50 protein-coding genes and 1 other annotated feature (1 of these 51 running past the window's edge) are annotated in these 57,671 nt (G+C 42.9%); of the genes, 43 read left to right on the top strand and 7 right to left on the bottom strand.

Translation table 11 applies throughout. The features are described 5' to 3' along the window. The 32 genes from rpsO to CA600_RS11220 all read left to right on the top strand — a co-directional run. Positions 1-137, top strand: the 3' portion of a protein-coding gene (rpsO, locus tag CA600_RS11370) for a 30S ribosomal protein S15 (RefSeq protein WP_036656390.1). Its footprint begins 133 nt before the window's first position; 137 of the gene's 270 nt are visible here — the last part of the coding sequence; its start codon lies off the left edge, out of view; the stop codon is at positions 135-137. A gap of 293 nt (positions 138-430) precedes the next feature. After that, positions 431-2,533 (top strand): polyribonucleotide nucleotidyltransferase, encoded by a 2,103-nt coding sequence (gene pnp / locus CA600_RS11365; RefSeq protein ID WP_094870287.1) that lies wholly within the window; start codon positions 431-433, stop codon positions 2,531-2,533. Between the two features lie 247 nt (positions 2,534-2,780). Beyond that, a complete protein-coding gene (locus CA600_RS11360; protein ID WP_094870286.1) occupies positions 2,781-3,764 on the top strand; it encodes a polysaccharide deacetylase family protein in 984 nt (327 codons plus the stop codon). A 76-nt stretch (positions 3,765-3,840) separates the two neighbouring features. After that, positions 3,841-5,109, top strand: a complete 1,269-nt coding sequence (locus tag CA600_RS11355) for a M16 family metallopeptidase (RefSeq protein WP_094870285.1) — start codon at positions 3,841-3,843, stop codon at positions 5,107-5,109. Next, entirely contained in the window at positions 5,084-5,530 is a 447-nt protein-coding gene (dut, locus tag CA600_RS11350; RefSeq protein ID WP_179281595.1) for a dUTP diphosphatase, read from the top strand. The genes CA600_RS11355 and dut overlap by 26 nt, the downstream gene beginning before the upstream one ends. A 198-nt stretch (positions 5,531-5,728) precedes the next feature. Continuing rightward, positions 5,729-6,625 carry a dipicolinate synthase subunit DpsA gene (gene dpsA, locus CA600_RS11345; protein ID WP_094870283.1) on the top strand — a complete coding sequence of 299 codons (897 nt, stop codon included), beginning with the start codon at positions 5,729-5,731 and terminating at the stop codon, positions 6,623-6,625. A 1-nt stretch (position 6,626) separates the two neighbouring features. Continuing rightward, complete coding sequence (locus CA600_RS11340; protein ID WP_042189406.1) at positions 6,627-7,223, top strand: dipicolinate synthase subunit B; 597 nt, start codon at positions 6,627-6,629, stop codon at positions 7,221-7,223. Positions 7,224-7,577: 354 nt separating this feature from the next. Further along, positions 7,578-8,801 carry an aspartate kinase gene (dapG, locus tag CA600_RS11335; protein ID WP_094870282.1) on the top strand — a complete coding sequence of 408 codons (1,224 nt, stop codon included), beginning with the start codon at positions 7,578-7,580 and terminating at the stop codon, positions 8,799-8,801. Between the two features lie 13 nt (positions 8,802-8,814). Next, on the top strand, positions 8,815-9,690 hold the full coding sequence (gene dapA, locus CA600_RS11330; RefSeq protein WP_094870281.1) for a 4-hydroxy-tetrahydrodipicolinate synthase: 876 nt from the start codon (positions 8,815-8,817) through the stop codon (positions 9,688-9,690). Between the two features lie 509 nt (positions 9,691-10,199). Further along, positions 10,200-11,879: a ribonuclease J gene (locus CA600_RS11325; RefSeq protein WP_042189403.1), complete on the top strand. Its 1,680-nt coding sequence runs from the start codon at positions 10,200-10,202 to the stop codon at positions 11,877-11,879. Between the two features lie 215 nt (positions 11,880-12,094). Further along, entirely contained in the window at positions 12,095-12,874 is a 780-nt protein-coding gene (locus CA600_RS11320; protein ID WP_179281594.1) for a ClpP family protease, read from the top strand. Continuing rightward, positions 12,871-13,083, top strand: coding sequence for a YlzJ-like family protein (locus tag CA600_RS11315; protein WP_094870280.1), 213 nt, complete (start codon positions 12,871-12,873; stop codon positions 13,081-13,083). The genes CA600_RS11320 and CA600_RS11315 overlap by 4 nt, the downstream gene beginning before the upstream one ends. Positions 13,084-13,161: 78 nt before the next feature. Continuing rightward, on the top strand, positions 13,162-15,822 hold the full coding sequence (locus CA600_RS11310; RefSeq protein ID WP_094870279.1) for an FtsK/SpoIIIE family DNA translocase: 2,661 nt from the start codon (positions 13,162-13,164) through the stop codon (positions 15,820-15,822). Positions 15,823-16,444: 622 nt separating this feature from the next. Continuing rightward, the gene (sleB, locus tag CA600_RS11305) at positions 16,445-17,311 is read left to right on the top strand and encodes a spore cortex-lytic enzyme (RefSeq protein ID WP_094870303.1); all 867 of its coding nucleotides are present in this window, start codon (positions 16,445-16,447) and stop codon (positions 17,309-17,311) included. Positions 17,312-17,448: 137 nt separating this feature from the next. Then, a complete protein-coding gene (gene yfmF, locus CA600_RS11300; RefSeq protein ID WP_094870278.1) occupies positions 17,449-18,726 on the top strand; it encodes an EF-P 5-aminopentanol modification-associated protein YfmF in 1,278 nt (425 codons plus the stop codon). Between the two features lie 2 nt (positions 18,727-18,728). Continuing rightward, complete coding sequence (gene yfmH / locus CA600_RS11295) at positions 18,729-20,009, top strand: EF-P 5-aminopentanol modification-associated protein YfmH (RefSeq protein ID WP_094870277.1); 1,281 nt, start codon at positions 18,729-18,731, stop codon at positions 20,007-20,009. A 39-nt stretch (positions 20,010-20,048) separates the two neighbouring features. Next, positions 20,049-20,777, top strand: a complete 729-nt coding sequence (gene ymfI, locus CA600_RS11290; protein WP_042194125.1) for an elongation factor P 5-aminopentanone reductase — start codon at positions 20,049-20,051, stop codon at positions 20,775-20,777. A gap of 136 nt (positions 20,778-20,913) precedes the next feature. Then, positions 20,914-21,177: a DUF3243 domain-containing protein gene (locus tag CA600_RS11285; RefSeq protein WP_042189396.1), complete on the top strand. Its 264-nt coding sequence runs from the start codon at positions 20,914-20,916 to the stop codon at positions 21,175-21,177. A gap of 176 nt (positions 21,178-21,353) precedes the next feature. Then, positions 21,354-22,121, top strand: a complete 768-nt coding sequence (locus tag CA600_RS11280) for a DUF3388 domain-containing protein (RefSeq protein ID WP_042128818.1) — start codon at positions 21,354-21,356, stop codon at positions 22,119-22,121. 41 nt (positions 22,122-22,162) lie between these two features. Beyond that, entirely contained in the window at positions 22,163-23,125 is a 963-nt protein-coding gene (locus CA600_RS11275; RefSeq protein WP_094870276.1) for a helix-turn-helix domain-containing protein, read from the top strand. 80 nt (positions 23,126-23,205) lie between these two features. Then, a complete protein-coding gene (locus tag CA600_RS31195) occupies positions 23,206-23,367 on the top strand; it encodes a hypothetical protein (protein ID WP_179281593.1) in 162 nt (53 codons plus the stop codon). 202 nt (positions 23,368-23,569) lie between these two features. Continuing rightward, the gene (locus CA600_RS11270) at positions 23,570-24,061 is read left to right on the top strand and encodes a YajQ family cyclic di-GMP-binding protein (RefSeq protein ID WP_094870275.1); all 492 of its coding nucleotides are present in this window, start codon (positions 23,570-23,572) and stop codon (positions 24,059-24,061) included. Positions 24,062-24,213: 152 nt separating this feature from the next. Then, the gene (pgsA, locus tag CA600_RS11265) at positions 24,214-24,801 is read left to right on the top strand and encodes a CDP-diacylglycerol--glycerol-3-phosphate 3-phosphatidyltransferase (RefSeq protein WP_094870274.1); all 588 of its coding nucleotides are present in this window, start codon (positions 24,214-24,216) and stop codon (positions 24,799-24,801) included. A 109-nt stretch (positions 24,802-24,910) separates the two neighbouring features. Further along, a complete protein-coding gene (locus CA600_RS11260; RefSeq protein WP_094870273.1) occupies positions 24,911-26,197 on the top strand; it encodes a competence/damage-inducible protein A in 1,287 nt (428 codons plus the stop codon). 299 nt (positions 26,198-26,496) lie between these two features. Beyond that, entirely contained in the window at positions 26,497-27,564 is a 1,068-nt protein-coding gene (recA, locus tag CA600_RS11255) for a recombinase RecA (RefSeq protein WP_094870272.1), read from the top strand. Positions 27,565-27,727: 163 nt separating this feature from the next. Next, a complete protein-coding gene (locus tag CA600_RS11250) occupies positions 27,728-28,459 on the top strand; it encodes a regulatory protein RecX (RefSeq protein ID WP_094870271.1) in 732 nt (243 codons plus the stop codon). A gap of 316 nt (positions 28,460-28,775) precedes the next feature. Next, a complete protein-coding gene (rny, locus tag CA600_RS11245) occupies positions 28,776-30,317 on the top strand; it encodes a ribonuclease Y (protein WP_042128807.1) in 1,542 nt (513 codons plus the stop codon). 141 nt (positions 30,318-30,458) lie between these two features. Beyond that, positions 30,459-31,253 (top strand): TIGR00282 family metallophosphoesterase, encoded by a 795-nt coding sequence (locus CA600_RS11240; RefSeq protein WP_094870270.1) that lies wholly within the window; start codon positions 30,459-30,461, stop codon positions 31,251-31,253. A gap of 201 nt (positions 31,254-31,454) precedes the next feature. After that, the gene (locus CA600_RS11235) at positions 31,455-31,715 is read left to right on the top strand and encodes a stage V sporulation protein S (protein WP_019910496.1); all 261 of its coding nucleotides are present in this window, start codon (positions 31,455-31,457) and stop codon (positions 31,713-31,715) included. Between the two features lie 150 nt (positions 31,716-31,865). Further along, positions 31,866-32,831, top strand: a complete 966-nt coding sequence (locus CA600_RS11230) for a dipeptidase (protein WP_094870269.1) — start codon at positions 31,866-31,868, stop codon at positions 32,829-32,831. 138 nt (positions 32,832-32,969) lie between these two features. Next, positions 32,970-33,542: a phosphate propanoyltransferase gene (gene pduL, locus CA600_RS11225; protein ID WP_094870268.1), complete on the top strand. Its 573-nt coding sequence runs from the start codon at positions 32,970-32,972 to the stop codon at positions 33,540-33,542. A gap of 398 nt (positions 33,543-33,940) precedes the next feature. Further along, positions 33,941-35,302 carry a DEAD/DEAH box helicase gene (locus CA600_RS11220; RefSeq protein ID WP_094870267.1) on the top strand — a complete coding sequence of 454 codons (1,362 nt, stop codon included), beginning with the start codon at positions 33,941-33,943 and terminating at the stop codon, positions 35,300-35,302. A gap of 301 nt (positions 35,303-35,603) precedes the next feature. Here CA600_RS11220 and dapA (CA600_RS11215) read toward each other — a convergent pair whose 3' ends face one another. Further along, positions 35,604-36,500, bottom strand: a complete 897-nt coding sequence (dapA, locus tag CA600_RS11215) for a 4-hydroxy-tetrahydrodipicolinate synthase (RefSeq protein WP_094870266.1) — start codon at positions 36,498-36,500, stop codon at positions 35,604-35,606. Positions 36,501-36,621: 121 nt separating this feature from the next. Here dapA (CA600_RS11215) and CA600_RS11210 point away from each other — a divergent pair, with 121 nt between their 5' ends. The 3 genes from CA600_RS11210 to metG all read left to right on the top strand — a co-directional run bounded on the left by CA600_RS11210 (position 36,622) and on the right by metG (position 41,627). Further along, on the top strand, positions 36,622-37,521 hold the full coding sequence (locus CA600_RS11210) for a LysR family transcriptional regulator (protein ID WP_094870265.1): 900 nt from the start codon (positions 36,622-36,624) through the stop codon (positions 37,519-37,521). A gap of 135 nt (positions 37,522-37,656) precedes the next feature. Then, positions 37,657-39,537, top strand: coding sequence for a molecular chaperone HtpG (gene htpG, locus CA600_RS11205; RefSeq protein WP_094870264.1), 1,881 nt, complete (start codon positions 37,657-37,659; stop codon positions 39,535-39,537). 137 nt (positions 39,538-39,674) lie between these two features. Continuing rightward, positions 39,675-39,936 (top strand) — a binding site (T-box leader). Between the two features lie 44 nt (positions 39,937-39,980). Beyond that, entirely contained in the window at positions 39,981-41,627 is a 1,647-nt protein-coding gene (metG, locus tag CA600_RS11200; RefSeq protein ID WP_094870263.1) for a methionine--tRNA ligase, read from the top strand. Between the two features lie 9 nt (positions 41,628-41,636). Here metG and CA600_RS11195 read toward each other — a convergent pair whose 3' ends face one another. Then, a complete protein-coding gene (locus CA600_RS11195; RefSeq protein WP_094870262.1) occupies positions 41,637-42,506 on the bottom strand; it encodes a LysR family transcriptional regulator in 870 nt (289 codons plus the stop codon). Between the two features lie 150 nt (positions 42,507-42,656). Here CA600_RS11195 and CA600_RS11190 point away from each other — a divergent pair, with 150 nt between their 5' ends. The 5 genes from CA600_RS11190 to CA600_RS11170 all read left to right on the top strand — a co-directional run bounded on the left by CA600_RS11190 (position 42,657) and on the right by CA600_RS11170 (position 49,582). Beyond that, a complete protein-coding gene (locus CA600_RS11190; protein ID WP_094870302.1) occupies positions 42,657-44,399 on the top strand; it encodes an ABC transporter ATP-binding protein in 1,743 nt (580 codons plus the stop codon). Then, on the top strand, positions 44,396-46,135 hold the full coding sequence (locus CA600_RS11185) for an ABC transporter ATP-binding protein (RefSeq protein ID WP_094870261.1): 1,740 nt from the start codon (positions 44,396-44,398) through the stop codon (positions 46,133-46,135). The genes CA600_RS11190 and CA600_RS11185 overlap by 4 nt, the downstream gene beginning before the upstream one ends. Positions 46,136-46,288: 153 nt before the next feature. Further along, positions 46,289-47,068, top strand: a complete 780-nt coding sequence (locus tag CA600_RS11180) for a sporulation protein (protein ID WP_179281592.1) — start codon at positions 46,289-46,291, stop codon at positions 47,066-47,068. Positions 47,069-47,274: 206 nt separating this feature from the next. Further along, on the top strand, positions 47,275-47,988 hold the full coding sequence (locus CA600_RS11175) for an ABC transporter ATP-binding protein (RefSeq protein WP_094870259.1): 714 nt from the start codon (positions 47,275-47,277) through the stop codon (positions 47,986-47,988). After that, complete coding sequence (locus CA600_RS11170; protein ID WP_094870258.1) at positions 47,981-49,582, top strand: hypothetical protein; 1,602 nt, start codon at positions 47,981-47,983, stop codon at positions 49,580-49,582. The genes CA600_RS11175 and CA600_RS11170 overlap by 8 nt, the downstream gene beginning before the upstream one ends. A gap of 60 nt (positions 49,583-49,642) precedes the next feature. Here the strand turns inward: CA600_RS11170 and CA600_RS11165 are convergent, their stop codons facing one another. After that, positions 49,643-50,314, bottom strand: a complete 672-nt coding sequence (locus CA600_RS11165) for a TetR/AcrR family transcriptional regulator (RefSeq protein ID WP_094870257.1) — start codon at positions 50,312-50,314, stop codon at positions 49,643-49,645. Between the two features lie 260 nt (positions 50,315-50,574). Here CA600_RS11165 and CA600_RS11160 point away from each other — a divergent pair, with 260 nt between their 5' ends. Then, entirely contained in the window at positions 50,575-52,011 is a 1,437-nt protein-coding gene (locus CA600_RS11160; RefSeq protein ID WP_094870256.1) for an MDR family MFS transporter, read from the top strand. Between the two features lie 93 nt (positions 52,012-52,104). Next, complete coding sequence (locus tag CA600_RS11155) at positions 52,105-53,712, top strand: S-layer homology domain-containing protein (protein ID WP_094870255.1); 1,608 nt, start codon at positions 52,105-52,107, stop codon at positions 53,710-53,712. 115 nt (positions 53,713-53,827) lie between these two features. On the opposite strand, the gene CA600_RS11150 is transcribed toward CA600_RS11155, so the two are convergent. Together CA600_RS11150 and CA600_RS11145 are read right to left on the bottom strand one after the other, a co-directional pair. Then, a complete protein-coding gene (locus CA600_RS11150) occupies positions 53,828-54,346 on the bottom strand; it encodes a GNAT family N-acetyltransferase (RefSeq protein WP_094870254.1) in 519 nt (172 codons plus the stop codon). A 32-nt stretch (positions 54,347-54,378) separates the two neighbouring features. Next, complete coding sequence (locus CA600_RS11145; protein WP_094870253.1) at positions 54,379-54,831, bottom strand: MarR family winged helix-turn-helix transcriptional regulator; 453 nt, start codon at positions 54,829-54,831, stop codon at positions 54,379-54,381. A 652-nt stretch (positions 54,832-55,483) separates the two neighbouring features. Between CA600_RS11145 and CA600_RS11140 the strand changes: the two genes are divergently transcribed. After that, positions 55,484-55,672 (top strand): hypothetical protein, encoded by a 189-nt coding sequence (locus CA600_RS11140; protein ID WP_094870252.1) that lies wholly within the window; start codon positions 55,484-55,486, stop codon positions 55,670-55,672. Positions 55,673-55,871: 199 nt separating this feature from the next. Here CA600_RS11140 and CA600_RS11135 read toward each other — a convergent pair whose 3' ends face one another. Both CA600_RS11135 and CA600_RS11130 read right to left on the bottom strand, forming a co-directional pair. Further along, positions 55,872-56,702: a carbohydrate ABC transporter permease gene (locus tag CA600_RS11135; protein ID WP_094870251.1), complete on the bottom strand. Its 831-nt coding sequence runs from the start codon at positions 56,700-56,702 to the stop codon at positions 55,872-55,874. 2 nt (positions 56,703-56,704) lie between these two features. Then, positions 56,705-57,592 carry a carbohydrate ABC transporter permease gene (locus CA600_RS11130; RefSeq protein ID WP_094870250.1) on the bottom strand — a complete coding sequence of 296 codons (888 nt, stop codon included), beginning with the start codon at positions 57,590-57,592 and terminating at the stop codon, positions 56,705-56,707. Positions 57,593-57,671: the final 79 nt, after the last annotated feature.

The raw sequence follows: 57,671 nt of genomic DNA, 5'->3' as shown, positions 1-57,671 counted from the left end.
CGCACAAGAAAGATCATCACTCCCGTCGCGGATTGTTGAAAATGGTTGGACAACGTCGTAAACTTCTGGCGTATTTGAAAAACAAAGACATCAGACGTTACAGCGCCCTGATCGAAAGACTGGGATTGCGTCGTTAATTTTCCATAAGATAACCCTTAAAGCAGCCTGGTTGTATACCGTATGTCCTTCTCGGAGCGACAGCGGGACAGCTGGGTTGCTTTTTGAAAATTTAGGGAAAACTTTATAGCAAGACTGATGAGATTATTCGTAAAAACGGCCACTTTACATCATCTGTGAGACTTAGCCGTTTCTTCTTATATGTATACAGAACAGGCTACATACCTTAGGGACAAGCCTTTCCGATTCATTAGATCTATTTGTGAACCTGCTATATTTGATTGCGGGTCTACTACTATTCAAGGAGGTATTTATGGAAAAACGTGTAGAAATGCAGCTAGGCGGAAGACGCCTTGTGCTGGAAACGGGCCGTCTAGCTAAACAAGCAAACGCAGCCGTTATGGTGCGTTATGGGGATACTTCGGTATTATGTACCGTTACGGCTTCGAAAGAGCCAAAGGATCTGGATTTTTTCCCCCTTACAGTTAACTATGAGGAAAGATTATATGCAGTAGGTAAAATTCCTGGCGGATTTATTAAACGGGAAGGCAGACCAAGTGAGAAAGCGATTCTGTCAAGCCGTTTGACAGACCGTCCAATCAGACCCCTGTTCCCTGAAGGATTCCGTAACGATGTTCAGGTATTGAACATGGTAATGAGTGTGGATCAGGACTGCGCACCAGATATTGCTGCTATGATCGGCACTTCAGCTGCACTTAGTATTTCTGATGTGCCTTTTGATGGACCAATCGGCGGCGTTGCTGTAGGTCGGGTTAATGGAGATTTTGTGATCAATCCGGATATGGCTCAGCAAGCAATCAGTGATATTTATGTAGTGGTTGCTGGAACGAAGGAAGCAATCATGATGGTTGAAGCGGAAGCGAACGAAGTGACGGAAGATGTGATGCTCGAAGCGATTATGTTCGGTCATGATGAAATCCGTAAGATCGTTGCAACCATCGAAGAACTGGTCAAAGTGGCTGGTAAAGAAAAAATGGCTGTGAAGCTGCATACAGTGAATGCTGACGTGAATACTGAGGTCCGCGCATTTGCTGAGGCTCGTCTGGTGGAAGCCGTTAAAATTGCTGAAAAACATGCTCGTCAGGAAGCGATTGATGTCGTTAATGATGAAGCGGTTGCGTATTTCGTAGAGAAGTACATAGAAGCACCGGAGCTTCTGAAAGATGTTAAAGAAGTCCTCCATGATATCGTGAAGGATGAAGTAAGACGTCTAATCACGCATGATAAGGTTCGTCCAGATGGACGTAAACTTGATGAAATCCGTCCGATTGAATGTGACACAAGCCTGTTGCCGCGTACACACGGTTCCGGTCTGTTCACACGTGGACAAACACAAATCCTTAGCGTTTGTACCCTTGGAGCACTAGGTGATGTGCAAATTCTCGACGGAATCGATCCTACTGAAACGAAACGTTTCATGCACCATTACAATTTCCCGCCGTTCAGCGTAGGGGAAGCTCGTCCGCTTAGAGCACCAGGACGACGTGAAATCGGTCACGGAGCACTTGGAGAACGTGCATTATCCAAGGTGATTCCTAGTGAAACTGAATTCCCGTACACGATTCGTCTAGTATCAGAAGCGATTGAATCTAACGGTTCTACATCCCAGGCAAGCATCTGTGCCAGTATTCTGGCTATGATGGATGCTGGTGTGCCAATCAAAGCTCCAGTAGCCGGAGTAGCAATGGGGCTGATTAAAGACGGAGAGCATGTCTCCATCCTGACGGATATTCAAGGTATGGAAGATCATCTCGGAGATATGGACTTCAAGGTAGCTGGTACAGCTGAAGGTGTTACAGCTATTCAAATGGACATTAAGATTGCCGGTATCGACCGCAACATTCTTCAGGAAGCACTTCAACAGGCTAAAGAAGGCCGTCTGTTCATCTTGGACAAAATGAATGAAGCGATCTCTGCGCCAAGACCTAATCTGTCCAAATATGCTCCTAAAATCATTATTATCAACATCAATCCGGACAAAATCCGTGATGTTATCGGTGCTGGTGGTAAGATTATCAATAAAATTATTGAAGAAACCGGCGTGAAAATCGACATCGAACAAGATGGCCGTGTCTTTATCGGTTCTTCAGATGAAGAAATGATCCAAAAGGCTCGTTCGATTATCGAAGGTCTTGTGCGTGAAGTACAAGTCGGAGAAATCTATGTGGGTACAGTTAGACGTATTGAGAAATTTGGTGCATTTGTTGAACTGATTCCGGGCAAAGACGGATTGGTACACATTTCCCAATTGTCCACTGAGCGTGTAGCTAAGGTAGAAGATGTTGTTGCTATTGGTGACACCATTACCGTTAAAGTTACCGAGATCGATCCACAAGGCCGGGTTAACCTGTCTCGTAAAGCGGTGTTGACTTCGGAAACTGGAGCTAAAGCGTAAGTTTGATCTTAGTAATAACCTTTACAAAAGGGATCTAATTTCATTATTAAAAGAGACAGAAGCGATTTGCGTTCTGGCTCTTTTTTTATATGAAAGAAGGTGGAAAACTGTAGCAAACATTCCTATCTATTAGTCTTGTATCTGTTCATGACATAAATTCCTCCCTTGTCTCATAAATTGGGACAAAGTGTCTTTGTAATCGTGTGGAACGAACCTGAAATTCGTTTCTACCGGGGAGGAAGTCGTCATGAAGACGGAAAAAGTGGCATTAGTGGTTGCTTGTGTAGCAATCGTGATAGGAATTGGTAGCACACAGGGACCAGTCAAGGACATGTTTGCGCAATTGAAGCCGCAGGATGATCTTGCGGTGTGGATGGATATCCCTAAGGCGGCCAATAACGATCTTCTTCTGAGGATTGAGACCGCCGCGGCCAAACTAAATGCACCTCCAGTGGATGCAGTGGTTGACCGGGTGTGGAAAGCCATTCCGGGTTATAACGGACTTGAGATTGATGTAGAGAGTACCTATCGGAATGCTCTTTTGGCACCAAAAGAGCCCATAAAGTTAGTGTATCGGCAGATCGAACCAAAAGTATCGTTAAATGAACTGGGAGCAGAACCTATATATCGAGGAAATCCGGCGAAACCGATGGTATCACTGATGATTAATGTGGCTTGGGGGAATCAGTATATCGTGCCCATGCTGGATATTTTGGATGAAGAGAACGTGAAAGTTACGTTTTTTCTGGATGGAAGCTGGCTGAGCAAGAATCCAGAGCTTGCTGCAGAAATGTTAAAGCGTGGTCATGAGATGGAGAATCATGCCTATACCCATCCCAATATGAGTACTTTAAGTCGAGCGCGTGCTACAGTTGAGATTGAAAAGACGCAAAAGCTGCTAAAAGAATCACTTGGAGTCACTAATAAATGGTTCGCACCTCCATCTGGTGATTTCGATCAAGAGACAGTAGAAATCGCTAGCAGCTTGGGCTTAAAGACTGTACTCTGGACTGTGGATACGGTGGATTGGCGCAATCCTTCTCCTGAATCTATAGTTGCCAAAATCACAAGTAAAGCTGAATCCGGGACACTGGTTCTAATGCATCCTACTGCCTCATCCTCCAAGGCGCTGAAGGCCATGATACGCGGGATAAAGGAAAAAGGGTTACAGCTAGGAACAGTTAGCCAAACGCTGTCAGCGGAGCGTCTAATCCCCTCTGATGTTGAGTGAGTGATCTATTTCTGGTAGGATTATAGGCACGTGTATTAAATTAGATAGAACATGGCTATTGCCAGGAGGACATGAAGTGGAAAAAATAGTATTATCCAATGGATTACGAGTAGTGATGGAAAAAATTCCGACCGGCCGGTCCGTATCATTTGGAATTTGGGTGAAGACAGGTTCGCGGAATGAACACCCTGGAAACAACGGGATATCCCATTTTGTAGAGCATATGCTTTTTAAAGGTACGGACCGATATAGTGCTAAGGATATTGCCGAGCAGTTCGATGCTATTGGCGGCAATGTAAATGCGTTTACCTCTAAGGAATATACTTGCTATTATGCAAAGGTATTGGATGAGCATCTGCCTATCGCAGTAGATGTGTTAGCAGATATGTTCTTCCGTTCACGTATGGATGCTGAAGAGCTGGAGAAGGAAAAAAACGTCATCCTTGAGGAAATTTCTATGTGCGAGGATACACCAGACGACCTTGTGCATGATTTGATGTGTGCTGCTGCTTACAAGGATCATCCGCTTGCGTATTCTATCCTAGGCTTAAAGGAACGGCTGATGGAAATGAAGCCAGATGATCTTCGTGCTTACATGAAGGAGCAGTATACGATTGAGAATACGGTAATTAGTGTAGCGGGGAACATTAGTGATGGACTGATTGAGCTGCTGGAGCAGCATTTTGGTTCTTTTGCTAATCATGGCACATCTGCGCCGCTGACTCCACCGGATTATTATGGGGATTTGTTGTTTCACCGCAAAAAAACAGAACAGAATCATATCTGTCTTTCCTTACCAGGGGTCCGCTCTGGCGACCCAATGCAATATGCTATGGTGCTTATTAATAATGCCATTGGTGGGGGGATGAGCTCACGGATGTTCCAAGAGATTCGTGAAAAACGTGGCCTAGCTTATTCTGTATATTCATACCACAGTTCTCAGGCGGATTCTGGTTTATTCACGGTCTATGCTGGAACAGCACCGAAGCAAACTAAGGATGTAACAGAGCTAATTAAGGAAATGATGTACGAACTTGCTACTAAGGGTCTTAGTGAAGATGAACTGCGAAAAGGCAAGGAGCAGCTTAAAGGTAGCCTTATTCTTAGCCTGGAAAGCACTAGTAGCCGGATGAATCGGATTGGGAAAAATGAACTCATGCTCGGAAAACATAACACATTAGACGATATGATCGCCAAGATTCAGTTAGTAACGATGGACAATATCAACAGTGTGCTTGATAATATGTTTGCTGAGCCGCTTTCTTTAGCGATGGTAGGTTCAACAGATAAAGCTATTGCAAATGTTAGGAGAGATGATCTTGTCTTATTACGTACAAATCAATAAACTAGCTGGAAACGAGGATGTTAATCTTCCTTGTAAAATGTCAGAACAGGCTTCCGGGTATGATCTTTATGCCGCGGTTGAAAGCGAAGTCGTGCTTGCTCCTGGAGAACGTGCATTAATTTCAACAGGCATATCATTAGCTATGCCAGACGGATTAGAAGCTCAGATTCGCCCACGAAGTGGACTGGCCTTGAAGCATGGGATTACGTGTTTGAACACACCTGGAACGATTGATGCTGATTATCGTGGAGAGATCAAAGTGTTGTTGATCAATCTAGGGCAAGAGCCATTTGCTATTGCTCGCAATGAGCGTATTGCCCAAATGGTATTTCAAGCGGTTCCAGTGGTCACTTTGGTTGAAGTAGATACTTTATCCGAAACAGAACGTGGAGCCGGAGGCTTCGGTCACACTGGCAAATAATATGACTTATTAAAAAGCTTGCGAATTTATGCCTAATCGGCGTGATTCGTGAGCTTTTTTTTCGTTTAAATATGACGATTTATAAGTTTCACACATTTAAGCCTGCATGGTAATTCTTCTCCGCTTTTCACCCATTAAGAATGCCCAGCATAAGATGCTCTATAGTCGATAGTGTATGTTGAAAGGAGCGTCATCCCTATGCTTACTGGCGTCAGGATCGTGTTCCTGGGCGGGGACGCGAGACAGCTTGAAGTGATTCGGAAATGTGTGGAATTGGATGCGACGGTAAGCGCTGCCGGGTTCGATAAATGGGAAACCCCTTGCCCAGGGGTGAGCCTGGAACAGATGACGGTAGAGCTGCTTAGTAATGCAGATGTATTAGTGTTGCCTACGATTGGTTGTGATGATGAAGGAAATATCAGTGCTTTATTTTCTTCTGAACGCTTGATGCTCTTGGAAGAACATTTTGCTGCTCTGCCACCCCATTGTTTGGTGTATAGCGGTATGGCTAAAAGCTACTTACGCGGCATGTGCGCCAAGCATTCGTTAAAGTTAATTGAATTGCTTAATCGTGATGATGTAGCCATCTACAACTCCATCCCAACAGCGGAAGGGGCATTGGTTATGGCCATACAGAACACGGATTTTACCATTCACAGTTCCAAATCGATGGTACTGGGCTTGGGCAGAACGGGTTTTACAATGGCAAGAAGCCTGCAAGGGTTGGGTGCTAGTGTCAAAGCCGGAGTTAGAAAACAGGAACATTATGCACGTGCTGAGGAAATGGGCTGGAAGCCGTTTATGACCAGTGAACTGTTGCTTCATGTGCCGGATGTTGATCTAATATTTAATACGATTCCAAGTATGATCATCACCGCACAAGTGCTTTCACGTATCTCACCGAATTGCTTAATTATTGACCTGGCTTCCGCTCCGGGTGGATGTGACTTTCGTTATGCGGAGAAAAGAGGAATTAAAGCGATGCTGGCACCTGGACTCCCTGGCATTGTAGCTCCTAAAAGCGCTGGGATTATTATGGCAAATGCGCTGGTTCAGTCGATATCGGACGAGGCTTTAATCAAGGGGGACGAATAAAATGGATTGGCACGGAAAAACAGTAGGGTATGCGATTACCGGATCTCACTGCACATTTGCGGAGGTAATGCCGCAAATTCAACGCTTCGTAGATGGAGGAGCAAACGTAGTGCCCATAGTTTCAGCATCCGTACTAGGCACCGACACCCGCTTTGGAACATCGCAAAATTGGCTAAAACAGTTGAAAGATATAACAGGTAATGATATCATTTCTACAATTGTTGAAGCGGAACCGCTGGGTCCTTCCAAGCTGCTGGATGTGCTTACCATAGCACCTTGCACTGGAAATACAACGAGTAAATTGGCAAATGCTATGACCGATAGTCCAGTGCTCATGGCTGCGAAATCGCAGATGCGCAATGGACGTCCACTAGTTCTCGCGATATCTACCAATGATGGCTTAGGTCTTAATGCCGCAAATATTGCAAAGCTTCTCGTGGCTAAACATATTTATTTTGTGCCATTCGGACAGGATAACCCTGAGGGCAAACCTAATTCGTTAGTAGCGCGTATGGATCTTATCCCAGAAGCTTGCTATGCCGCTTTGCAAGGTAAACAACTACAGCCGATGATTATTGAAAAGTTTCATTCCGTCTAGAATAAGGCGGAATCGGTGGAGCTAGTTGCGGATAATAAAAGGGGAGATGCACTAAATGAGCAATGAGAAGTTAAATGCCGCCTTGGTCGGAGTTGCTTCTTAATCAATAGACGCGGTCGTTAACGCTCAAAGCCAAGATCTGCTAAACCCATTGCTGAGATCATTGCTACCAAAAAATATAAGCTTACTGCTACCGTCCTCATTTCGAGGGCGGTACAACCATTTTTCAAATTAAAAGAAAATTACTTAAGAAATAAGCTTACGTACTGTAAAGGAATTTCTCATTAGAAACGAAATGAATTCTATTTACGAACGATTAGTGTGTTTGCTTTGACAATAATGGAGGAATTATACATGGGTATTCTGGTACAGAAATTCGGAGGAACATCACTCTCAACACCGCAAGCTAGAGAGCACGTCATTCGTAATGTCAAACGGGAGCTCGCTAGTGGCTATAGTCTGGTCATCGTTGTTTCGGCTATGGGCAGACGCGGAGAACCTTATGCAACGGATACGCTGCTGGATTGGGCCGTACAGAATGGAGATTCACTTCCAGAGCGTGAGAAGGATCTCTTGATGTGCTGTGGTGAGATTATCTCTGCGACTACACTTTGTGGATTGCTGGAGAATGAAGGGATTGCTTCTACGGTATTAACGGGAGCTCAGGCTGGTTTCTTGACCGATAGCAACTATGGCAATGCAAGAATTCTAGATGTACGTCCTGAACGAGTTCTCCGCGAATTGCGTGAAGGTAAAGTGGTTATAGTGACAGGGTTCCAAGGACAGACTGAAGCGGGTGATTTGACGACTTTAGGACGTGGAGGAAGTGATACCTCTGCGACTGCACTGGGTGCTGCTCTTCATGCAGATATGGTTGATATCTATACAGACGTTAATGGGATTCTTACAGCAGATCCGCGGATCGTTGAAGATGCTAAACCGTTAACTTATGTTAGTTATACAGAAATTTGTAATATGGCTCATCAAGGAGCAAAGGTCATCCATCCGCGTGCGGTTGAGATTGCTATGCAGGCACAAATTCCAGTACGTGTTCGTTCAACATTTTCTGAGAATGAAGGAACGCTGGTTACGAATCCAGAAGGATTCAACGACATTCAGTCTGGCGGCATTGTAGATCGCTTCGTAACAGGGATTGCATATGTCAGCAACGTCACACAGATTTCTGTGGAGTGTCCAGATGGAAATGGTACGGGCGTTCAACTGCAAATTTTTAAAAGTATGGCTGACAACGGAATAAGCGTTGATTTTATTAATGTAACACCTACGGAAGCTCTTTATACTGTGTTCGATGACAAATCAGAAAAGGCCATCTCAGTTCTTCAGCAATTGGGCCTGCGTCCTAAGAGTTTATCAGGTTGTGCAAAAGTTTCCGTTATCGGAGGCGGAATTAATGGTGTGCCTGGTATTATGGCTCGTATCGTTGAGGCACTTAGCTCACAAAATATTCAGATTCTCCAATCCGCAGATTCGAATACAACGATTTGGGTGCTGGTGAAGAAAGAGGATATGGTGCAGTCCCTGCGTTCGCTGCACGCTATGTTTGAATTGCACCGCTAAGGAGGAATTCAAAGTGGATTTCGGAAGATTAATAACAGCCATGGTAACTCCCTTTGACGGGGATGGAGAAATCAACTGGGATGTAACTTCACAGCTTGTCAATTATTTAATTGAGGAACAGAAATCAGAGGCTTTGGTTGTCTGTGGCACAACTGGGGAATCCCCTACGTTAAGTGATGAGGAGAAACTGCAGCTGTTTTCTTTCGTACTAGAGAAGGCGAATGGTCGCTGTAAAATTATTGCTGGAACAGGCAGTAATAACACGAAGCACTCTATTCACCTCACGAAGGAAGCGGAGAAAATAGGTGTGGATGGCGTACTTTTGGTCGTTCCTTATTACAATAAGCCTAATCAGGAAGGGCTCTATCAGCATTTTTCTACGATTGCTTCGGAGACTTCATTGCCAGTTATGCTGTATAATGTTCCCGGTCGCACGGGTGTGAGTATGAGCGTAGACACAACCCTTCGACTTGCAGAAATTTCGAATATTGTTGCGACAAAAGAATGTGCATCTGTTGATCAAGTGACACTTATCGCTTCTGCGTCTGCCGATGACTTCCGTGTATATACTGGTGATGATTCAGCGGGCTTAGCTAGTCTAGCTGTAGGTGGATACGGAATTATCAGCGTAGCTAGTCATGTGGTTGGTGCACAGATGTCAGAAATGATCTATGCATACAGCTCCGGAAATGTGCAGCGAGCGGGAGAGATTCATCGGAAACTGTTCCCAATTTTTAAGGGATTATTCGAATGCCCGCAACCGCTACCGAATCCTTCCGCGGTCAAATATGCTTTAACTCTGAAGGGTCTGCCTGTTGGAGGCGTCAGATTGCCGCTTATTTCACCTACGGAAGCGGAAGCGGCCTTTATTGAAGCGCTATTTCACTAAGTGCTGAACAATGATATTCTTGTGTTTAAACCGGCTTCTCCTGTGGAGAGCCGGTTTTTATATTTATTATATTTTGCTAAAATAATGGGTCACATTTAAGGAAAGAATTTGGATACGAGATAGGGTGACTTGTCTTTTGCCAAAAAAATCATGTATAATGATCTTAAGTGACTGGGTGCGGTTAAAATTAAATATGCGGTAATCTTCCGTCAATGGTTTACATTGTGAGACAGGATAGGTCCCAAGATGAGTCTGTGTAAATGATTGAAATGTCTTCGCGCGAGGGGCGCGACGGTGAATTTTGACGGCATTTGTCCGTTTCAATATGAACTTTACTGCCCGGAATCGGGAGCTTTCGCATTGCGCATTTTACAGATATCAGGAATATCCTTGTTAATTAGGAAGCTATCAGCTGTTTGAAGAATGTGTTCAGCGCCGCTGAAATAATCGAAGTTCAATATTTACCAATAAAAGTATGACGTCCAACATCATAGGAGGGTTAGATTCATTTGTCCAAAAAAAACAACAACGATAAATTGATGATTTTCGCATTGGGCGGAGTCGGAGAAATCGGGAAAAACATGTATGTCATTCAATATGGAGCTGACATTGTAGTCGTGGATTCGGGACTTAAGTTCCCGGAAGAAGATATGCTCGGTATTGATATTGTAATTCCTGATATCTCTTATTTGACAGAGAACCGTGACAAGGTAAGAGGAATTGTACTTACCCACGGACACGAGGATCACATCGGTGGTCTCCCATATGTCCTGAAGAATTTGAATGTTCCGGTTTACGGAACAAGACTTACATTAGGCCTTGTAGAAAACAAATTGAAGGAAGCAAACTTACTGGGTGACACCAAACGGATTCTGATCAATGAAGATTCAGAAATTCAACTGGGAAGTTCACTCAAAGTTACTTTCTTCAGAACCAATCACAGTATTCCTGATTCCGTCGGTGTGTGCATCGAAACACCGGAGGGTAACGTAGTTCATACGGGAGATTTCAAATTTGACCACACTCCAGTCAACGGTCAATTTGCAAATCTGCATCGGATGGCTGAAATTGGTCAGAAGGGCGTGCTTGCTCTTTTGTCGGATAGTACAAATGCTGAGAAACCAGGCTTTACCCCATCTGAAAAGAATGTCGGTATTGTTCTGGAAGATATTTTCCGCAAAGCTGAACAACGTGTCGTTGTAGCAACTTTTGCTTCCAATGTGCACCGTATTCAGCAAGTGGTTAATGCGGCAGAATCCACAGGTCGTAAAATTACAGTAATTGGCCGTAGTATGGTAAACGTTGTATCTATTGCTTCTGAGCTTGGATATCTGAACGTACCTGACGGTATGCTGATCGAGCCTGAAGAAATGAACAGAATGGCAGCGAACCGTGTCGTTGTTCTTTGCACAGGATCCCAAGGCGAGCCAATGTCTGCATTGACCCGTATGGCACGTTCCAGTCATCGTAAAGTAGATATCTTGCCAGGTGATACTGTTATTATTGCAGCAACACCGGTACCAGGTAACGAGAAATATGTAGGTCGTACCATTGATGAATTGTTCCGTCTTGGCGCTAACGTAATCTATAGCGGTTCCAATTCTGGCGTTCACGTATCCGGTCACGGTAGCCAGGAAGAGCTTAAGCTTATGCTCAATCTGATGAAACCAAAATATTTCATTCCAATTCATGGTGAATACCGTATGCAACGCAAACATGCGCTTTTGGCAGAATCCGTTGGTGTAGAGTCTCAGAACATTTTCATCACTGAAATTGGTGAGATTGTGGAAATTCAAGGCGGTGCCGCTCGTAAAGCTGGTAAAGTAACGGCTGGTAACGTATTGATTGACGGTCTGGGTGTAGGTGATGTAGGTAATATTGTATTGCGTGACCGTAAGTTACTGTCTCAAGATGGTATTTTGGTTGTCGTGGTTACATTAAGCAAACAGAATGGTGCAATTGTCTCCGGACCTGACATCATTTCTCGTGGTTTCGTTTATGTCCGTGAGTCCGAAGGACTGCTTGACGAAGCGAACCGAATTGTTTCCAGTACACTGCAGCGCCTGATGAGTGAGAAAGTAAATGAGTGGGCATCGCTTAAAACAAGCGTAAAAGATTCACTCGGTCGTTTCTTATATGAGCAAACGCGTCGTAGACCGATGATTTTGCCAATTATCATGGAAGTGTGAGGAGAATTCTCCTTAAATAAATATATAGCTTGGGCATTGGCCCCTTTTCCCCGGAAATATTGGACGGTTTCTACGGGAAAAGGGGTTTTTGTATTGTTTATATTCACATCATGAGGAGAGCTTTGCATAATGCGGGGCCCTGAAATGTCATACTAATGAAAGTTAGTAAGGCTATTGCAGACCAGAGCTGCATAAGAAAAGGGAGAGCTGCGAAGATGAACTACATGAATGGATCAAATGGAGCAAAGAATGAGGAAGTTATACCACAAGAGGGAAATCCAAGTACAAATGAAAATATGCCGCCCACTACAATGGGTGCACTGAAAGAGCTTGGACAAACAGCGGTACCTACTGGTGAACCGGATATCTTTTGCATAACGATCATCGGTCAGATTGAAGGCCATATTGTAATGCCTCCTCAGAACAAAACGACAAAATACGAACATATCATTCCCCAGCTGGTGGCAGCTGAACAGAATAAGAATATTAAAGGTCTGCTTATTATTTTAAATACGGTTGGTGGAGATGTAGAAGCTGGTCTAGCGATTGCCGAAATGATTTCTTCGCTCTCTAAACCAACGGTAACAGTAGTCATTGGAGGGGGCCATAGTATTGGCGTTCCGATCGCTGTATCCTCTACGTATTCAATTATTGCGGAAAGTGCAACGATGACGATACATCCGATTCGTATGAATGGTTTAGTAATTGGAGTGCCACAGACGTTCGAATACATGGAAAAAATGCAGGAGCGTGTAGTGAAATTCGTTACTTCTCATTCTCGGATTTCTGAAGAACAGTTCCGTGATCTCATGTTTAAGACAGGTGAGCTCAATCGTGATATTGGAACAGCCGTTGGGGGGTTGGACGCCGTTAAATATGGTCTCATGGATGAGGTGGGCGGGATCGGAGCTGCCTTAGCGCATCTTAACCGGATGATTGGTGGAGATTTCTCTGCAGCGCCTACAGCAGCGATTTCGGGAGGGCTTACGCAATGACACTCTACACGATAATGTCGATGGAACAGGTGTGGGAGGGTGCCTTTAATAATTACGCTACAACGCGAGAAGTAAGTGTTCAAGGGATGCTCATGCAGGTTGAGCCGATGGAGGAAGGACGCGCGCGCATAGTAAGATTGCTGGATTGTCCTTTGGAGCGATATTTGGATCCGTCGTACTCTCCAGGAGCGATAATTACGTTAACATAAAGATTCATTTTTTGACAAAAGAGAACATAGGTACGCCACGCCATTATATGGTATAATGTTGTTCCGGGGGTGGCTGGCGTGGCTAAACGAAAAAAGAAAAAGAAAAAAGCGCTGCTCGGCAGCGTTTTAAAATATGAAATTTATGGAATTTTACTAATAACGATATCCGTTATTGCTCTGTCCGGTGAAGCGGCGGTAGGGCGGTCACTTTCAAGTATGGCGGGTTATTTATTAGGGAGATTTTATTTTGTGTTGCCGCTTATTGGTATTTTTTATGGGCTTATGGTTATGATCCATCGAAGATGGCCTTCTTCTTGGAACAGTCGGCATACAGGCGTGCTTTTGCTTCTGCTTTCCATGTGCCTTATGAGTACGATTTCTGCAATGGAGCAGAAGCTTGGCCCGTTGTCCTTGCTCCATCCTGGCAACGTGATGACACAAATACATAATGATCTTTCGGGATCTCTTTCGCCTGGTGCTAACAATAGTAATGTCTATATGCTGGGTAAGGATATAAGTGGTGGATATATCGGCGGGTTGGAGTATGCTGCGCTGCTGTGGCTCTTTGGTAGTCTGGGCGCTAAGCTGCTCATGATAGTTATGCTTGCCATCAGCTTTATGTTAATTACAAATCTCTCTTATGTAGAGATTATTACTCTTTTACGAGTTCGTACGGTTAAGTTTGTGGAGGGGATTCGTCTCCATGCGGCAAACCGTCCGAAGGCAGTCCCGGTAGCGGCTAGACCTTCTAAATCAGCTGCCCAGGCTAAGACTCGGCAGGTGAAGCAGCCTGTCTATGAAGAAGATGACGAAGAGGAAGAAGACGATCGATATTTACCTAACCGCAAGCAACCTGTTCTTTTGAAAAAAATATCCGGTTGGTTCTCAGGCTCCACCCGTTCAGAGGCGGAAGCCGATTCTGGGAATGATGATCAAGGTCCAATTGTAACAAGTGCTTCGCACGGTCCGATCATTTCCGGGCTTTCAGTAGATAGTCGTGTGACTTCACTTGAGGATATTCATCAGGATTTTGATGATGCAGATATGGATATGGAACCTGTGACGCCAATTATCCGCGACTTCTTTGAGCATATCCGCTCAGAAGGGTTGAATGAGGAAGATAGGGAGGATTGGAGTGAATTCTCTCCAGCGGCTCGTGGTGTTACTAGCAAAGCTCCTGTTACTGGGGCTAATCCAATTCATCAACAGATTTCAGATGAGCCTGAGGAGAATGTGAACATAGACTTGAATGGATTGCTAAGTGCTACTCCGGATGGCGAGATCGTTCCTGCACCACCAGCACCACCTCCACCAAAGCCTTATAAGCTGCCATCTTTCCGTCTTCTTGCTAAACCTAACAACAGCGGCAAAGCGGGAGATCAGAATGATTATATGCAGACAGCCCGTAAGTTAGAAGCTACACTTGAGAGCTTTGGTGTAAGGGCAAAGGTTCTTGAAGTAGTTAGAGGTCCAGCGGTTACACGGTATGAAATTCAGCCGGATATTGGTGTTAAGGTTAGCCGTATTGTTAATCTGACGGATGACATTGCACTTGCTCTTGCTGCCAAAGATATACGTATGGAAGCACCCATTCCGGGTAAATCAGCAATTGGAATAGAGGTGCCAAATTCCGAAGTGTCTGTTGTTACTATGCGTGAAGTTATGGAAACACAGATCTTTCAGGAAGCAGAGTCCAGATTATCGATTGCCTTTGGACGTGATATTTCGGGTCAGACAATTATCGGTAATTTAGCGAAGATGCCCCATTTATTGGTGGCTGGTGCAACGGGTTCTGGTAAATCGGTTTGTATTAACGGGATTATTACGAGTATTTTATACAAAGCTAAACCTGATGAAGTCAAATTCCTGATGGTGGACCCGAAGATGGTAGAGCTGAATGTCTATAATGGGATTCCGCATCTTCTGGCTCCAGTGGTTACTGATCCGAAGCGGGCGAGCTTAGCTTTAAAGAAGATCGTTGTGGAAATGGAGAAAAGGTATGAACTCTTCTCCAAATCGGGAACACGGAACATGGAAGGCTATAATAAGCTGATGGCTGAGAATCCAGCGGCTATTCTTCCTTATATTGTTGTTATTGTGGACGAGCTTGCGGATTTGATGATGGTTGCCGCTAACGATGTAGAGGATGCTATCTGTCGACTCGCACAGATGGCGCGTGCAGCTGGTATTCATCTAATTATCGCTACCCAGCGTCCTTCCGTAGATGTCATTACAGGTTTGATTAAGGCTAATATTCCTTCTCGTATAGCTTTTGGTGTATCGTCCAATGTAGACTCTCGAACCATTCTGGATATGCCGGGCGCGGAGAAGCTTTTGGGTCGAGGAGACATGCTGTTCTTACCGATGGGGGCTTCTAAACCGATTCGAGTACAGGGTGCTTTTATGAGCGATCAGGAGGTTGAGACGATCGTTCAATATGTCAGCAGTCAAGGGGAAGCAGAATATGATGAGTCTATTGTTCCAGAGGTAGATGACACAATCGCAGAAGATCAGGAACCTCAGGATGAGTTATATGAGCAGGCCGTAACGATCGTGCTTGAAGCGAAGCAGGCTTCGGTCTCGCTGCTACAGCGCCGGATGAGGGTTGGTTACACCCGTGCAGCCCGTTTGATTGACTCCATGGAGGCTCGTGGGGTCATTGGGCCATACGAGGGCAGCAAGCCGCGTGAGGTGCTTGTGTCACTGGAGCAATATCAGCATAACAAGATCAGTTCTTAAGCTGGACAAGTCAGTTCTAGCATTTAATAGACAGTGAGAAGGGGCGGTGCTCAAGTAGTTTGTACTACTTGGGTACCGCCCCTTACTCTGCTGAAGAAGTGTAAACGCCCCTTCAAATAATGGTCTTTGTGAAGCTGCATTAAAGAATTAGGGAATTTCTCCCTGAAATACTGATATTATGGCCCTCAGAATTATAATTAGGGAAAAGCTCCCTATAATTTATTAATTTTGGTAATAAATAAAGGAATTGGCCTGATTTTTAGGGAGGAATTCCCTAATTCCATTCATTATCAGAGAATATCCACTATTTTCAGGGAGTTTTTCCCTAAAGTGCGAACCTGTTACTTGGACTATTGTGAATTCATATCACTAAAAGGTTGAGAAGTATGACGTATATCTATAATTTCAATTAATGCGTGGTTCCACAGTAAAATGTGGTCCTTTAAATTCATGATTCATATCAACTCCATGGTTTTCTTATTTCGATTATAGTTGATAATCATTCTCAATTACAACGGAAAGCTATTTCTTCTTTTTAGTAATGCATAGGATGCGCTGACAGTCGTCATAATAACTTTAGCCATCCATGCAGAACTTACAAAAGAAAGGTAGAGCGAACCCTATGAAGAAACAAAAGATGTGGATATTTGCTGCTTTAACTCTTGCACTTGCTGCCGCGCCGTTTGCAGGAACGTTTTTCAAGGGGAATGGCATTGTTCAGACCAAGCAAAGTGCTGCTGCGTCATTTGTCCACGAGTTAAATAATCCTGACGAAGAAGCCTTGCCGGCTTTCAGTACAACACCCATTAAGCTTGGGTCCACGGGTCAGGATGTCTATGAATTGCAGGGACGATTAAAGCATTTAGGTTATTATGCCGGAAAAATAGACAGTCAGTTTGGGCCGAAAACGAAGAATGCAGTCACTTGGTTTCAATGGAAGTTCGGAATGAAGTCTGATGGCATTGTAGGTGCCAAAACGAAGCTGAAGCTGTATAACGCCACGAAGAACTGGAAGCCGACTGAGCCTTCTACGGGCACGGGAAATAAGACAGCAGAGGGAAACACTGGCAATAAAACAAATACGACAGATAAATCGAATTCTCCAGGGTTGTCTTCAGGCAATTCGATGGGTTTATCGGAGAATGATCTGAAGATCATGGCCAATGCCGTGTATGGAGAAGCCAGAGGTGAGCCTTTTGAAGGTCAGGTTGCTGTGGCTGCGGTCATTTTAAATCGTGTGAAATCACCTAGTTTCCCGAATACGCCGTCTGGTGTTATTTTTCAACCGAGAGCATTTACAGCTGTAGCCGATGGCCAAATCTATCTGGAGCCAAATGAGCAAGCACGTAAGGCAGTACAGCAAGCACTCAGTGGTTGGGATCCATCCGGAGGATGCCTGTATTACTTCAACCCTAAAACGGCTACCTCAAAATGGATTTGGAGCCGGCCTCAGGTTAAGACGATAGGTCAGCATATTTTCTGTATGTAGAACAGTAGGATAGAGAATTCAAAGAGCAACCGGGAAGAGGCTTCCGGTTGCTTCCTTACTTTGGAATGGTTTAGAATGGTTAATAATTCATAAACATGATGTAGAGCAACTATCCACGCCGTAAAGGAGTTTTGGACTTGACTAATAATGTATTTCAGCATGGCACCGTAGGAGGCTTGCGCATTCACGTTATGCCAACCAAGGCGTTCAAGACCTATGCGATCTCACTTTATGCAGGGATCCCTCTTGATGAGAATACAGTAACCTCTACTGCACTGGCTCCATTCGTGCTTCGCAGAGGTACCGCGACTTATCCTGAGACTACGCAATTCCGCGAGCGTTTAGAGGAGCTGTATGGCGCTGGGTTCGGGTTTGATATTTATAAAAGAGGCGATTATCAAATCGTTCAGTTCCGCATGGATACGATTAATGACTCTTTTGTGCAAAGCCAGGAGAGCTTACTTGAACAATCCTTCGCTTTCTTAGGTGAAGTACTGACTCGTCCATTAGTTGAAGACGGCAGCTTCCGGCCTTCGTATGTTGCAACAGAGCGTGAAACCGTTCGCAAGAAGCTGGAGTCTATCGTAAATGACAAGATACGTTACGCCGCTGAACGCTGTATTGAGGAAATGTGCCGCAAGGAGCCATACCGTCTTCACCCTCTGGGTCAAAGAGCGGACCTGGATCAAATCACTCCGAAAAGTTTGTATGAATCGTATAATTCCTGGCTGGATGAAGCCATCCTTGATCTTTATGTAGTGGGTGACACAACCACTGAGGAAGTAGAACAGCTTGTACAGCGTCATTTCGGCCGGGTTCAGTCCGAGGTGGGCTTATATAGCTCTAAGTTCATACCAGTATCGGTTAATGAGGTACGGACTGTAGAAGAGAAGCTGGATGTCAGTCAGGGCAAGTTGAACCTGGGCCTGCGTACCTCTATTACTTATAAGGATGATAATTACGCTTCCGCGATTATGTACAACGGTATATTAGGAGGGTATCCACACTCTAAACTCTTCGTGAATGTACGTGAGAAGGCAAGCCTTGCCTACTATGCTTCGTCTCGTTATGACGGCCACAAGGGCATTGGAACGATTCAATCCGGCATCGAAACGCAAAATTACGGCAAAGCCGTGGACATTATAGAGAAGCAATTGGAAGAGATGAAAGCTGGCAATATCAGTGATCTGGAACTGAGTCAGACCAAAGCTATGATCCGCAATCAGCTTTCCGAGATTCCGGATTCTGCTTTTGAAATGATCTCTTACGACTTCAACCGCCAGTTGTCAGGAAAAGAACGGACAGCGGATCAGCTATTGGGGCAGGTGGAACAAATCGGTGCTGAAGATGTAAAAGCCGCTGCCGAAACCTTTCAGCTGGATACGATTTATTTCTTGACAGGAAAGGAGGAATAACGATGGAACAAATTCATTACGACAGACTTCAAGAGACCATTTATCACGAGGTCATGGATAACGGACTTCAGGTATATGTGTTGCCGAAACCAACCTTCAAAAAGACTTATGCTACATTTGCAACTAAATACGGTTCCGTTGACAACCATTTTCATGTCGCAGGTGGAGAAGAGACCACTGTTCCTGATGGTATAGCTCACTTTTTAGAGCACAAGATGTTTGAAGAGCCAGAAGGCGATATTTTTGCTACCTTTGCTTCAAATGGAGCCTCGGCCAATGCTTTTACAAGCTTTGATCAGACCGTTTATCTTTTCTCAGCAACAGAGAATATAGAGACCAATCTTAGTACGCTCGTTGATTTTGTTCAGCGACCTTATTTTACAGATGAAAATGTAGAAAAGGAAAAGGGAATTATTGGACAAGAAATCAATATGTATGCTGATAATCCGGACTGGCGCGTGTATTTTGGCCTTATTGAAGCGATGTATTCGAAACACCCGGTTCGGATTGACATTGCAGGTACGGTAGAATCGATTAGTACGATCACGAAAGAAACGCTGTACACATGTTATAACGCTTTTTATCACCCTAGCAATATGTTGTTGTTCGTGGTTGGGGGTGTGGACCCGGAGAAAGTATTCTCCTTGATTCGCGCTAACCAAAAAGGTAAAACCTACGGCAAGCAGGGTGAAATCAAGCGTATTTTTGAAGATGAACCCGAACAAGTCGCTACAAAACGGCTAGAAAGCAAGCTTGCTGTTTCGATGCCGAAAATCATGTTTGGTTTTAAGGAAAAAGTAGAAGATCTAACAGGTGAGGCTTCTCTAAAACGCGATCTGATAACGAAGCTAATGCTCGATTTGTTGGTAGGCAGTAGCACAGCATTGTATCAAAAGCTATATGATGAGGAATTGATCTCTGACAGCTTTGGACATGAATTTAATAGTTCTCCGCAGTATGCTTTTTCTGCAATGGGTGGGGATACGAAGGATCCTGATCTGCTGTTAAACCGAATTAAAGAAGAAGTAGATCTAATCTTAAAGTCTGGCTTTGCGGAGAAGGATTTCGAGCGGGCACGGAAAAAGAAAATAGGCGGATATTTGCGTATGCTTAATTCCCCTGAAAGTATTGCACATGAGTTTACACGCTACCAGTTCCGCGGTGGTGACCTGTTTGAAGTTCTGCCTATGTATGAGTCGATTACTTTGGCGGAAGTTAACGAGCGTCTGCAAGCCCATGTAAAATGGGAACAGCTTGCCGTTTCATTGGTGGTGAGTCCTTAGGTGAGCGTTTTGGGAGAGAGCAGCAAACCACTAGGGGAAATGACAGTGCTCATTACAGGGGGAAGCGGAGGGATCGGCGGCGCCATTGCGGAACGATTTGCTTCTGTGGGGATGAATATAGTTATTCATTACAAACACTCACATGAAGCTGCGAATGATGTCGCGAGGCGTTGCATGGCCCTTGGGGCAAAGGTAATGACAGTAAACGCCGATATGAAGGATCGTAGTCAGATTGTACGTATGGCTGAAAAGCTTGAGAGTAATGGGATGCAGCCGGATATTCTCGTCAATAATGCCGGTAAATCGCATTACGGAATGCTCGCTGACGTGACCGAAGAGGAATGGGATGACATTATGTCCATTAACTTGAAGGGAACCTTTATGTGCAGTCAAATCTTCATGCCGTACATGGTATCGCAACGTTATGGTCGTATCATCAACGTTTCTTCCGTTTGGGGAATCACTGGAGCTTCTTGCGAAGTAGCTTATTCGGCTAGCAAAGGCGGAGTGAATGCCTTTACAAAAGCTTTAGCAAAAGAGCTGGCTCCATCTGGTGTAACGGTTAACGCGGTAGCTCCAGGAGCGGTTAATACGAACATGTTGTCCAATTTACAGGAGGATGAAGTCCGTATGCTGGAGGATGAGATTCCAGTAGGGCGTTTGGCTACGCCTAATGAAATATCTTCACTAATTTATTTTTTGGCTTTGCCTGAGTCCGGGTATATTACTGGCCAAATTATTAGTCCAAATGGTGGATGGATTACCTGATCTTCAGTTGGAGAAAAGCTCCAGCATAATAACTTAGCTTCTAAGACATATTATAAGTGTTGTTTTTAAATCTCACGTAAGGCGGCTTACAGCCTGTATGCAGGTGTTTGACCGTAAACATGAAGGAGGATTTAAGATGACACAAGAAGATAGCGTAATCAAAAACTTTGACACCTGGAAGAAATTCCTGGGAAAACGAGTTGTACAGGCGGAGAAACTTGGGATGAGCGAAGACACAATCTCAAAGCTGGCTTTTGAAATTGGGGAATTCCTCGATGAAAAAGTGGATCCAGCAAACACTCAAAACCGTGCAATCAAAGAGCTATGGGACGTCGGCAACGATGAAGAAAAGCAGACGATTGCTAAACTCATGGTCAAGTTGGCGAAAAATCACGCCTAAGCTTGCGGAAAAGCTCCCCTTGTGGGAGCTTTTCTGCAATTATTACAGGACTGACCTTGCCTTTCATTTTTATTTTATATATCATTAACATGACCCGTGTTTCAGACCGCTTTGTCTGAACGGCATTTTTTTGATGTATATCAAAGTGCGGGAAAAGGAATCTATGAGGTGTACAAGTGGAATATAAACAATGGTATATGGAATACAAGATTCACAAGAACAGACCCGGTCTGCTTGGTGATATCGCTTCAATGTTAGGGATGCTAGAAGTCAACATTCTGACGATTAATGGCGTTGAAGGAAAGACTCGCGGAATGTTGCTGGAGACCAATGACGATGACAAAATAATGCTAATGGGCGAAATGCTCAAGAAAGTTGATAATATTACAGTTTCAGCTCTGCGGTCTCCAAGACTCGTAGACAAGCTGGCTGTGCGCCATGGGCGATATATTGAACGGGATTCAGATGATCGGAAGACGTTTCGTTTCACCCGGGATGAGCTTGGACTATTGGTCGATTTTCTCGGGGAACTGTTTAAAAAAGATGGAAATCAGGTAATAGGACTTCGAGGTATGCCCCGTGTAGGAAAGACGGAATCAATCATTGCTGGCAGTGTCTGCGCGATGAAGCGTTGGACATTTGTCTCTTCGACACTTTTACGTCAGACGGTGCGAAGTCAATTAGCAGAAGATGAGATGAACCCGCATAATGTATTTATTATTGATGGTATTGTTAGTACGATCCGCTCTAATGAGAAGCATTATAATTTATTACAAAATGTTATGAGTATGCCAAGCACGAAAGTGATCGAGCATCCAGATATTTTTGTGCGGGAATCTGAGTATACCTTTGATGATTTTGATATTATTATCGAGCTTCGCAATAATCCAAATGAAGAAATATTGTACGAGTCGTTCACGACTAGCTACAGTGATGATTTATAGAACACCAATGATATTCATTGAAATTTACAGGAGGTGATGGTATGTCGGAACTGGGCCGGCAATTGAAAGAGGCGCGTCTGCAAAAAGGGATGAGTCTTGACGATGTCCAGGAAGTAACGAAAATTCGCAAAAAGTATTTGGAAGCCATCGAGTCTGGAGATTATAAGGTGCTTCCAGGAAGTTTTTATGTTAGGGCGTTTATCAAAACGTACGCGGAGGCAGTAGGGATGAGCCCTGACGAACTGCTTGAGGAGCATGGGAATGTACCAGCCCCTCCCGAAGACACAGCCATGGAAACGGTGATTCAAAAACGGAGCCGTAGACCAGAAACAGAACGGAATGCAAAATGGCTGCCAACAGTGTTAATGTGGACATTTCCAATATTGATTATTGTTGTGATTTACATTTATGCTTCTAGCTTGAACAAACCGGACCCTGCTCAGATTGATCAGACAAATCTGACGAACGAACAGCAGGATCCTACGACAGCCCAAACATCTCCACCGGCTTCAGGAGGAGGCGTTGTGGCGCCAACTTCTTCGGCAGGAACAGAAGCAACAACGGAACCTACTGCAGAGCCTACGCCAGTACCAACACCTACACCTTCCCCGCAATCCATTACAGTTACACCGGATGGGAAAGCAGGGAAAACAACAAAATTCAAGGTTTCAGCTCCGGCTGGAAGTGAAGTGAAGGTTGAAATTTCTGCTACTGGAGTAAGCTGGCTTGAGGTGTATAAAGGTGAGAACTCTAAAGGTGAAAAACTTTCATTTGGAAACACAGCGGCTGGAAATCGTATGAGCTTTGTGCTTGGAAGTGAAGGAATGTATATTAAATCTGGTTATTCACCAGCTACTGAGATTACTGTCAATGGACAAGTAATTACAGATGAAAAGACATCATCTCGTCTGCTACTTAATCTGGATGATGGTACTGGAAGTGAAACGACCCAGAATGAAGGTACCACCGATACTACCGACCAGACTAATGAAACAGGCCAATAAGAAAAATGATGCATAGACTTTGGCTTTGCGGGGAACATAAGAGTGTTTCCAGTTTCTTAGCCAAAGTGGGGTGTGCGTTCATGATTGTTAGCTGGATTGTAGCTGGACTTGGGGTTATTGTCAGTCTTATCGGATACTATATGACACCAAGTGCTTGGGGTTATGGAATTCTCGGGTTCGGTCTTGCACATATTGTGCTTGGAATTCTGGATATGTTTCGGAGCCCGCTTCGAAGCAGATAGAGAATTTAGAATGTGCGTCTCCAAGGGATATCTTCCATTGGAGACCTATTTCTACCTGAAACACAACTCATTTCGAAGGAAAAGCTCCACTATGTGGGGCTGTTTTCTGTGTCGGGTGAGGTACATATTATCCAATATTAGACTTAAGGGTATCATTCTTTTATAATAGTAGCAGACTAAAAAGTACAAAGGACGTGTAGTTATGAGTTCAGAAAGTTCATTTGATATCGTATCTAAAATGGATATGCAGGAATTAACCAATGCGATCCACCAAACAGAGAAAGAAATTGACAACCGCTTTGACTTTAAGAATAGCAAGAGTAGTCTGAAGCTGGAGAAAGACGCACTTATTATCGCCTCTGAGGACGAATATAAGTTAAACGCTGTTATTGATATTTTACAATCGAAGATGGTGAAGAGAGGCATCACGCTGAAGAACTTGGATTTCGGCAAAGTAGAGCCTGCTTCCCTGGGAAGTGTTCGTCAGCGCTTAGGTCTTAAGCAAGGGATTGATCAGGAGAACGCGAAAAAGATTAATATCCTGATTCGTGACTCGAAATTGAAGGTGAAGAGCCAGATCCAAGGAGATCAGATCCGTGTAACCGGTAAGAACCGTGATGATTTGCAGCAAATTATCCAGATCTTGCGTAAAGCCGATTTGCCACTAGATTTGCAATTCATGAACATGAAATAGAAATTGGTACCCCGCAGTGCACTTCAGCACCATATGCGGGGTGCTTTGTATTTTTTTTGACACCTATTTATAGCTATAATATACTTGCTTAAGTAGAAAAAGATGAGCCTGATCCAGGCAATTTGTATGAACGATTTAGGGGAGGAACTTCAGTGAATTTACCCAACCGCATCACGCTATCACGTATTTGCCTAATCCCGATTATGATGTTTTTTTTGCTGGTGGATTTCAGCTTTTATCCAGAACCGATACATTGGGGCTCTTTTCAGCTATCTGTTAATCATTTGGTAGCAGCTGTAATCTTTTTGCTTGCTGCGAGTACAGATGGAATAGACGGCTACATAGCTAGGAAATATAATATGGTCACCAATCTCGGTAAGCTCCTTGATCCGTTAGCGGACAAGCTGTTAGTTTCCGCAGTTCTGATTTCACTTGTGGAATTGGGCAGATGTGATTCATGGATCGCAATTGTTATCATTAGTCGTGAGTTCGCAGTAACCGGGCTTCGCCAGATAGCATTGTTAGAAGGAAAAGTGGTTGCCGCCAGCAAATGGGGGAAGATAAAGACGGTTGTACAAATTGTAGCGATCTCACTGCTGTTGTTGAATAATTTCCCATTTCAATTCGTCAGCATTCCTGTAGACGATATTGCCATCTGGGCTGCAGCCTTGATCACTATCTACTCTGGAATTGATTATTTTGTGAAGAATAAGGAGCTATTACAGCTGCATAATGCTTAAGCATTATAGGTAGCTACATATAGGAGAGGTAATAGGTACAGCACCTATTACCTTTTTTAAACCCTAAAAGCAGTGTATCTACATTATAACGAGGAGGCGAAAGCCAAGTATGAAAGCGGAGATTATTGCAGTAGGCACAGAGCTTTTGCTCGGTCAAATCGTAAATAGTAATGCCCAGTTTTTGTCTATTGAGCTAGCTGCTATTGGGATTGATGTATATTTTCAAACCGTAGTTGGGGATAACAGCAGCCGTCTGCAACAAGCCATTGAGATCGCTCAAAGCAGAGCGGATGTTATCATATTTACCGGTGGTATCGGTCCTACAGAAGATGATCTAACGAAGGACGCGCTGGCTGCTTCCTTAGGCCGCACACTTCATATAGATCGCTTGGCAATGGATCATGTACAACGTTTCTTTGATGATCGCAAGATCGTAATGACGGAGAATAATCGTAAACAGGCACTTATAATTGAAGGAACCACACCTTTGCCAAATGAGATTGGTCTTGCTGTTGGCATTGCTTTTGAGCATGAAAAGAAATATTATATTGTGCTTCCGGGTCCGCCTCGTGAGATGAAGCCGATGTTCGTAGATAAAGCTGTACCGTGGCTCCAGCAGCACGCTCTGACGACAGAAATGCCACTTTATTCTAAAATGCTTAAATTTGCCGGTATCGGAGAATCACTGCTTGAGGATAAGCTAATTGATCTTATTCAGAGCCAGACAGACCCAACCATAGCTCCTTACGCTAAAGAGGGAGAGGTAACCGTTCGTATTTCGACAAAGGCGCCTTCCGAGCATGAAGCTTACAAGAAGCTGGAGATTCTGGAGAAACAGATCAAAGAGATTTTGCCAGAACATTTATATGCAAATATTGATGTGCCGCTGGAGCAATTGATTGTGGATTGGATGGCGGATGCAGGTCTGACTTTAAGTGCGGCAGAGAGTTGCACTGGAGGCTTGCTGATGGAGAGTATAACTAACATTCCCGGCAGTGCTTCGATGTTTGCGGGAGGAATCGTCTGTTATTCCAACGACCTGAAGAAAAAACTTCTAAATGTGCCAAGTGCATATTTGGAGGGGCCAGATGCTCCAGGGGCAGTTAGTCGTGAAGTTGCCGAGGTGTTAGCTGATCAGGTGAGAATGATCGCGGATAGTGATTTCGGTTTATCTGTAACGGGTGTAGCAGGACCAGGCTATTCTGAACGTAAGCCAGTTGGACTTGTATTTATTGGTTTAGCTGAACGCGGGCGTAAGACAGAAGTGTATGAGCTTAATCTTAAAGGTACACGTGAAAATATACGACTGCGTACTGTTAAAGCTCTGTTGTATCGTCTATGGCGCAGACTTGAGGAACGGAAGGTGGAGACACCGCTAGAAGGCTCAGACTTGTAATGGGAGATTAGCCCAGTTATAATTGAGACATACGGAAGAACCGTGGCACTGAGATTTCTTTGCTGCGGTTTTTTGTATATCTGCGGAGATTTTGATCGCTGTTTTGGTTTTGATCATAAGTCGTTGATGTCCGGTGAAGTAGAGAAATCAGTTAACTTCTATGTCCGGAGGGAGGCTTACAATAAAAGGGATAATTAACGCTTGAGACAAAAAAAACGAATGTATGTTCGAAAAAAAGCTTGGCAAGACCTCAAAAACACGTTATTATATTATTATAAACAGTGAAGGAAGTGGTCTGATTGTCAGATCGTCGTGCAGCGCTTGATATGGCGCTTCGTCAAATAGAAAAACAATTTGGTAAAGGTTCGATCATGAAACTGGGAGAATCCACTCATATGCAAGTGGAAGTTGTACCTAGCGGATCTTTGGCACTTGATATTGCGTTAGGTATAGGCGGACTTCCAAAGGGACGTATCATTGAAATATACGGACCTGAATCCTCCGGTAAAACAACTGTTGCTCTTCATGCTATTGCAGAAGTGCAAAAACAAGGAGGACAAGCTGCATTTATCGATGCTGAGCATGCGCTCGATCCGAAGTATGCACGTAACTTGGGCGTAAACATTGATGAATTGTTGTTATCTCAGCCAGATACGGGTGAACAGGCACTTGAGATTGCTGAAGCACTTGTACGAAGTGGTGCAGTAGACATTATTGTCGTTGACTCCGTAGCTGCATTGGTTCCTAAAGCGGAAATCGAAGGTGATATGGGTGACTCTCACGTCGGTCTACAGGCTCGTTTGATGTCTCAAGCGCTTCGGAAGCTATCTGGTGCCATTAGTAAATCGAATACAATTGCTATCTTTATTAACCAGCTTCGTGAGAAAATTGGTGTTATGTTCGGTAATCCTGAGACAACCCCGGGTGGTCGGGCGTTGAAATTCTACTCTTCCGTACGGTTGGATGTTCGTCGCGTCGAAAGTATTAAGATGGGTAACGACGTTGTAGGTAACCGCACCAAGATCAAGATTGTGAAGAATAAGGTAGCACCTCCATTTAAACAAGCTGATGTTGATATCATGTATGGTGAAGGGATTTCCAGAGAAGGAAGTCTTGTAGACATCGGTACTGAAATGGACATCGTGAATAAGAGTGGTGCATGGTATTCCTATGAGGGTGAGCGTCTCGGCCAAGGACGTGAGAATGCCAAACAGTTCTTGAAAGAACATCAAGATATTGCACTCATCATTGAGAATAAGATCCGTGAAGCAAGTAATCTGTCCACTATTGTTGCTGCACCAAATGAAGCGGAAATCATTGCAGAGCAAGAGGAAGAAGAGAAGCTACTTCTCGAAATCGAACAATAGAATTTATTAAGGAATAGGACGCCCTGTGATTCATTGTTGCAGGGTGTCTTTTCTTAACAGTATAAAAAATATATATTTGGGGTCCCCCAAAGTACCTGAGTACGCATCGAATTTAAGCGACACTTTGTGGGGATATTTTATTGCTATGAGGTGACAAGTAACTATGGTAATACAGCTGGATATGGATTTTGAATCGGATGAGCAGGACGTACAGGTCCTATCTGATTTTCCTGATGGAGAACTTTTAGAAATTACTAAGGTAGAACGTCAGAAGAAATCGGACCACCGCTATATCATACATTTCGGAGCCTATAACATGACTGTACACGAAGACGTCATGATTAAATATCGGATGATTACTGGAAATTCTTTTATGAAAGCCGATTTGGAGGAAATTGTTGTTGCTGATGAGCGACAGCGAGCTTATGTAGAAGGACTTCGTTATCTAGAACGGAAGCCACGAACCGCTATGGAAATGACTCGCCGTTTACGGCAGAAGGAAATAGGGGAGACTATTATTGCGGAAGTGGTGCAACGGCTGCAGCAAGAAAGATTTCTTGATGACCCCTTGTATGCAAAGCAATGGGCGGAGCAACGCATTACGAACCAGCGAAAGGGGAAAATGTGGATTCGCCAAGAGCTACGTGAGAAAGGAATCGACAAAACCTTGATTTCGGAAGCACTAGAGAATGTCAGTCCTGAACAAGAACTAGAGAGTGCACTTCAGATTGGTCGTAAGAAATGGAATCTTATTCGTGGTGAAGCCACAGATAAGCGCAGAAAGACTGGAGCCTTCTTAATGCGGCGTGGATTCTCGGGTGATATGGTGCGACAAGTGATTAATACTTTACTTGAAGAAGACAATTATGAGGGTGAAGATGAGGAATTTTACTAGACTCACTGATTCTCTTGACATTAATGCGCATATCGACTCTCTTGACAATGTCTTTTTATAAATAATAAAATATAACATGAATCGGCATAAAGTAAGAATCCTTTTTCCTTCCCAAAAAGGGGACTTTTTAAAACGGTTCGCGTACAACTCATATGAAATGTAATCGCCGGATAAGGCGGGCAGTGTGCATGTGCAGCATGTGCAGTATGGCAATCGGTTATTTACCGGTTTTTTGTATGGTGATGAACGGATAGTTTAACAACTGCACAATTCCCAGGGATATACCTTGGAGAGGAACCAACGAGGAGGTGAACAGATGCAAGCATGGATCTGGGTCATTATCGTTCTCGTTGTAGCTGCATTATTCTTTGGGTTCGGTTATTTTATTCGTAAATCCCTTGCAGAAGCTAAAATTCAAAGCGCAGAAAGAGAAGCCGTAGTCATCGTGGAGAACGCGAAGAAAGACGCAGAGGCGCTGAAGAAAGAAACAGTATTGGAAGCTAAGGATGAAGTCCATAGAATCCGTACTGAAGCTGAGAAAGAAACTCGTGAACGTCGGAATGAAATCCAACGGCAAGAGAGACGTTTGCTGCAAAAGGAAGAATCTCTGGATAAAAAAATGGAATCGCTTGAAAGAAAAGAAGAACAAGTAGCTAACAAAGAGAAACGAATTGATGAAACCCAACAGCAAATTGATGTTATTTACAAAAACCAAGTCACTGAATTGGAGAGAATTTCCAATTTAAGCATCGAAGATGCAAGAAGTATTATTCTTAGCAATGTTGAGCAAGAAGTTCGCCATGAAACGGCTCAAATGATCAAAGAGATTGAACAGCAGGCGAAAGAGGAAGCGGATAAGAAATCCCGCGAAATCATTACACTCGCTATCCAACGCTGTGCAGCTGATCACGTAGCGGAGACAACAGTTTCAGTTGTTACCCTGCCGAACGAAGAGATGAAAGGTCGGATTATCGGTCGTGAAGGCCGTAATATTCGTGCACTTGAAACTCTCACAGGTATCGACCTCATTATTGATGATACGCCGGAAGCAGTTATTTTGTCGGGATTTGATCCAATCCGCCGTGAAGTGGCCCGTACGGCACTTGAGAAGCTTGTGGCAGATGGACGTATCCATCCCGCTCGAATTGAAGAGATGGTGGAGAAATCCCGCAAAGAAGTGGACGAACGAATTCGCGAGTATGGTGAACAAGCTACTTTCGAAGTGGGTGTTCACGGATTACATCCAGATTTGATCAAGATTCTGGGTCGTCTGAAATTCCGTACAAGCTATGGTCAAAATGTATTGAAGCACTCCATGGAGGTTGCTTATTTAACTGGACTGATGGCCGGTGAGCTTGGGGAAGACATCGTGCTTGCAAAACGTGCAGGATTACTCCATGATATCGGCAAAGCGCTGGATCATGAAGTAGAAGGATCGCATGTTGAGATCGGCGTTGAACTAGCGAAGAAATATAAGGAACATCCGGTTGTTATCAACAGTATCGCGTCTCATCATGGAGATTGCGAAGCTACTTCGGTTATTGCTATGTTGGTTGGTGCAGCTGATGCATTGTCAGCAGCAAGACCTGGCGCTCGCCGTGAAACACTGGAAACGTATATTAAACGTCTAGAAAAACTGGAAGAAATCTCAGAGTCATTCGAAGGTGTTGAGAAATCATTTGCTATTCAGGCGGGCCGTGAGGTACGCGTGATGGTACAGCCAGAGAAGATTGACGATGCAGAGGCATTCCGTCTTGCTCGCGATATTACGAAGATGATTGAAAGTGAACTGGATTATCCAGGACATATCAAAGTTACCGTTATTCGTGAGACACGGGCTGTTGAATACGCTAAATAGGTGGAATATAAGGTTAAGGGATAAGATGTAACTTATACTTTCTTATATTTGTTGAGAATTGGCCCCTAAGCGGGGCCTTTTTCTTTTGAATATGAGGCCTTATCCATAAGCTATAGCGGTTAAGATTAGGAGGAGAGAATCATTAAAGTACTATTTATTGGAGATATCGTTGGAAATGTTGGCAGAAAGGCTCTTCGTGAGATGTTGCCCTCACTAAAAAGTAAATATCAGCCACATATCATTATTGTTAATGGTGAAAATTCAGCTGCTGGAAGAGGGATCACTAAGGCGATTGCGAATGAATTTTTTAACTGGGGCGTTCACGGAATAACGATGGGGAACCACACCTGGGACAATAAAGATATTTTTGAGTTCATCGATGATGAAGCCCGGATTATTCGCCCTGCGAATTTTCCACCAGGAACACCGGGAAGAGGTTATACGGTCGTTAAAGGTAACGGTAAAGAACTGGCCATTGTAAATTTGCAAGGCCGGACATTCTTACCTGCTATCGATTGTCCTTTCCGCGTTGGAGAAGAAATTGTGGAGGAGCTTCGTAGAGATCATAAATGTATTTTAGTCGATTTCCATGCGGAGGTAACCTCTGAGAAAATCGCCATGGGATATTTTATGGATGGTCGCGCATCGATTGTTGTGGGGACACATACTCATGTTCAGACAAATGATGATGTGATTTTGCCAGGAGGAACTGCGTATTTGACCGATGCGGGTATGGTTGGTTCAAGCGAAGGGATTCTGGGTATGGAAAGAGAGGCAGTACTTTATAAGTTCACAACTCAGCTTCCAGCGCGATTTGTTGTCGATGAAGGCAAGTGGCAGCTTCACGGTTTATTTGCAGAATTAGATGAATCAACTGGTGCGGCAACTCGTCTGGAGAAGATACGGCTTCGTGAAGATGAATGGGTTATGAGCTAAGCGTATTACAGAGTATTTTGTTAATTCGGGTAATTTCGCCGAGTTAGGGTAAAGTGTGATATTTTTTATATCGTAACAGAGTATCTTGTACACCGTTTTTGGAAGACGTGGTCCGTAAAAAGAAGGAATTATTTCTTCTCTCGCGAATAACATCTAAAGTAGTGGAAGAACACCATTATTTTCCCAGGGGAGGTACTTACTATGGATGTATTAAAAGTATCAGCTAAATCCAATCCAAATTCCGTCGCCGGCGCATTAGCAGGTGTTCTTCGTGAACGTGGATCGGCCGAATTGCAAGCTATTGGAGCTGGAGCACTGAATCAAGCAGTCAAAGCAGTTGCCATTGCCCGGGGATTTGTTGCACCAAGCGGAGTTGATTTGATCTGCATTCCTGCTTTCACTGATATAGTGATTGATGGAGAAGATCGAACCGCGATTAAACTGATTGTTGAACCCAGATAATAGACCTATAGAATGAATGAGCCTGTTTACTTTTGTAAACAGGTTTTTTTGCTTTTTATTTATAGTCTGAAGTTTTTTGGCATAGGATTTGAAATAGGGTCTTGGAAGATGAATTATACGGCTAGAACTGCGAGAAAGTGAGGTTATAGAATGAGTGTTAATAAGCTTAAGGTAGCGGATTTTCATTGTGATGTGCTAAGCAAAATGCAAGCCTCTCCGGATATTGATTTTGACAATGATCCCCGATTAGATGTTACTGCAGAGCGGTTAAGATCGGGCGGAGTGGAATTGCAGATTTTTGCAATATATCTTTCGACAAGTAGGGGCAGAGCAAGCTTTGAACATGTTCTAGGGCAAATGGATCTCTTTAGGCAAAAGATAGTGAACACAGATGGGCTTCAGTGGTTACGGTGGAAGGAGCAAGTAGGGAATCGGCTAGTAGGCGCTCCTCCGCAAGCAATGCTCTCTCTGGAGGGCGTAGACGGCTTAGAAGGGAACTTGTTTTATGCCCAGCTCTGTTTCGAACTTGGAGTACGCTTTCTTGGTGTAACTTGGAATTATGCGAACTGGGCAGCAGATGGTGTGCTAGAGAAACGAAATGGTGGATTTACGGAAAAAGGGAGAAAGCTGATAGAATGGTGCAACGAAAGTGGAATGCTGCTGGATGTGTCGCATTTATCGCAAGCGGGGTTCTGGGAGTTGGCTGATTTAAGTAATCGTCCGTTTATTGCCTCCCATTCGAATGCTGCAGCTATATGTGGGCATGTTAGAAATTTAAATGATGAACAGATTAAAGCTTTGATTGCAATGGATGGAAGAATAGGCCTGACCTTTTATCCGTGGTTTGTACGTGATGATGGGAAGGCTTGCATGGATGATTTGTTAAAGCACATTGAACATGTAAGTAGTCTCGGCGGAGAGAAGCATATGATGTTTGGCTCGGATTTTGACGGCATTGATACTTGGGTGGAGAAGTTGGAGCATCCGGGAAAATACCCTGATCTTATAGAACAGCTGCTTCGTTATTATCCAGAGGATACTGTGAAAGGTTGGATGTATGAGAATGCGACCTCTTTTTTAAGCGAAAACTTGCCCTCTCAGGTGTCTAAACCATGACAATCTTGTGCAAAAAACATAAAATGTCGAAAAAAGGGGCTTCGTTATGATGCAGCCCTTTTTATTTTTGGGTAAGAAGATGTATAATGGTTAATGGCTTGTACAGATACTAGAGAAAATACAAGGAGTGACTTTACAATGAGTAAGACTGTACCCGTAGGTGTGTCGGCTAGACATATTCACCTTACGCAAGAGCACGTGGAGGCTCTGTTTGGCCCAGGATGTCAATTAACTGAGTTCAAACCACTTTCACAACCAGGACAATTTGCAGCAAATGAACAAGTAGCAGTTATCGGTAGCAAAGGTAAATTTGACAAGGTAAGAATTTTGGGACCTGCTCGTCCGGCTTCCCAATTAGAAATTTCCCGTACTGACTCCTTCGCACTTGGCGTGAAAGCTCCAGTTCGCGAATCTGGAAATATTGAAGGAACACCTGGCATTACGCTTAAAGGACCTGCTGGTGAAGTTGAATTAGAACAAGGTGTTATTATCGCAGCTCGTCACATTCACTTCCACACATCTGAAGCTGAAGCTTGGGGCATTGCGGATAAGCAATTGCTTAAAGTTCGTCTGGGTGGCGACCGCGGTCTCGTATTGGAGAACGTAATTGCTCGTGTATCTGACAGCTTCAAACTTGATATGCATATTGATACTGACGAAGCTAATGCTGCAGGTGCCAACAATGGCGACACTGCTGAAATCGTAGACTAGTCTTCATACGAATGATAAGAAGCGGGGGAGAAATCCTTCGCTTTTTTTTGTTTGTTTTCTGCGTGCAAAAATGTTATGTGACTAATATGCCCGCTCGCTTGAACATTTTTCCGACTGCATAGCTCTTATTGTTTCGTATTTGTGCGGATTTGTGCCCGATTTACACGAATAGGTGCAATAGAGTCCGATCGCTCAAAAAGATGTGTATTCAGGAGCATAGGAATTCAGGAACTCAGAACTCAGGGTGGATCCTATCCTGAAATGGATTTTTAATGAAAATTGGTGCGATGATAAAGAATATCTATTATTATTTGAATGATTATGTTATGATTATTGTTTATGACGTGACAAAAGGATTTTTTGTTAAGAATATATGTATTAGAAATTAAGGAGACAAAATGACATTTAACGAACTGAATATTATGCCTGCGATTTTAAAGGCTTTAACCAAAGAAAACTATACATCACCTACACCAATACAGGAGCAATCGATCCCAGCTGTATTAGCAGGTAGAGATTTACTTGGATGTGCTCAAACGGGAACAGGAAAAACAGCTGCATTCTCTGTACCTATTATTCAATTATTAAGCGAACAAACAAGTCCCAATAAATCAAACAATGTGCGACGAATTCGCTCACTGATCTTAACACCGACAAGAGAACTAGCGATTCAAATTGCTGATAACATAAAAGCGTATAGCCAATATACAGATATCCGCTCTGCTGCCATCGTTGGCGGTGTATCACAGAAAGTACAAGAGCGTGCCCTGAATCAAGGTGCTGATATTCTAATTGCTACACCAGGTAGACTTATCGACCTGATCAATCAAAAACGTGTGGACCTACAGCATGTCCAAATTCTTGTCTTGGATGAAGCTGACCGTATGCTAGATATGGGCTTTATCCATGATGTAAAGCGGATTATCGCCAAAATGCCAACGAAAAAACAAACGCTGTTCTTCTCGGCAACGATGCCTACTGAGATCTCCAAATTGATCAAAACCTTGCTTGTAAATCCAGTAAAAGTAGAAATCACACCCGTGTCATCTACTGCGGACAGAATCGAACAATCGATCTATTTGTTAGAGAACGGAAACAAGCAAAACCAATTGAATCTTTTATTACAGGATAAATCAATCGTTTCTGCGCTGGTGTTTACTCGTACTAAACGTGGTGCAGACCGTGTTACTCGTGATCTAGCAAAAGTGAACATTTCTGCACAAGCCATTCACGGCAATAAATCGCAGAATGATCGTCAGAATGCATTGCGGAATTTTAAAAGTGGTGCAACCCGTGTGCTAGTAGCTACGGATATCGCCGCGCGAGGAATCGATATTGATGAGTTGTCTCATGTAATCAACTTTAACTTGCCTAATATTCCAGAAACCTATGTGCACCGAATTGGTCGTACGGGTAGAGCGGGTTTAAGCGGGACTGCAATCTCTTTTTGTGAATCTGAAGAGCTTCCGTTCCTTAAAGATATTGAGAAATTGATCGGAAAATCGATTCCTGAAGTGAAGGATCACCCGTATCCGATGTCTCGTAAAACGCAGATGAAGACAGAACGATCTTCGAAACCGTCAGGTTCGAGATCTGCCTCTTCAAAACCGTCGACCTCTAGACCTTCTACAGCTAAACCTGCGGGGTCAAAGCCAGCGGCATCTAAGCCTGCCAAAGCAAAGCCTAAGTCTAACCCTCCACTAAAGCCAAAGTCTGAGTGGTTCACCAAGGGAAGACAGCAAACTTCGAGCAGCAGATAAGTTGTTTTGAACGCTGGACGTTTTATATAGTAAGATCTCAAAACCGTCAGAGAAATCTGATGGTTTTTTTTGTTTTTTGATGCTGCGGTAAGTTAATAGGTGATACTCTTTTATTTAAAATTAGAGGTGATGTTGTGGACGATACTAAACTATATACACTGTGGATAGAATCAGAAGAATGGTTAGAATAATATCGAAAAAGTTATTGCTGATCTTCTCGATGAGAGCGATTTCGACGTTAGATTCATTACAAAAAAGCCGCTACACAGTTCCCACTGTATAACGGCTGTTGTTATTATAGTTATGCAGTCGCTTCAATCGCGTTGTCCTGAATATAAGAACTAAGCTCTTGCTGAAGCGCTGTGCTGATGGAAGTCATTGGGAGGCGAAGCGTATCCGAATTGATTAGGCCATTTTGGCTAAGCATCCATTTGATTGGAGCGGGGTTCGATTCCTTGAACAAGAGACGGATGATCGGCAGTAGTTGTTCAAAGTTTTCTTTGGATAAGTCGAATTGACCCGATTTGAAGGCTTCGTATATACGGATACATTCTGCTGGATAAACGTTCGCAGTAGCAAGCATACCACCAGCTGCCCCGGAGCTAAGCATTTCAAAAAAGAGTGAATCGTCGCCGCCAAGCACAGGTTTGCTACCTGTACGAACTAGCTCAGTAACCATTTTGGTGCTACCAGAGCAGTCTTTTAATCCGACAACATGATTCATTTCTAGGATTGTACGTGCAGTATCTAGGGTCATAGCAGTACCCGTACGACTTGGAATGTCATAAGCCATGATCGGAATACCTACTTCTGCCGCTTTGCGGAAATGGGCAATGATGCCCTCTTGTGATGGACGACTATAATAAGGGACGACTACTAGTGCGCAATCCGCACCAAGGTTAGCTGCGATCTCTGTGCGTGCTACCGTAGAAGCTGTGTCATTGGTTCCTGTACCGACTACTAAGGGGATAGATGTAGATTGTAAAAGCTCACGAGAAGTGTTTACTAGAAGCTGCATTTCATTTACGGTTACAGTTGGCGATTCACCGGTGGTTCCATTAACGACCAGACCTTGTATGCTGTTGTTAATAAGGTTCTTTACATAACGCTGATACGAATCCAGATCGACTTCACCAGCAGCATTGAACGGGGTGACCACGGGGACATAAATTCCATAAATCTGTTGTTCTGTAAGCATAAATTATCGGCCTCCAAAATATTTTAATTCCTCTACATACACTTTACCATGGAATGTTGCATCGTCGTTAGCTATAATAAATGATGTGTATCATCAAAAATATTGATGTTAGGGTGAGGTTATGGATTTAACCTATTTACGAACATTCCGCGAGGTAGCTAAACGTCAGAGCTTTACACGTGCTGCTGAAGAGCTAGGTTATGCCCAGTCGAGTGTTACGATGCAAATACAGAAGATAGAGAAGGAATACGGAGTCCCTTTAATAGAACGGCATGGTCGCCAATTGCGTCTTACCCCGCCTGGAGAAGAGCTATTGAAGCTATTCGTGGAGATTTTGGATCTGTATGATCGTTCTAAAGAAACCATCGCCCAGCAAATAGGAGGCACGCTAACAATTGGGACAATAGATTCATTAGCCGCATTCTACTTGCCCCCTTACCTACAGCAGTTGAGGACGAAATTCCCGAAACTTGATATCCATCTACAAACTATGCAGGAAGCTAGTCTTGTGGCCAAAATAAAAGACGGGGAAGTGGACATCGGCTTGATGCTTGATCGTACCACTACGGATTCTCTACTTGATCGTACGATCATTAGAGACGAACCGCTTGTATTGATCGCCCCCATTAATCATCCACTTGCCCGGAAGGATATAGTAAGCTTACAGGATCTAAATAACTGTGAATTAATTGTTTCTGAAGAAAGCTGTATTTATCGGAGTCTGTTCGAGAATCTGTTAAAGGATCACGGCATTATATTCCGCATAGGCTTTGAGCTTTCGAATCTAGAAGCGATCAAACGTTGTGTAATGAATGGTCTGGGAATTGCCCTGCTACCAAAAATCGTAGCAGAGGAAGAAATTGAGCGGGGGAACTTGGCCGAGCTGCCCTTCGCACATCCGGAAATTCACTTTGATCTGCAGCTTCTGATGCATCCTAAGAAATGGAAGTCCCAGCCGTTGCAATTTCTAACGCAAATGTTACTTGTGAATGAATCGTTAGCGAAAGGTAGCATTATTTAATGAAAGTCGCTATAAATATTGACATTCAAAATCAGTTTATGTTATATAAAAAGAAGAATTAGCACTCATCTAAGAAGAGTGCTAATCATAGAGTGTTGTACAAGAAGGTTATTTTGAAAGGAGATTTATTTATTCATGGCCAAAAAAGAGTTTAAAGCCGAATCGAAAAGATTGCTGGAAATGATGATTAACTCCATTTATACCCAACGAGAAATTTTCCTGCGCGAGTTGATTTCCAATGCAAGTGATGCGATTGATAAGATCTATTACAGAGCATTAGCTGATGAAGGCCTGGTCTTCAACAAAGAGGATTACTATATTAAAGTGAGTGCTGATAAGGCGAACAGAACCTTGACGATTTCCGATACAGGGATCGGGATGACTCAAGAGGAACTGGAGAATAACTTAGGAACGATCGCGAAGAGCGGATCGCTTGCTTTTAAAAAAGAGAATGAAGCTAAAGATGGTCATAATATCATCGGACAGTTCGGTGTTGGCTTCTACGCTGCGTTTATGGTGGCAGATGACGTTACAGTGATCAGTAAGGCACTAGGCAGCGACGAGGCCTTTAAATGGGAGTCTAAGGGCGCTGACGGCTATACTCTGGAGTCTGTCGAGAAGGATTCTGTGGGTACTGATGTTATTTTGAAGATTAAAGAGAATACCGAAGAAGATCAATATGATGAATATCTGGAAGAATATCGCCTGAAATCCATCATTAAAAAATACTCCGACTTCATCCGTTTCCCTATTAAGATGGACGTGAAGGAGCAAAAGCCAAAAGAAGGCACAGAAAACGAGTTTGAGGAAGTTGTTCAAGAACAAACCGTAAACAGCATGGTACCAATCTGGCGGAAGAACAAAAGCGAGCTGACCACAGAAGATTACGATAACTTCTATGCAGAGAAACGTTACGGCTTCGACAAACCGCTTAAACATATTCATATCAGTGCCGATGGTGCTGTAGTATATAATGCAATCCTGTTCATCCCAGAAAATACACCTTTTGATTATTACACAAAGGAATATGAAAAAGGTCTTGAGCTTTATTCCAACGGTGTATTGATCATGAACAAATGTGCAGATCTGCTGCCTGACTATTTTAGCTTTGTAAAAGGTATGGTAGATTCAGAGGATCTTTCGCTGAACATCTCCAGAGAGATGCTCCAGCATGACCGTCAGCTGACCTTGATCGCTAAGAACATTAAGAATAAAGTGAAGAGCCAACTGCAAAGCTTGCTGAAGGATGAAAGAGAGAAATATGAGCAGTTCTATAATGCTTTTGGCAGACAGCTTAAATTCGGTGTGTACAATGATTATGGAATGCACAAAGATACACTTCAAGACTTACTGATGTTCTACTCCTCCAAGGAGAAGAAGCTGGTAACACTGGACGAATATGTATCAAGAATGCCAGAAGATCAGAAGTACATCTATTATGCATCCGGAGAGTCGATCGACAGAATCGAAAAGCTCCCACAAACCGAGCTGGTATCGGATAAAGGGTATGAAATTCTCTACTTCACTGATGATATTGATGAATTTGCGATCAAGATGATCCAGTCGTATAAGGAAAAAGAATTTAAATCCGTATCCAGTGGTGATCTGGGAATCGAAGCTGACGAAGCGGACAAGCCAACGGAAGCGGAAGAGAACGAAAACAAGGAGCTTTTTGAAGCGATGAAGGACATCCTGTCCGGCAAAGTGAAGAATGTTAAAGCTTCTAAACGTTTGAAGACGCATCCGGTATGCCTCTCTGCAGAAGGTGAACTGACGATCGAGATGGAAAAAATCCTGAAATCGATGCCGAATGGGCAAGAGGTTCAAGCGGACAAGGTACTCGAAATCAACATTCATCACGAAGTATTCCTGTCCTTGAAAGCGGCAGCTGAGAACGATAAAGAGAAGCTCGGTTTATACACGAACTTGCTGTACAACCAAGCCCTGTTGATCGAAGGATTGCAAGTTAGTGATCCTGTTCAATTCACCAATGATATTTGTAAAATCATGAAATAATATAAAGTACAGGGACCATCCAATTGTATTATGATTGGGTGGTCTTTTTCATGGGAATTATGGCGAATTCATTATGTTTGAGCTTATGCATTGACATTACTCGATAAATTAAGTATTATTTCCAGTAACTTGAATATGTAAAAGCAAAGAAGAGAAAGAGTACCACGGCAATTCTTTCAACAGAGAGCTCCGGTCGCTGAAAAGGAGTAAAGAAAACCCTTGGGAATATGGTCTCAGAGCTGCGCATCGAAACCTTATGGGTTGTAGGCTGCGCCGGAACCTGCATCCGTTACAGTGCTAGGGTATAAACGTTAATTAACGTCGTACCTGAAGAGGTAAATGTCATGAGGCATTTATAAAATTAGGTGGTAACACGTGAGTAGAACTCTCGTCCTTTGTGGATGGGAGTTTTTTTGTTGTCTAAAAAAAGGAGGAGAAGGTTAATGAGTAATGTGTTTATAGGTGGTGCTTGGCCGTATGCGAATGGATCTTTACATCTTGGGAGATTATCAAGTGTGTTGCCTGGGGATGTGCTGGCACGATATTTTCGCTCCAAAGGGGATAACGTATTATATGTATCAGGCAGTGATTGCCATGGCACACCCGTAGCGGTTCAGGCTGCGAATGAAGGAATTACGCCCGGAGCCTTTGCGAGCAGATATCATGAAGAGTTTCTGAAGTGTTTTGAACAGCTGGGATTTAGTTATGATCTATATACTCGAACGGATCAACCGCAGCATCATAAGGTCGTGCAAGAGTTGTTTACAAAGCTGCTAGAGAATGGTCATTTATATAAAAAAACCATTGCGCAATGTTACTGCGAGGTAGATCAGCGCTTTTTGCCAGACAGATATGTAGAAGGGACTTGTCCGGTATGTGGCCAGCGAGCACGAGGGGATCAATGTGATTATTGTTCTACGATTCTAGATCCTGCCGATTTGTTAGACAGAGTCTGCAAATTATGTGGGAGTACGCCAACAGAACGGCCTACAGAACATTATTATCTTAGCTTATCTAATTTTCAGTCTGAATTAACGGAATATGTAGAGGAAGCACAATTTTGGAGAGAAAACGCTGTTAAACTGACCAAACGTTATTTACAAGAAGAGCTGCAGGACCGCGCGGTAACAAGAGACTTGTCTTGGGGTGTAGATGTCCCTGTGGCTGGATTTGAAGATAAAAAAATTTATGTTTGGATTGAGGCGGTAAGTGGTTATCTATCAGCCAGTAAGCAGTGGGCTGCGCAGTCCGGAGGAAGCTGGGAGGATTTTTGGTTAGAGAATAAAGGGAAGATTACCGCTTATTATGTCCATGGTAAAGACAATATTCCTTTTCACACCTTAATATGGCCGGCTGTGTTATTAGGAGCAGGAGGTTTGCATTTACCGGACAGGATTATATCTAGCGAATATTTAACCCTTGAAGGGCAGAAGTTCTCCACTAGCCGAAATTGGGCGGTCTGGGTACCTGATATTTTAGAGCGGTATCAGCCAGATTCTATTCGTTATTTCTTAATTGCCAATGGACCCGAGAAGCGGGACACGGATTTTTCCTGGAGAGAGTTTATTTATAGCCATAATGGAGAGCTGCTTGGAGCATTTGGTAACTTTGTGAATCGTTCATTGGCTTTTGTAGATAAGTTTTATGAAGGGAAAGTGCCGAATGGGCAATTGGATAAGGGGTGGAGGGACAACATCGACCTCTTGTATCTGGAATCAGGGCGGCTTATTGAGGCTGGGAATATAAAAGATGCGCTGGAGTATATTTTTTCTTACGTGCGCAAGGCAAACCAGTATTTCGATCTGCAAAAACCATGGATACAGATAAAAGAGGATCAGGTTTCTTGTGATTCTGCAATATACACATGTGTTCAGATTATTGCGAACCTAGCGAATTTGCTGCATCCGTTTCTCCCGTTCTCTTGTGACAAGATCAGGGGGTTCCTGTCGTTAGAACTACCGAATTGGCAGCCTTGCTCGGTGCCCCCTTACCAACAGATTACTGATTTACAATTGTTGTTTGAACGAATTGATATTAGTCGTATTAAAGAAGAAGAGGATAGACTAGTTCAACAACAAGTGAATAAATAGCGAAGATTCTTAACCATTCTTAAAGCTTTCAATAAACTTAGAAGCTAGTGATGATAGGTATTTATCCTTGATCCAGACGGCGGCGACCCGCGTGCGTAGTGATTCACTACTGATTTCTTTATAGATCAAATTCCGATTACTCGTTAATTCGAAAGCGGATTTGGGAATGATTCCGATGCCAAGACCAGCGTTTGCCCAGAGCAGTGTTGTTCGCGCATCATCATTCATACAGAAAATCAGCGGATCAAAACCATTCTCAAGACAGGTTTCCCGGATAAGCTGCTCAAAACGGCGGTAGATAATGAGCGGCTTATCTTTTAATTCACCGATCTCAACGAAGTTTTCATCTGTTTTCCAGTCATACTCTGGCGTCATTACGGCAATCATAGGCTCAGCCTGTGTGTAAAGACATTCTAAATTTGTAGCATTAAAGGGTGTCCTAACAATCCCGACTTCGACAATACCTTTACTCAAGAGGTCAATGATTCTAAAGGTATTTCCTTCATGAATCTCAAACTTCACACCTTGATACGTTTTGTGGAACTCACATAGCCGATCTTGAAGCAACGTAGCTCCAGAGGAAGAAACTGTACCAATGGCTAGGGTTCCTTTTAAACCTTTGACAAAATCAGTGAGCTCACGGGCAGTGGAATCTGCCAGCTCCAGAATTTGTTGGGCACGGTCCCGCAAAATGGCTCCAGCTTCAGTGAGCTGAACGCTGCGTGGACCTCGTTCCACTAGCTTTACACCGAGTTCTTCCTCCAGGAGTTTTAGCTGCTGGCTCAGCGGAGGCTGGGCCATTTGCAGCTTTCTGGCCGCGGATGTAATCTGTCCTTCCTCAGCTATCGCCATAAAATATTTAAGTTGTCTAATATCCATAAAAGAATCCTCCGAACTTGAGATATGTTAATCGTATGGGAGCGATACGAATCCAATATTATTAATATATGAGTAGATATGCCATAATCATAACTGTTCTTATACATATTTCAAGTGGTTAAATACTTCTTAGGTTGGGTGTGGATGAATTTGTTCAAAATTGCAGTATATTTAAAGCCGTACAAAAAAGAAGCGATCATCGGTCCAATCTTCAAACTGATGGAAGCGATTCTGGAGCTGATTTTGCCTACCATTGTCGCATTGATCATCAACAACGGGGTTGGTAATCATGACAGCGCCTATGTTTACCGCATGGGTGGCCTAATGGTTCTGATGTCACTGCTTGGTTTCGGTTGCTCCATGGTGTGCCAATACTATGCAGCACGAGCATCTCAGGGATTCGGCACGACACTTCGTAATAAACTGTTCAAACATATTACATCTTTATCGTACGCTGAGCTGGATACGTTCGGCACGCCTACGCTAATTAACCGGATTACCAATGACGTAAACCAGCTTCAGATTGCAGTCGCTATGCTGATTCGCCTGGTTATTCGTGCGCCGTTTATCTGTATCGGGGCAATCATAATGTCCATGATTTTGGATTTCAGATTATCGCTGATTTTAATAGCGGCAACGCCGATTTTTGGTATTATTTTGTATTTTATCATCACTCGAAGTGCACCTTTGTATCGAAAATACCAGCAGAAGCTGGATGCCCTTGCGCTCGTTCTTAGTGAGAATTTGTCGGGGATTCGAGTCATTCGTGCTTTTGCAAAGAGACGTACGGAAAAAGAACGTTTTGATGCCTCATCTGAGGATTTAACCACTACAGCGATCCGGGTCTCGCGGATTTCCGCTTTACTTGGACCTATGACGACACTTGTAGTAAACGCGGCGATCATAGCTATTTTATGGGTAGGTGGAATTCACATTGATGGAGGGCGATTGTCTCAAGGTGAGATCATTGCCTTTATCAATTACGTCACTCAAATCTTACTGGCGCTTATTGTGGTCTCCAACTTGGTCATTATTTTTACAAAAGCCTCATCCTCTGCCAATCGTGTGAATGAAGTGCTGAGTGTCAAAGCATCCGTGTCCGAGGAAGGGAATGTCGTGATGACTGAACCTGAACCTGATTATACCGCTCCTGCCATATCATTCGATCATGTATCGTTTGGTTATAATACAACAGGAGAATTGGCATTAGAGGATATTTCGGTAGTCATCAACCGCGGAGAAACTGTGGGGCTGATTGGCAGTACGGGTTCTGGTAAATCTACTTTTGTGAACTTGATTCCACGTTTTTATGATGCAGTGCAAGGTGAAGTAAAAGTGGATGGAGTGAATGTCAGAGAGTATAAGCTGCATCAGCTTCGTGAGAAAATAGGGATTGTGCCGCAAAAAGCAGTGTTATTTACTGGAACAATCGCTGAGAATATTCGTTGGGGGAAGGAAAACGCAAACGAGGAAGAAATCATGCAAGCAGCCTCTGTTGCTCAGGCGGAAGAGTTTATTCGTAAATTGCCTGAAGGATTGAATACGCAGGTATCACGTGGTGGACTTAATTTATCCGGGGGGCAAAAGCAGCGCTTAACCATAGCTCGTGCAGTGGTGGGTAAGCCGTCGATTCTTATCCTGGATGACTCCTCCAGTGCGCTGGATTTCGCTACTGATGCGGCTCTACGTAAAGCGCTCAAAGAGAGCAGCCAGCAAATGACCCTACTAGTTGTCTCGCAGAGGGTGAGCACTGTAAGGCAAGCGGATAAAATCATGGTATTTGAGGAAGGGCGGATTGCCGGCGTCGGAACCCATGAGGAACTGATGCGTGGTTGCGAAGTGTACAAAGAAATCTGCCTGTCCCAGCTATCGAGTGAGGAGTCGGGCCAATGAACAAAAACAACATTTGGAAGAGACTAATTGTATATACAGGACATTATAGAAAAATAGCTATTGGGGCGGTTATATGCGCATTACTTAGTGTGATTGCTAGTCTAATCGGACCACTTCTTATCGGTAAAGCCATTGATTTTATGATCGGACCGGGAGAGGTGGATTTTGACGCCGTACTTAGACTGCTTTTGATTCTGGCAGCGGTATATATTGTCGGCAGTTTTTTTGGATGGCTCCTTACCTATCTGACAAATCGAATCGCCTACCGGACTGTATATGACTTACGTCGGGAGCTTTTTGATAAATTAAATGTGTTGCCTTTAAAATTTCACGACAACCACCCGCAAGGCGACAGTATCAGCCGTTTTGTTAATGATATGGATGCTGTCTCTGATGGACTGCTGCAAGGCTTCTCCACGCTGCTTACAGGGATCATCACTATTGTTGGGGCAATTGTGCTTATGATGTACATCAGTCCTCTGATGACCTTAGTAGTTCTTTTGTCAGCCCCCGCTACCTTTTTTGTGGCCAGATTTATTACGATACGATCTCAAAAGATGTTTAAAGAGCAGGCCAAGATTCTCGGTGGCCTCAATGGCTATGTGGAGGAAATGATCGGCGGGCAAAAGGTAGTCACGGCTTATCATTATGAAGAACGTGCAATGTCTCAGTTTGAAGATCAAAACGAGACGTTATACCAGACCGGTGTGAAGTCACAATTTTATGGCTCCTTATCTAATCCGACGACGCGGCTAGTAAATAACGTTACGTTCTCAGTCATAGCTATGATCGGTAGTGTTATGGTAATTCAGGGTCATTTCACGGTAGGGGATCTATCCAGTTTCTTGATCTTCTCCAACTTCTTCGCTAAGCCTTTTAATGAAATAACTGGTGTGATTACACAGCTTCAATCGGCAACTGCCTCTGCACAGCGGATCTTCGCCATTCTCGATCTAACGCCAGAACCAGCTGATTCTAAGGACTCCAAAATCATGAGCACAAGTCAAGGAACCATTACCTTCGAAAAAGTATCCTTTTCTTATCATCCAGAACGTCCCTTGATTAACGATTTCAGTCTAGAAGTAAAGCCCGGTACCCGAGTTGCGATTGTAGGTCAGACTGGAGCGGGGAAGACAACGCTGGTAAACCTGCTCATGCGTTTCTACGATGTGGACCGTGGGTCCATCAAGATAGATGGTGTGGATATTAAGACAATTACCCGTGACAGCCTGCGACGTAATTTTGGGATGGTGCTGCAGGATACTTGGCTCTTTGGGGGCACGATCAGAGATAATATTGCTTATGGAAAACCTGGGGCTACAGAGGAAGAAGTCATCGCTGCTGCTAAAGCGGCTAATGCGCATAGCTTTATTAAACGTCTGCCTGAAGGGTATGATACGAAGGTCAGTGGCTCAGGGGATAATCTCTCCCAAGGACAGAAGCAGCTGCTTACCATTGCACGAGTAATGCTTGTAGATCCGCCTATGCTTATTTTAGATGAGGCTACAAGCAGTATTGATACATTGACTGAGGTACGAATTCAGAAAGCTTTTCTGACTATGATCGCTGGTCGGACCAGCTTTGTGATTGCCCACCGATTGTCAACGATTCGGGAGTCGGATCTCATTCTTTTCATGAAGGATGGAGATATTGTGGAGAGTGGTACGCATGAGGGGCTCCTAGCCAGCGGCGGATATTACGCACGATTATACAATAGTCAGTTCGCGACAGCGTAGACTTTATGATTAAAAGAAGCATTCGGACCCCAATTTTGGGTGCGGATGCTTTTTTGTTGTTAGTAACACGGTATATACTGTTCTAAAATGAAACCGGAGGTGGTTCCCTTCGTATCCTTAAATATGCAAATATTAGGGAGGGAATTCATTACAATGTCAATGTTTAAACGAATGCTCGCGAGCGCCGGAATTGGAGCGGCTAAGGTAGATCTCATACTCCATCAAGATTTCGTGAACGCAGGTGATACGATTAGTGGTACCGTCCAAATTCAAGGCGGGCGAGTGGATCAGGAGGTCGATGACGTCTACGCATTCGTTAAGACGCGTTATTTGAAAGAACTGAATGATAAGAAGATGGAAGTGGAAGCGACGATATCCAAATTCCTGTTAGCAAGTAAATTCAAAGTAGATGCTGAGCAGGTCTATGAATTTCCCGTCTCATTCCAGCTTCCGGCGATAACGCCAGTGACATTAGGTAGATCGCCAGTTTGGATTCAAACCGGACTTGATATTAAAGAGGCAATTGATCCAAAGGATCAGGATTATCTTCAAGTAGGCCCTCATCCATATTATGCCATTATTTTGGATGCGATGAATCAGCTCGGATTCCGTATTCGTGAAGTGAATTGTGAATATTCACCGCGCTATGGCAGGATCAATGGCTTAGATTTTGTTCAAGAATTTGAATTCGTTCCCCTCTCACAGTTCCGGAACCAACTAGACGAATTAGAAATCATTTTCTTTCCAAATGAGGATGGCATTGAATTACTTCTGCAGATTGATCGCAAGGCACGTGGTTTAGCTGGGTTGTTCGCCGATGCGCTTGATACAGATGAGAGTTTTGTGAAAATACGCTTCGATCACAATCAACTTGCTTACGGAGTTGACTATGTAGCTGATCAACTGCTGGCAACGATCCATAAGTACGTATAAACGAATGGAATAGGATTATATAAGAGAGGGGAGAACCCCTCTTTTTTCGTTTTTTATAAAGAAAAATTTATTTATATGAAGGTATGAACTAAATGGACAAGATAAACGTACTATAGTAAAACTATCCTAACAACGTATGAAACGGTAGGCATTGATTACATGATGAAAGTTACTAATACGTACATGAACGGAAAGGGAGTGCTCAAATGCTGACAATAAAACATTTTACCAAGAGCTACAAGGGTGGTAAGAAGGCAGTAAATGACTTGAATTTAGTGGTTGAGAAAGGCGATATTTATGGCTTTATTGGTCATAACGGTGCGGGGAAAACAACGACAATTCGGGCAGTGGTAGGTGTTCTTGATTTTGAGGAGGGGGACATCGAAATTGGTGGATATTCTATCAAAAAAGATCCTTTAGCCTGCAAAGCGATTACTGCGTATATTCCAGATAATCCAGATCTATACGATCATCTGACAGGCATTCAATACTTGAATTTTATTGGTGATCTTTTTAGTGTATCGAAAGCAGATCGGGAGTTGTTGATTAAGAAATATGGTGATGAATTTGAAATTACATCTCATTTGGGGGATTTAATCTCCTCGTATTCTCATGGTATGAAACAGAAGCTCGCGATCATCTCAGCACTAATACATAAACCGAAGTTATTAGTGCTGGATGAGCCCTTTGTGGGACTTGATCCAAAAGCGGCACACACGCTAAAAAAAACCATGACGGAGATTTGCAGTCAGGGCAGTGCGATCTTTTTTTCGACGCATGTACTGGATGTGGCCGAGAAGCTTTGCAATAAGATTGCCATTATTAAAGCGGGTGAGTTGATCACCCACGGCAAGACAGAAGAGGTGAAGGGTGACAGTAGCCTTGAAGATGTATTTTTGGAGTTGATTAAGCATGATTAATATCTGGAGATTGACGAAGATTCAGCTGATTTCTTCCTTTGGGTTAAATAAGGCCTTGCATACACATGATGTGAAAAAAAGACGCAAAATGCTTTGGCTGAGCATCGGGATCCTAATTGGAGTTGTCATGATGGCTCTGGTTTCATTTGGTTATAGCTATATGATAGCAGAGACCCTTGAACAGATTGGCCGGCCAGAGCTGCTGCTTGCGATAATGATGGCAGTTACTTGCTTAATCGGATTTTTTACAACGATTTATAAGGCAAGTGGTGTATTATTTGGCTCCAAAGACTACGATCTCGTAATGTCGCTGCCAATCAAAACGAGTCATATTGTAGCAAGTCGGGTGGCTCAGCTTTATGTGTTAAACCTATTCTTCTCTTTGATGGTGATGGTACCTGCAGGCATTGTTTATGCAATAAAGCTGAATCCCGGCGTTCTATATTATTTGTATTTTTTGATTACGCTGTTATTTATTCCATTAGTGCCGATCATTGCTGCAACGATTATAGGTGCTCTGATCAGCTGGGTTTCCTCAAGATTTAAAGGAAGTCGTATAATAACTCTCATCCTAACTTTTGTTGTAATTATTGCTTTAATTGTTGGTTCAGGTCAAATAAATGGTAATAATCCACAATTACTTGCGGATATGAGCGCTCAAATCGCTGATCAAATATACAATTTGTATCCTTTGACGCTTATGTATGTAAATGCGGTTTGCTCGTTTCAAATGGATTCCTTAGTACTGTTTATTGCGATTTCGCTGATTTCTTTTATGCTGTTTACCATGGTACTTGGCAGTAAATATAAAGCGATACACACAGGTCTTACGACTTCTTTTTCAAACAATAAATATCAAATGAAATCACTTACAGTATCCTCACCGCTTTACACATTGTATAAAAAAGAGCTGCGTCGCTATTTTAGTTCTTCTATATATGTACTCAACACGAGTATAGGAATGGTTATGTTACTTGTATTGGCGATCGCTTTACTGTTCGTTAGTGCAGAGCAACTAGGACAACTCGTTGAGATACCAGAACTTTCAAATTATCTGAATCGGCTGGCTCCACTGTTTGTTTCCGTTTTTGTAACTTTAAGCTGTACGACATCCAGTTCCATATCGCTCGAAGGTAATAATATTTGGATTTTAAAAAGCGCACCTGTGCCGACATTAACGATATTGCTAAGTAAAATCGCAGTGAATCTTACGATTACCGTGCCGATTGTAGTTGTCAGTAGTGTGCTCCTCATGATATCTCTAGGTACCGGATGGATGGAAAGCTTGTTATTACTGGTTATTCCCGTCTTATATGCTTGCCTTACTGCAATGATAGGTGTGCTCGTTAACTTGAAGTTACCTAAACTGGAGTGGACAAATGAAGTATCGGTAGTCAAACAAAGCGCATCCGTCTTAGTGGCGTTATTGATAGGGTTTATAAGCTTACTGATTCCTTTCGGTTTGAGTCTTCTTCTAGCCGATCTGAATAGTAATCTCGTTTTGTTAGGTCTTGGAATGTTGATATTAGTGGTGTGTGGTGCGATGTATCGATATATTAAGTCAAAAGGGGAGCTTTTATTTCGGGCTCTTTAAAGAGTAAGGGCATTCCAAAAGCCGGAATTGGCTACTGGGATGCCCTTACTGCATTTCTTGCTACGCATTGGCCAACTGTTCTATACCCCGCACTAATATTTTCAGACCTGTGTGAAACATCTTGTCAGAGCCTATTTCATTGAAGATATTGTTCTCGTACATCCGCTTTATAACATTAGGACCCTCTCCGTTTAAGCGCTCAAGGGATTGTTTAAATACCTCTCTAGCATCCCCGAGGACTCCATTTTTCATGGCTACGTCAATTCGATCCTGTTCATACTTGTCCAATTCGAAAGAGATCACATAGTTTAACACGCTTGAGATTATAGAGAACTTATCACTGTCGGTTAAAGGCAGCGGCTCCACAATCTGTAGCAACGTATTCAGCAAAGCTAGATAGTCTGGTTCCGAAGGTAATGTTCTCATCAAGAGCTGAGCGGAACAAGGATATTTATGTAAAACACCTCGAATTTGGTCCGCAAAATGAAACAATTGATCATTCCATTCCCCTTCGAGAGAGGCAGATTGTAGGGTTTCTTTTGCTACTTCATTGGCAAGTGTCTGAAAAATACTCTGCTTGCTCTTAAAATGCCAATAAAGTGATGCAGCTTGTATATTTAGTAGTTCTGCTAATTTCCTCATACTGAAAGCCTCTATACCGACATTATCTAACAGCTCCCAAGAAGCTTTGATTATATCTTGTTCGGTGATTTGTAGATTTTTGATTCTCATCGAAATGACCTCCTGTTCCTATCTTCCTTTATCTTAATCCATCCACGAGGGTTGGTCTACCAGCGTTAGATTAATATGCGTCACATTTGAACAGTTGAAGCGATCAGATAATAATCTTACACCGTTAGATATTTCTGTTTACAGTCTATTATTCCGGTGCTATATTAATCTTACTGTGTTAGTTAAAAGGCGAGGCGGATTAGTGAGGAAGTTCCTGATAGAAATTTTGTTGAAAAAATCTAAGAGGATGTGTAAAGAACATGATGAATCCAGAAGTGAAAATATCCCAGCCAGTCACAAAAGAATTCTCCATAAAGGCAATATTCCCAGTAATTCTGGCACTAATAACAGGGATGTTATTAGTTATGCTCGACAGTACTATTATGAACGTAGCTATTCCACAACTTGAAAAAACCTTTGCAACCAGCTTAAAGACCATTCAGTGGGCGATTACTGGTTATACCCTAGCGTTATCTGTAGTTATCCCATTAGCCGGTTGGTTTTCGGATAAATTTACGGCTAAAAGAGTCTTTTTAGCTTCAATTGTATTGTTTACAATGGGTTCCGTATTATGCTCACTGGCAAAGTCACCGACAGAGCTGATTATTTTTCGCGTAATACAGGGGTTAGGAGGAGGGATGATTGCGCCAATCGGCATGGCAATGTCTTTCAAAATTGCACCTCCTGATAAAAGAGGGTCTATTATGGGCTTGCTCGGACTACCGATGTTGATTGCGCCTGTGCTGGGCCCTGTACTGTCAGGATGGCTGTTGGAATACGCAAGCTGGCACTGGATTTTCCTTATTAATGTTCCGATTGGTGTTATTGCGATGATCGTTGGCATTAAGTTTCTTCCGGTTACAGAGAAAGGGAAAAAGGTCAATCTGGATATTTGGGGTGTGATTTTATCTCCGCTAGCGTTCTCTAGCTTGGTGTTCGGGGTTCACAGAGGGGGAGTAGACGGATGGGGTGACAAATATACGCTTATTACTCTTATGTTCGCCATCATTACGCTTACTCTGTTTATTTTTGTGGAGCTGCGCCAAAAAGAACCGTTATTGGAGCTTCGTTCTTTCCGTTCGTTTGAATTTAGTAAAGGTATGATTCTGACCTGGATTAATCAATTCGCCTTATTTGGCTCGATTCTGTTAATCCCTCTATTTTTGCAACTGGTCAGAGGTTTTTCTTCTTTCGAATCTGGATTGATGGTCATTCCCCAAGCGATAATATCCTTTGTCGGCATGATCATCGGTGGAAAATTATTCGATAAATACGGCGCTCGCCTTCCTGTATTCTCTGGTCTTGTGCTGTTATCAACCGGACTCTTTCTTTTAACACGCTTGCAAAATGATACAAATGTATATGTTATGATCAGCTATCTCGCCATTATGGGATTAGGTCAAGGATTATCTACTATGCAGCTCGGTACACATGTACTTAAGGCAGCCCCAAAAGATTTGATTAGCCGTGTAACACCACTCACAGCATCCGCTCAACAAATTATTGGTTCCTTTGCCGTTGCAATAATGTCTGGATTATTGACATCCAATATTGCTTCTTATAAGAGTCAAACGAATATAGGTGGTGTTGATGTTCAAGCGATGGTCGCAGGATTTCATGATACGTTTCTAATTTCAATGGCTTTGGCACTTTGTGGTATGGTAATCAGTCTTTTCCTTCGAAAACAGAAAAACTGATCTTTTCACACGCTACCAATATTTTAGCAATGTTTATAGCATCTATCCTTGGTATAATTCGAAGATTGATAACCAAGGGGGAATCTCTAGCCCGTGAAAAGTATATTAGCTAGACTTGCTATAACGACACTTGCTTTTGTGCTCGTAGCTGGAGTATTTATTCAACATATATCGGCTGATGATGAGGCACCTTTTAAGGATATAGATACTAGTTATGCTAAAAATGAAATCATAGATTTGTATCACCGCAACATATTAACCGGCACAACGGCGACAAGCTTTTCACCTACTCAATCAATTACTAGAGCGGAATTCATCACGGTTCTAGACCGTCTGCTACAGCTAAGTCCCACAGTTAGTCCAGTCTCTCCATATACCGACGTAGCGAAGAGCGCTTGGTATTACGGCTGGATACAGGCAGCTGTTCAGCTTGAGCTGGCTAACGGAACTTCGGCAACTACTTTCGCGCCAGCAAAAGCAGTTACCAGGCAGGAAGCGGCTGTATGGATGGCCAAAGCTTTAAAGCAAACAAACCATACTTCTGCTCTAACTTCGTTCAATGATCGAAATGAAATTGCTAGCTGGGCAAGATCAGCTGTTGCTACTGTAAATGATCTGGGTTTAATGAAGGGGGATAATCGCAAGAATTTTCGGCCCTCTGATCCTATTACTAGACAGGAAACGGCCGTCCTCATGGACCGAGTGCTGCAAAATGAGAGTTGGGCAGCAGAACTTGAAGATGAGCCCGAGGATCGCATCGTTATAGGCTGGCAATATGGGCAGACGACGGCACAATACGAAAATACGGTTCTGAAATCCAACGTTAACACCTTATCACCACGGTGGTATTATGTAGGAAGTACAGGCGCAGTAACGGATTCAACGGATGCTTCGCTGATCACATGGGCAAAGAAGAATAATAAGAAAATATGGGCGATGGTAGGCAATCGATCGGATCAAGAAGCGACCCATCAAATGTTGTCGAGTTCAGCCACAAGGAATACGGCAGTAAATCAATTAGTAGCTTTAGTGAGCAAATATAGATTAGATGGACTAAACATTGATTTTGAGAATGTAGCCCCTGACGATCATGAGTATTTGACCTCGTTCATTACATTATTAGCTGAGAAAATGCATGCTCTTAACGCGACGCTGTCGATAGACGTCTCTCCCGATCTTGGAACAGATTGGACAGATGCTTTTGACTACGCTGCACTAGGTAAGCAAGTGAACTATATGGTGATGATGGGTTATGACGAACATTATGACGGGAGTAAACTTCCAGGGCCCAATGCTTCTATTCCTTTTGATCAACATGCAGTGGATACTGTACTAAAGGACGTACCCAGCCATAAGGTTATATTGGCACTGCCTTTATATAATCGTGACTGGACATTGAATCCGAATGGTACGGTTTCATCTTCAAAGTATATCTCGCTTCCGGAGCAAAATCAGATTATTAGTAGCTATGGAATGAAACCCGTATGGAATGAGACTTTAGGACAATATGTGGCCAACTATTCGAAGCAGTCCATAAAGCACACGATCTGGATTGAGGATGGCCGTTCATTCATAGCAAAATACGACTTAAGCGTTAAGAACAATCTAGCCGGAATTGCTTATTGGTATATAGGTGGAGAAAGCGCAGATATATGGTCTAGCGTAAGTAATGCAGAGAAATTTTACGATTATACGTTTTAAAAAGAAAGACTGGATGCATATAGCTATCTTGCTATGGCATTCAGTCTTTGTATTTGGTTATCACAGCGCCACGACCGCGTGTTAGAGTGAAAGCTCGGCACCCAACAGATACACTTTAAATCTGTGTTTTAGTCATTATAAAATCTATTTGTTCTTCATTACCCATATAGAAAGAGTGAGTCCCTGTTTGAACGAAGTTCATTTTTTCATAGAATTTAATTGCATTCTCATTTTTTTCCCAAACGCCTAACCAAACCTTTTCTTTATTATGATCTTTTGCTATGTCTAAAGCCTTATTTATCAGGTATTTACCTAGTCCACGTTTATGAAATTTCCCCCTGATATAAATCCTCTCGATTTCAAGCGAATCATTACCCATTTGTTCTGATTGGGCATCATTAAAGTTTAGCTTTAAATACCCTGCAACTTCCTTATTCAAAAAAATAAAATAGAATTCTGAACAATTATTTAATAATTCTTTTTCTAATTGTTTTAAATTAAAAGCATGATCTAAGTAAGCTTCCATAATTGCAGGTGTGTTTTGATTCTGAAATGTATCGTTAAATGTTTCAACACTAATTTCTTGGAGTAACTCTAAATCTTCCAACGTACACCTTTTTATATTTATGTTCATTTTTATTTGTCCTCCGTTTACTAAGTCAATAATCAATACTCTCTTTTGTTTCCTTTTTTGACTAACTCCCAGTCTTTTTCTACATTTTTTCTGACTCTCTGAAGCAAGATAAATATATTTTCTACTTCACTCTCAGAGAATCCAGATAATGCGACCTTATTGGAATGATCGTTTTCCCTTTTTATGTAAGGGTACAAAGTATCCCCTTTGTCTGTAGGAAATAGTTTTTTTATTTTTTTATTTTGATTGTCTTCTTTCTTTTCAATAAATCCATTTATTTCTAATTTCTTAATTGCACGTGAAGCTGTTGTTCGATCTACTTTTATCATCTCAGCTAACTTTTCTTGAATTATTCCTGGGTTTTCACATATTCGAATAAGGTACAAATATTGCCCTTTTGTAAGGTCATGTTCTGCAAATTCTATATTGCTTATTGAATCTAATGCCCTAGCTATCATTCCAATTTCACGTAGGATTTCCTTCATAAATAACTCCTTAACGCATATTTTGTTGTAAATGCAATAAATAATATGTATTAACTTATCTCATTTTTGTTGCATTTGCAATAAAAAAATAAATAAAATCATTGTGAGTAAAGTGAAGCATGACTTCTATAGTATTAGAAATATATAAAACTAGCCCATGGTATTTCACTATTTGGTATTACCGCGTAAATGGTAGTCCCCTCGTTATTGAATGGTTTTCCAGCTATATCAGCAAACAACTCGTTCTGGCCAAAGTCTGCATTTCGTATTTCATTAATTAAGGTGAGTTTTGTGAAACAATGTTCCCATAGGTTATAGCATAGGGAGGAGTGCCTCCGGTAGTACTCCAGCGCGGAGCAGGATGTCAAAGTCCAGCTGTGCCTTGATGATCCTCATTTTTAAATCTCTCCTGAAAAAGAAAATGCCCCCTCGAATAGGGGGCTTGTTGTTACGTCACGAAAATGATAAATGTCCTACATTTTGATTGACCATCTACTTATTAAATATAAGGGGATTAGAAGTGGACCGAAGGGTGATTATCGCGAATTTGATTGCGCACATTTCAGGGGCTGCACGTTATTAGTTTGATGCCGCATATTTCGCTGCTTCATTAAACGAGTATAGGAACATCGAATTCGAACGCGGTTTTCTGATGACGAAAGAACAGGCATTGGAAATTTCGAAAAAATCCTATGACAGCATCATTGAGGTTCTTGAAATGATGAAAGCAAACCCTGCACGATTACTGGAACAGCTGTATTTGGATTATCCGGCGTTCGACTTTGTCTCTTTGAACAATCGATTCACCGTCCTAGAAATGCTATATACATCGCAAAAATGAGGAAGGGATATTTGGTGTGGGATTGAACTTAATTCACCATAATAAGGCCACCCGGAAGGATGGCCTTACAACTTGCCCTTAGAGAAAGTGCGGAGAAGCGAACCATAAGTGACGGCGAAATTTGCGAGTCACGATACCGGCTCAAGAAGGCCGTCTACAGAAGACCAATTTAAGTTGCCAATGGTATGTCTTTAAGCTCTTATCCTTTTAGTGAGCCGGACGTGATGCCGTTAATGATATATTTTTGCATGAAAATATAGAACAGGATGAGTGGAGCGACCGCTAAGAGCATCATCGGGAAAAAATTCGTCCAGTCGGTCGAGAATTGCCCAATATTGCGGAATACTTCTAGGAGTAATACGCCCTTTGAACGGGATTGCAAGAACAACAACGGCGTCATGAAATCATTCCACACACCAAGCGTATTCAAAATCGCTACAGTGGCAATTACCGGCATAAGCAGCGGGAACACAATCTGCAAGAATGTTCTCCAAACCCCACAGCCGTCTACCCTTGCCGCTTCTTCCAGTTCAAATGGAACGGCAGAACCGATAAAGCTTTTAATTAAAAAGATAGAGAACGGGAGGTTGTAACAAATTTCAATAAGAATAACACCCGTGTGAGAATTCATAAGCCCGAGCTGGGCTACCTGTTTATAAAGTGCCAGGATCCCCATTTGATACGGTACCATCATCCCAACCATGAATAAAAGGAACACGATCCGATTGAAATGGCTCGTGCGTCGTACCAAGCTGTATGCAGCCATCGCGGAAAACATAACAATACCCGAAACCGAGGAAATCGTAATGATAAGATTGTTTCCTAACACATGAATGTAGTTCATTGCCTTAAAAGCGCGAACGTAGTTGACGAACGTGATGTTAACTGGAAGACCCATTGGATGAGAGACCGCATCAGCCGGGGTCTTAAAAGTCGTAATGATCAAATAGTAAATAGGGATCAAAAAAATTGCACCTAAGACGAGCAAGAGAATTTCCGTGACGGCAGTTCCTTTTGTATATCGGTTCATGATTACCGCCGCTCCCACATTTTGATTAGAGTAAAGTGAATAAAGGTGATGAAGCCAACGAGGATAACGAAGACGATACCGAATGCGGCTCCGTAACTATAGAAACCTTCACTGAGCCCTTTCTTGATCATGAGTGATACGATTGTTTCCGTTGAATACCCTGGGCCACCGCCAGTCAAGGCATAAACAATATCAAATACCTTCATGCCGTTTATCATCCCCATAACCGTATTGAAAGTGATCGCTGGAAGCAGTAGAGGTAGCGTGATATAGCGGAACATTTGCAGCCCGCTCGCTCTGTCGATCTTCGCCGCTTCATAATAATCTGTGGAGATGCTCTGCAAGTTGGCCAAATAAATAACCATCGTGTAACCAACCCACTGCCATACGGAGGCGATGATGACCGAATAGAGTGCAAGATGCGGGTCTCCGAGAAAATTGATGCGTTCAAAGCCAAGAGCAACTACAAGTTGATTAATCAAGCCGAAGTCGGAGGGTGAGTACATAAAATTCCAAAGAAAACCGATAACTAATACGCTGAACACCGCAGGAAGGAAGAAAGCAGCCCGCAGCAGATTTTTTGTTTTTAATCTTTTATTGAGAAAGACCGCTAATGGAATGGCTAGCAAATTCTGTCCGAGCATAGCGAGTACTGCATAGATTAAAGTATTTTTAATACCTGTCAAATAGATTGAATCTTTAAATAGAGCGATATAATTTTCTATACCAACAAATTTTACAACAACTGGATGCACATCCGACCAATTTGTAAAGCTGTATAAAGCAGTTTTTATCGTCGGAAATATGAAAAAGGTACAATAAATAAGTAAGGCAGGAAGCAGAAGCAGAACATAATTGATTTCTCGTTTGAAAAAGTTTGGTTTGTTCATGCGCAACAACCTTTAGCTTATAGGATGTACAAGGGGCAAAGCGCTTTGCCCCTTGTAATTTATACGACCTATTTAGATT

Source organism: Paenibacillus sp. VTT E-133280 (assembly GCF_002264385.1).
Lineage (GTDB): Bacteria > Bacillota > Bacilli > Paenibacillales > Paenibacillaceae > Paenibacillus_AQ > Paenibacillus_AQ nitricinens.
Note: the sequence above shows the minus strand (reverse complement) of the source record. Positions and strands in the feature narration are given on the sequence as shown.

Excerpts from the sequence above, each read along its gene's own strand:
- pnp (WP_094870287.1), top strand. The coding sequence starts at position 431 with ATGGAAAAACGTGTAGAAATGCAGCTAGGCGGAAGACGCCTTGTGCTG.
- CA600_RS11360 (WP_094870286.1), top strand. The coding sequence starts at position 2,781 with ATGAAGACGGAAAAAGTGGCATTAGTGGTTGCTTGTGTAGCAATCGTG.
- dpsA (WP_094870283.1), top strand. The coding sequence starts at position 5,729 with ATGCTTACTGGCGTCAGGATCGTGTTCCTGGGCGGGGACGCGAGACAG.
- CA600_RS11340 (WP_042189406.1), top strand. The coding sequence starts at position 6,627 with ATGGATTGGCACGGAAAAACAGTAGGGTATGCGATTACCGGATCTCAC.
- dapG (WP_094870282.1), top strand. The coding sequence starts at position 7,578 with ATGGGTATTCTGGTACAGAAATTCGGAGGAACATCACTCTCAACACCG.
- CA600_RS11320 (WP_179281594.1), top strand. The coding sequence starts at position 12,095 with ATGAACTACATGAATGGATCAAATGGAGCAAAGAATGAGGAAGTTATA.
- CA600_RS11315 (WP_094870280.1), top strand. The coding sequence starts at position 12,871 with ATGACACTCTACACGATAATGTCGATGGAACAGGTGTGGGAGGGTGCC.
- sleB (WP_094870303.1), top strand. The coding sequence starts at position 16,445 with ATGAAGAAACAAAAGATGTGGATATTTGCTGCTTTAACTCTTGCACTT.
- yfmH (WP_094870277.1), top strand. The coding sequence starts at position 18,729 with ATGGAACAAATTCATTACGACAGACTTCAAGAGACCATTTATCACGAG.
- ymfI (WP_042194125.1), top strand. The coding sequence starts at position 20,049 with ATGACAGTGCTCATTACAGGGGGAAGCGGAGGGATCGGCGGCGCCATT.
- CA600_RS11285 (WP_042189396.1), top strand. The coding sequence starts at position 20,914 with ATGACACAAGAAGATAGCGTAATCAAAAACTTTGACACCTGGAAGAAA.
- CA600_RS11275 (WP_094870276.1), top strand. The coding sequence starts at position 22,163 with ATGTCGGAACTGGGCCGGCAATTGAAAGAGGCGCGTCTGCAAAAAGGG.
- CA600_RS31195 (WP_179281593.1), top strand. The coding sequence starts at position 23,206 with ATGATTGTTAGCTGGATTGTAGCTGGACTTGGGGTTATTGTCAGTCTT.
- CA600_RS11270 (WP_094870275.1), top strand. The coding sequence starts at position 23,570 with ATGAGTTCAGAAAGTTCATTTGATATCGTATCTAAAATGGATATGCAG.
- CA600_RS11260 (WP_094870273.1), top strand. The coding sequence starts at position 24,911 with ATGAAAGCGGAGATTATTGCAGTAGGCACAGAGCTTTTGCTCGGTCAA.
- CA600_RS11250 (WP_094870271.1), top strand. The coding sequence starts at position 27,728 with ATGGTAATACAGCTGGATATGGATTTTGAATCGGATGAGCAGGACGTA.
- rny (WP_042128807.1), top strand. The coding sequence starts at position 28,776 with ATGCAAGCATGGATCTGGGTCATTATCGTTCTCGTTGTAGCTGCATTA.
- CA600_RS11235 (WP_019910496.1), top strand. The coding sequence starts at position 31,455 with ATGGATGTATTAAAAGTATCAGCTAAATCCAATCCAAATTCCGTCGCC.
- CA600_RS11230 (WP_094870269.1), top strand. The coding sequence starts at position 31,866 with ATGAGTGTTAATAAGCTTAAGGTAGCGGATTTTCATTGTGATGTGCTA.
- pduL (WP_094870268.1), top strand. The coding sequence starts at position 32,970 with ATGAGTAAGACTGTACCCGTAGGTGTGTCGGCTAGACATATTCACCTT.
- CA600_RS11220 (WP_094870267.1), top strand. The coding sequence starts at position 33,941 with ATGACATTTAACGAACTGAATATTATGCCTGCGATTTTAAAGGCTTTA.
- dapA (WP_094870266.1), bottom strand. The coding sequence starts at position 36,500 with ATGCTTACAGAACAACAGATTTATGGAATTTATGTCCCCGTGGTCACC.
- CA600_RS11210 (WP_094870265.1), top strand. The coding sequence starts at position 36,622 with ATGGATTTAACCTATTTACGAACATTCCGCGAGGTAGCTAAACGTCAG.
- htpG (WP_094870264.1), top strand. The coding sequence starts at position 37,657 with ATGGCCAAAAAAGAGTTTAAAGCCGAATCGAAAAGATTGCTGGAAATG.
- metG (WP_094870263.1), top strand. The coding sequence starts at position 39,981 with ATGAGTAATGTGTTTATAGGTGGTGCTTGGCCGTATGCGAATGGATCT.
- CA600_RS11195 (WP_094870262.1), bottom strand. The coding sequence starts at position 42,506 with ATGGATATTAGACAACTTAAATATTTTATGGCGATAGCTGAGGAAGGA.
- CA600_RS11185 (WP_094870261.1), top strand. The coding sequence starts at position 44,396 with ATGAACAAAAACAACATTTGGAAGAGACTAATTGTATATACAGGACAT.
- CA600_RS11180 (WP_179281592.1), top strand. The coding sequence starts at position 46,289 with ATGTCAATGTTTAAACGAATGCTCGCGAGCGCCGGAATTGGAGCGGCT.
- CA600_RS11175 (WP_094870259.1), top strand. The coding sequence starts at position 47,275 with ATGCTGACAATAAAACATTTTACCAAGAGCTACAAGGGTGGTAAGAAG.
- CA600_RS11170 (WP_094870258.1), top strand. The coding sequence starts at position 47,981 with ATGATTAATATCTGGAGATTGACGAAGATTCAGCTGATTTCTTCCTTT.
- CA600_RS11165 (WP_094870257.1), bottom strand. The coding sequence starts at position 50,314 with ATGAGAATCAAAAATCTACAAATCACCGAACAAGATATAATCAAAGCT.
- CA600_RS11160 (WP_094870256.1), top strand. The coding sequence starts at position 50,575 with ATGATGAATCCAGAAGTGAAAATATCCCAGCCAGTCACAAAAGAATTC.
- CA600_RS11150 (WP_094870254.1), bottom strand. The coding sequence starts at position 54,346 with ATGAACATAAATATAAAAAGGTGTACGTTGGAAGATTTAGAGTTACTC.
- CA600_RS11145 (WP_094870253.1), bottom strand. The coding sequence starts at position 54,831 with ATGAAGGAAATCCTACGTGAAATTGGAATGATAGCTAGGGCATTAGAT.
- CA600_RS11140 (WP_094870252.1), top strand. The coding sequence starts at position 55,484 with ATGACGAAAGAACAGGCATTGGAAATTTCGAAAAAATCCTATGACAGC.
- CA600_RS11135 (WP_094870251.1), bottom strand. The coding sequence starts at position 56,702 with ATGAACCGATATACAAAAGGAACTGCCGTCACGGAAATTCTCTTGCTC.
- CA600_RS11130 (WP_094870250.1), bottom strand. The coding sequence starts at position 57,592 with ATGAACAAACCAAACTTTTTCAAACGAGAAATCAATTATGTTCTGCTT.